The organism is Octadecabacter temperatus (assembly GCF_001187845.1).
Taxonomy (GTDB): Bacteria; Pseudomonadota; Alphaproteobacteria; order Rhodobacterales; family Rhodobacteraceae; genus Octadecabacter; species Octadecabacter temperatus.
In genome coordinates this window covers 2,506,688-2,564,358 of record NZ_CP012160.1, presented here as the reverse complement: position 1 = coordinate 2,564,358, position 57,671 = coordinate 2,506,688, and the positions used below count along the sequence as shown (strand labels likewise).

52 protein-coding genes and 1 tRNA gene (2 of these 53 running past the window's edge) are annotated in these 57,671 nt (G+C 54.6%); 24 read left to right on the top strand and 29 right to left on the bottom strand.

Annotated features, from left to right (window positions below; translation table 11 throughout):
• Nucleotides 1-580 carry the 5' portion of an amino acid ABC transporter ATP-binding protein gene (locus OSB_RS12845; protein WP_049836165.1) on the bottom strand. The gene continues 161 nt to the left of window position 1, outside the view, so 580 of the gene's 741 nt are visible here — the first part of the coding sequence; the start codon lies at nt 578-580; its stop codon lies beyond the left edge, outside the window.
• Nucleotides 581-722: 142 nt separating this feature from the next.
• Here OSB_RS12845 and OSB_RS12840 point away from each other — a divergent pair, with 142 nt between their 5' ends.
• The 4 genes from OSB_RS12840 (at nt 723) to OSB_RS12830 (ending at nt 6,844) form a co-directional block, all read left to right on the top strand.
• Complete coding sequence (locus tag OSB_RS12840; protein WP_049835368.1) at nt 723-1,502, top strand: transporter substrate-binding domain-containing protein; 780 nt, start codon at nt 723-725, stop codon at nt 1,500-1,502.
• A 73-nt stretch (nt 1,503-1,575) separates the two neighbouring features.
• Entirely contained in the window at nt 1,576-1,842 is a 267-nt protein-coding gene (locus OSB_RS16885; protein WP_234967427.1) for a glutathione S-transferase family protein, read from the top strand.
• 18 nt (nt 1,843-1,860) lie between these two features.
• On the top strand, nt 1,861-2,229 hold the full coding sequence (locus OSB_RS16880; RefSeq protein ID WP_234967428.1) for a hypothetical protein: 369 nt from the start codon (nt 1,861-1,863) through the stop codon (nt 2,227-2,229).
• 1,429 nt (nt 2,230-3,658) lie between these two features.
• The gene (locus OSB_RS12830; RefSeq protein ID WP_049835367.1) at nt 3,659-6,844 is read left to right on the top strand and encodes a calcium-binding protein; all 3,186 of its coding nucleotides are present in this window, start codon (nt 3,659-3,661) and stop codon (nt 6,842-6,844) included.
• Between the two features lie 106 nt (nt 6,845-6,950).
• Here OSB_RS12830 and OSB_RS12825 read toward each other — a convergent pair.
• The 5 genes from OSB_RS12825 to OSB_RS12805 form a co-directional block, all read right to left on the bottom strand.
• Nucleotides 6,951-7,025, bottom strand: a tRNA-Gln gene (locus OSB_RS12825).
• Between the two features lie 62 nt (nt 7,026-7,087).
• On the bottom strand, nt 7,088-8,413 hold the full coding sequence (locus tag OSB_RS12820) for a mechanosensitive ion channel domain-containing protein (protein WP_049835366.1): 1,326 nt from the start codon (nt 8,411-8,413) through the stop codon (nt 7,088-7,090).
• Between the two features lie 67 nt (nt 8,414-8,480).
• Entirely contained in the window at nt 8,481-9,314 is an 834-nt protein-coding gene (gene kdsA, locus OSB_RS12815; protein WP_049835365.1) for a 3-deoxy-8-phosphooctulonate synthase, read from the bottom strand.
• A gap of 27 nt (nt 9,315-9,341) precedes the next feature.
• Nucleotides 9,342-11,000: a KpsE/RkpR family capsule polysaccharide export protein gene (locus OSB_RS12810; RefSeq protein WP_049835364.1), complete on the bottom strand. Its 1,659-nt coding sequence runs from the start codon at nt 10,998-11,000 to the stop codon at nt 9,342-9,344.
• Entirely contained in the window at nt 10,942-11,637 is a 696-nt protein-coding gene (locus OSB_RS12805) for an ABC transporter ATP-binding protein (protein WP_049835363.1), read from the bottom strand. The genes OSB_RS12810 and OSB_RS12805 overlap by 59 nt, the downstream gene beginning before the upstream one ends.
• A 214-nt stretch (nt 11,638-11,851) precedes the next feature.
• Between OSB_RS12805 and OSB_RS12800 the strand changes: the two genes are divergently transcribed.
• On the top strand, nt 11,852-12,436 hold the full coding sequence (locus OSB_RS12800; RefSeq protein WP_049835362.1) for a uracil-DNA glycosylase family protein: 585 nt from the start codon (nt 11,852-11,854) through the stop codon (nt 12,434-12,436).
• Complete coding sequence (locus OSB_RS12795; protein ID WP_049835361.1) at nt 12,429-13,220, top strand: SseB family protein; 792 nt, start codon at nt 12,429-12,431, stop codon at nt 13,218-13,220. Before OSB_RS12800 ends, OSB_RS12795 begins: the two co-directional genes overlap by 8 nt.
• Before the next feature lie 46 nt (nt 13,221-13,266).
• Here OSB_RS12795 and OSB_RS12790 read toward each other — a convergent pair whose 3' ends face one another.
• The 8 genes from OSB_RS12790 to OSB_RS12755 form a co-directional block, all read right to left on the bottom strand.
• A complete protein-coding gene (locus OSB_RS12790) occupies nt 13,267-14,193 on the bottom strand; it encodes a 2-hydroxyacid dehydrogenase (RefSeq protein ID WP_049835360.1) in 927 nt (308 codons plus the stop codon).
• 11 nt (nt 14,194-14,204) lie between these two features.
• On the bottom strand, nt 14,205-15,344 hold the full coding sequence (gene rodA / locus OSB_RS12785) for a rod shape-determining protein RodA (protein WP_049835359.1): 1,140 nt from the start codon (nt 15,342-15,344) through the stop codon (nt 14,205-14,207).
• Nucleotides 15,344-17,308: a penicillin-binding protein 2 gene (gene mrdA, locus OSB_RS12780; RefSeq protein WP_049835358.1), complete on the bottom strand. Its 1,965-nt coding sequence runs from the start codon at nt 17,306-17,308 to the stop codon at nt 15,344-15,346. Before mrdA ends, rodA begins: the two co-directional genes overlap by 1 nt.
• Nucleotides 17,309-17,318: 10 nt before the next feature.
• On the bottom strand, nt 17,319-17,951 hold the full coding sequence (locus OSB_RS12775; RefSeq protein ID WP_049835357.1) for a hypothetical protein: 633 nt from the start codon (nt 17,949-17,951) through the stop codon (nt 17,319-17,321).
• Nucleotides 17,944-18,861, bottom strand: a complete 918-nt coding sequence (gene mreC, locus OSB_RS12770) for a rod shape-determining protein MreC (protein WP_049835356.1) — start codon at nt 18,859-18,861, stop codon at nt 17,944-17,946. Before mreC ends, OSB_RS12775 begins: the two co-directional genes overlap by 8 nt.
• Nucleotides 18,862-18,875: 14 nt before the next feature.
• A complete protein-coding gene (locus OSB_RS12765; protein ID WP_049835355.1) occupies nt 18,876-19,913 on the bottom strand; it encodes a rod shape-determining protein in 1,038 nt (345 codons plus the stop codon).
• A 136-nt stretch (nt 19,914-20,049) separates the two neighbouring features.
• Nucleotides 20,050-20,826: a hypothetical protein gene (locus OSB_RS12760; RefSeq protein ID WP_049835354.1), complete on the bottom strand. Its 777-nt coding sequence runs from the start codon at nt 20,824-20,826 to the stop codon at nt 20,050-20,052.
• Complete coding sequence (locus OSB_RS12755) at nt 20,819-22,378, bottom strand: 2-isopropylmalate synthase (RefSeq protein WP_049835353.1); 1,560 nt, start codon at nt 22,376-22,378, stop codon at nt 20,819-20,821. The genes OSB_RS12760 and OSB_RS12755 overlap by 8 nt, the downstream gene beginning before the upstream one ends.
• 222 nt (nt 22,379-22,600) lie before the next feature.
• Here OSB_RS12755 and OSB_RS12750 point away from each other — a divergent pair, with 222 nt between their 5' ends.
• Both OSB_RS12750 and OSB_RS12745 read left to right on the top strand, forming a co-directional pair.
• Complete coding sequence (locus tag OSB_RS12750) at nt 22,601-23,260, top strand: SDR family NAD(P)-dependent oxidoreductase (protein WP_049835352.1); 660 nt, start codon at nt 22,601-22,603, stop codon at nt 23,258-23,260.
• Entirely contained in the window at nt 23,257-23,724 is a 468-nt protein-coding gene (locus OSB_RS12745; protein WP_234967429.1) for a GNAT family N-acetyltransferase, read from the top strand. Before OSB_RS12750 ends, OSB_RS12745 begins: the two co-directional genes overlap by 4 nt.
• Nucleotides 23,725-23,789: 65 nt before the next feature.
• On the opposite strand, the gene OSB_RS16875 is transcribed toward OSB_RS12745, so the two are convergent.
• Both OSB_RS16875 and OSB_RS12735 read right to left on the bottom strand, forming a co-directional pair.
• Nucleotides 23,790-24,869, bottom strand: coding sequence for a Hint domain-containing protein (locus OSB_RS16875; protein WP_074202300.1), 1,080 nt, complete (start codon nt 24,867-24,869; stop codon nt 23,790-23,792).
• Nucleotides 24,870-25,329: 460 nt separating this feature from the next.
• The gene (locus OSB_RS12735) at nt 25,330-26,769 is read right to left on the bottom strand and encodes an MORN repeat-containing protein (protein ID WP_049835351.1); all 1,440 of its coding nucleotides are present in this window, start codon (nt 26,767-26,769) and stop codon (nt 25,330-25,332) included.
• Between the two features lie 138 nt (nt 26,770-26,907).
• On the opposite strand from OSB_RS12735, the gene OSB_RS12730 reads away from it, so the two are divergent.
• The 4 genes from OSB_RS12730 to gltX all read left to right on the top strand — a co-directional run bounded on the left by OSB_RS12730 (nt 26,908) and on the right by gltX (nt 31,191).
• Complete coding sequence (locus tag OSB_RS12730) at nt 26,908-28,566, top strand: NAD+ synthase (RefSeq protein ID WP_049835350.1); 1,659 nt, start codon at nt 26,908-26,910, stop codon at nt 28,564-28,566.
• Nucleotides 28,567-28,656: 90 nt separating this feature from the next.
• The gene (locus OSB_RS12725) at nt 28,657-29,313 is read left to right on the top strand and encodes a hypothetical protein (RefSeq protein WP_049835349.1); all 657 of its coding nucleotides are present in this window, start codon (nt 28,657-28,659) and stop codon (nt 29,311-29,313) included.
• Nucleotides 29,314-29,354: 41 nt separating this feature from the next.
• Nucleotides 29,355-29,789, top strand: coding sequence for a DUF1801 domain-containing protein (locus OSB_RS12720; protein ID WP_049835348.1), 435 nt, complete (start codon nt 29,355-29,357; stop codon nt 29,787-29,789).
• Between the two features lie 79 nt (nt 29,790-29,868).
• Nucleotides 29,869-31,191, top strand: a complete 1,323-nt coding sequence (gene gltX, locus OSB_RS12715) for a glutamate--tRNA ligase (RefSeq protein ID WP_049835347.1) — start codon at nt 29,869-29,871, stop codon at nt 31,189-31,191.
• On the opposite strand, the gene OSB_RS12710 is transcribed toward gltX, so the two are convergent.
• From OSB_RS12710 to OSB_RS12700, 3 genes are read right to left on the bottom strand one after another with little or no spacing between them, the layout of a single operon-like run.
• Nucleotides 31,175-31,723 (bottom strand): gamma-glutamylcyclotransferase family protein, encoded by a 549-nt coding sequence (locus OSB_RS12710; RefSeq protein ID WP_049835346.1) that lies wholly within the window; start codon nt 31,721-31,723, stop codon nt 31,175-31,177. The genes gltX and OSB_RS12710 overlap by 17 nt on opposite strands.
• A gap of 3 nt (nt 31,724-31,726) precedes the next feature.
• Nucleotides 31,727-34,258 (bottom strand): ABC transporter permease, encoded by a 2,532-nt coding sequence (locus OSB_RS12705; protein ID WP_082166470.1) that lies wholly within the window; start codon nt 34,256-34,258, stop codon nt 31,727-31,729.
• Complete coding sequence (locus OSB_RS12700; protein ID WP_049835345.1) at nt 34,255-34,941, bottom strand: ABC transporter ATP-binding protein; 687 nt, start codon at nt 34,939-34,941, stop codon at nt 34,255-34,257. The genes OSB_RS12705 and OSB_RS12700 overlap by 4 nt, the downstream gene beginning before the upstream one ends.
• Nucleotides 34,942-35,014: 73 nt before the next feature.
• Between OSB_RS12700 and OSB_RS12695 the strand changes: the two genes are divergently transcribed.
• The 3 genes from OSB_RS12695 (at nt 35,015) to OSB_RS12685 (ending at nt 36,324) form a co-directional block, all read left to right on the top strand.
• Nucleotides 35,015-35,617 carry an arylesterase gene (locus tag OSB_RS12695; RefSeq protein WP_049835344.1) on the top strand — a complete coding sequence of 201 codons (603 nt, stop codon included), beginning with the start codon at nt 35,015-35,017 and terminating at the stop codon, nt 35,615-35,617.
• A gap of 70 nt (nt 35,618-35,687) precedes the next feature.
• Nucleotides 35,688-35,897 carry a dodecin family protein gene (locus OSB_RS12690; protein ID WP_049835343.1) on the top strand — a complete coding sequence of 70 codons (210 nt, stop codon included), beginning with the start codon at nt 35,688-35,690 and terminating at the stop codon, nt 35,895-35,897.
• Nucleotides 35,898-36,045: 148 nt separating this feature from the next.
• The gene (locus tag OSB_RS12685; RefSeq protein WP_049835342.1) at nt 36,046-36,324 is read left to right on the top strand and encodes a hypothetical protein; all 279 of its coding nucleotides are present in this window, start codon (nt 36,046-36,048) and stop codon (nt 36,322-36,324) included.
• Between the two features lie 77 nt (nt 36,325-36,401).
• On the opposite strand, the gene OSB_RS12680 is transcribed toward OSB_RS12685, so the two are convergent.
• Nucleotides 36,402-36,608 carry a cold-shock protein gene (locus OSB_RS12680; RefSeq protein ID WP_015496137.1) on the bottom strand — a complete coding sequence of 69 codons (207 nt, stop codon included), beginning with the start codon at nt 36,606-36,608 and terminating at the stop codon, nt 36,402-36,404.
• Nucleotides 36,609-36,876: 268 nt separating this feature from the next.
• On the opposite strand from OSB_RS12680, the gene OSB_RS12675 reads away from it, so the two are divergent.
• Both OSB_RS12675 and OSB_RS12670 read left to right on the top strand, forming a co-directional pair.
• Nucleotides 36,877-37,401: a PhnA domain-containing protein gene (locus tag OSB_RS12675; RefSeq protein ID WP_049835341.1), complete on the top strand. Its 525-nt coding sequence runs from the start codon at nt 36,877-36,879 to the stop codon at nt 37,399-37,401.
• 13 nt (nt 37,402-37,414) lie between these two features.
• Nucleotides 37,415-38,152 (top strand): hypothetical protein, encoded by a 738-nt coding sequence (locus tag OSB_RS12670; RefSeq protein ID WP_049835340.1) that lies wholly within the window; start codon nt 37,415-37,417, stop codon nt 38,150-38,152.
• A 2-nt stretch (nt 38,153-38,154) separates the two neighbouring features.
• On the opposite strand, the gene OSB_RS12665 is transcribed toward OSB_RS12670, so the two are convergent.
• From OSB_RS12665 to OSB_RS12650, 3 genes are all read right to left on the bottom strand, one after another.
• Nucleotides 38,155-39,486: a glycosyltransferase family 61 protein gene (locus tag OSB_RS12665; RefSeq protein WP_049835339.1), complete on the bottom strand. Its 1,332-nt coding sequence runs from the start codon at nt 39,484-39,486 to the stop codon at nt 38,155-38,157.
• 483 nt (nt 39,487-39,969) lie between these two features.
• A complete protein-coding gene (ettA, locus tag OSB_RS12655) occupies nt 39,970-41,625 on the bottom strand; it encodes an energy-dependent translational throttle protein EttA (RefSeq protein WP_049835337.1) in 1,656 nt (551 codons plus the stop codon).
• A 72-nt stretch (nt 41,626-41,697) separates the two neighbouring features.
• Nucleotides 41,698-43,467, bottom strand: a complete 1,770-nt coding sequence (locus tag OSB_RS12650) for a putative bifunctional diguanylate cyclase/phosphodiesterase (RefSeq protein WP_049835336.1) — start codon at nt 43,465-43,467, stop codon at nt 41,698-41,700.
• Nucleotides 43,468-43,670: 203 nt separating this feature from the next.
• On the opposite strand from OSB_RS12650, the gene OSB_RS12645 reads away from it, so the two are divergent.
• Together OSB_RS12645 and dacB are read left to right on the top strand one after the other, a co-directional pair.
• Nucleotides 43,671-44,306 (top strand): nicotinate-nucleotide adenylyltransferase, encoded by a 636-nt coding sequence (locus OSB_RS12645; RefSeq protein ID WP_082166469.1) that lies wholly within the window; start codon nt 43,671-43,673, stop codon nt 44,304-44,306.
• 9 nt (nt 44,307-44,315) lie between these two features.
• Nucleotides 44,316-45,902, top strand: coding sequence for a D-alanyl-D-alanine carboxypeptidase/D-alanyl-D-alanine endopeptidase (gene dacB / locus OSB_RS12640; protein WP_049835335.1), 1,587 nt, complete (start codon nt 44,316-44,318; stop codon nt 45,900-45,902).
• On the opposite strand, the gene OSB_RS12635 is transcribed toward dacB, so the two are convergent.
• Nucleotides 45,899-46,318 carry a tellurite resistance TerB family protein gene (locus tag OSB_RS12635; protein WP_049835334.1) on the bottom strand — a complete coding sequence of 140 codons (420 nt, stop codon included), beginning with the start codon at nt 46,316-46,318 and terminating at the stop codon, nt 45,899-45,901. The genes dacB and OSB_RS12635 overlap by 4 nt on opposite strands.
• Nucleotides 46,319-46,428: 110 nt before the next feature.
• Here OSB_RS12635 and OSB_RS12630 point away from each other — a divergent pair, with 110 nt between their 5' ends.
• From OSB_RS12630 to OSB_RS12620, 3 genes are all read left to right on the top strand, one after another.
• Nucleotides 46,429-48,069: a lysine--tRNA ligase gene (locus tag OSB_RS12630; RefSeq protein ID WP_049836160.1), complete on the top strand. Its 1,641-nt coding sequence runs from the start codon at nt 46,429-46,431 to the stop codon at nt 48,067-48,069.
• A gap of 66 nt (nt 48,070-48,135) precedes the next feature.
• Entirely contained in the window at nt 48,136-48,531 is a 396-nt protein-coding gene (locus OSB_RS12625) for a DUF4864 domain-containing protein (RefSeq protein ID WP_049835333.1), read from the top strand.
• Between the two features lie 154 nt (nt 48,532-48,685).
• Entirely contained in the window at nt 48,686-50,971 is a 2,286-nt protein-coding gene (locus OSB_RS12620) for a right-handed parallel beta-helix repeat-containing protein (protein WP_049835332.1), read from the top strand.
• 91 nt (nt 50,972-51,062) lie between these two features.
• Here OSB_RS12620 and uvrB read toward each other — a convergent pair whose 3' ends face one another.
• Complete coding sequence (uvrB, locus tag OSB_RS12615) at nt 51,063-53,270, bottom strand: excinuclease ABC subunit UvrB (protein WP_049835331.1); 2,208 nt, start codon at nt 53,268-53,270, stop codon at nt 51,063-51,065.
• A 162-nt stretch (nt 53,271-53,432) separates the two neighbouring features.
• Between uvrB and OSB_RS12610 the strand changes: the two genes are divergently transcribed.
• Both OSB_RS12610 and OSB_RS12605 read left to right on the top strand, forming a co-directional pair.
• Entirely contained in the window at nt 53,433-54,269 is an 837-nt protein-coding gene (locus tag OSB_RS12610; RefSeq protein WP_049835330.1) for a CE1 family esterase, read from the top strand.
• A gap of 76 nt (nt 54,270-54,345) precedes the next feature.
• Entirely contained in the window at nt 54,346-54,657 is a 312-nt protein-coding gene (locus OSB_RS12605; RefSeq protein WP_049835329.1) for an ETC complex I subunit, read from the top strand.
• 60 nt (nt 54,658-54,717) lie between these two features.
• Here OSB_RS12605 and OSB_RS12600 read toward each other — a convergent pair whose 3' ends face one another.
• The 4 genes from OSB_RS12600 to OSB_RS12590 form a co-directional block, all read right to left on the bottom strand.
• Nucleotides 54,718-56,787, bottom strand: coding sequence for a putative bifunctional diguanylate cyclase/phosphodiesterase (locus OSB_RS12600; protein WP_158454122.1), 2,070 nt, complete (start codon nt 56,785-56,787; stop codon nt 54,718-54,720).
• Nucleotides 56,788-57,339: 552 nt separating this feature from the next.
• Nucleotides 57,340-57,561 carry a hypothetical protein gene (locus OSB_RS16750; protein ID WP_049835327.1) on the bottom strand — a complete coding sequence of 74 codons (222 nt, stop codon included), beginning with the start codon at nt 57,559-57,561 and terminating at the stop codon, nt 57,340-57,342.
• Nucleotides 57,495-57,632 carry a hypothetical protein gene (locus OSB_RS16870; RefSeq protein ID WP_234967432.1) on the bottom strand — a complete coding sequence of 46 codons (138 nt, stop codon included), beginning with the start codon at nt 57,630-57,632 and terminating at the stop codon, nt 57,495-57,497. The genes OSB_RS16750 and OSB_RS16870 overlap by 67 nt, the downstream gene beginning before the upstream one ends.
• On the bottom strand, nt 57,569-57,671 hold the end of the coding sequence (locus OSB_RS12590; protein WP_234967433.1) for a TIM-barrel domain-containing protein. The gene runs 332 nt beyond the window's last position; 103 of the gene's 435 nt are visible here — the last part of the coding sequence; the start codon falls outside the window, past its right edge — the gene reads right to left on this strand; the stop codon is at nt 57,569-57,571. Before OSB_RS12590 ends, OSB_RS16870 begins: the two co-directional genes overlap by 64 nt.

Sequence of the window (57,671 nt, the reverse complement as noted above, 5' to 3'; positions counted from 1 at the left end):
TCATTGTCATCCCCGATGAGGCAAGCTCGGTCATAACATCCAAGACTTCTGCGATCATTTCAGGATCCAGGGCCGATGTCGGCTCGTCGAAAAGCAGTATCTTTGAGTCCATGCATAACGCGCGAGCAATCGCGACGCGCTGTTGCTGACCACCCGACAGTTGGCGAGGGTATTTATCGGCTTGGTCAGGAATACGCACCCGTTCTAGATAGGTCATGGCCCGTGCGTTTGCCTCTGCGTCTGAGAGGTTCAGAACACGTCGCGGGCCAAGGGTGAGGTTTTCGAGAACCGTTAGATGCGGGAACAGATTGAACTGCTGGAACACCATCCCGACCGCACCTCGAATCTGGTCGTGGCTTTCTGAATTATCTGTCAACTCGATACCGTTAACGTTAATGTGACCGCTTTCATGCGCCTCAAGTCGGTTAATACAGCGGATCAGGGTCGATTTTCCCGATCCTGATGGGCCGCAAATCACCATGCGTTCCCCCTGCGCGACATCCAAATTGACGGCCTTCAGGGCTTGAAAATCACCATAAAACTTAGAAACATCGCGCATTTTGATCACGGGTTCGACCATAGGCGCGTTATCATTCGTCATGGAATTTCCTTTTTGGGGCGGCGGAAGCCTGAAATAGTGCAATTGGACCGACGTCAATCTTTGCATTGCTTCTAACAAGTGGCAAATTAGATCTCGAATGTTACTCCAAGAGGGAAGACCCATGAAATTTTTCAAAATTGCCGCAACGACCGTTTTGCTGGCGACAAGCGCGGTAGCCGCGTCAGCACAATCCGCACTCAATGAAATCCTAAGCGAAGGCGTGCTAAAGGTCGGCACGACGGGCGATTGGAACCCAATGACAATGCGCGATGTCGCCACAAATTCCTATGTTGGTTATGACATCGACGTAATGACAGAACTTGCCGCCGATCTGGGTGTCGAAGTCGAATTCGTGGCTACGGATTGGAAAACACTGGTCAGTGGCGTTACGGCCGGCCAATACCACATCACAGGATCCGCATCCGTATCACCAGCACGTGCGAAAGCGGCTGGTTACTCTGACAGCTATTTCTCATTGGCGACCGTCCCTTTGACACTGCGCGAGAACGCAGAGCGCTTCACATCTTGGGATGATCTCAACAACCCTGATGTTTCTGTCGCCGCAACACTAGGCACAACCCAAGAGACACAGGTTCGTCAGTACTTTCCTGACGCCGAGCACCGGATCGTCGAAGCCCCAGCCCGTGACTTCCAAGAGGTTCTAGCGGGGCGTGCCGATGCCAACATCACATCGAACGTTGAAGCAAACCAACTGGTTGCCCAATACGAACAGCTGATGATCGTTCCAGTCGCAGAAGCGCGTTCCCCAACGCCGATCGCGATGCTTTTGCCGCAAGATGACCAAGTTTGGATCAACTATGTGAACACATGGATCACGCTTAAGCAGGAACAGGGCTTCTTCGATGAGCTCGGTGTTAAATGGCAACTGCTTGCTGAATAAGTCCTGCGTGTAATTTGAAAACAAAGCCGCCCGCTGTCCTGCGGGCGGCCTGTTTATTATAAAGGACCCTCAGATGCTAACGATCTACGCAGTGCCCGTTTCGGTTTACAACGCTAAGCTACGTATTTTGTTACGGCACAAAGGCGTTCCATTTTCAGAGCAGCCACCACCGGGGGGCTATGGCTCTGCAGAATACAAATCGCTGGTGCCTTCTGGCAATTTGCCCGCCATGGTTCATGGCGATCTGATATTGGCAGATTCCGAAGCAATTGCAGAATACATCGAAGAGGCGTTCCCAGAAACACCGATGCTGCCTGACACTATTTACCTACGCGCCTAAGCCCGTGAAAAAAGCCGCTTGCATGACACGCGTCTGGAACCTGCCGTGCGGGCGATCTACCCAAACGTTGCCTATGATGGCCGTGACGCCGAAGCTATCAAAACAGGCGGCGCCACGATTTCAAAACATCTACAATCGCTCGCACTGTTCCTCGAAACAGATCAACTGCCCTCTGATACGCTCTGGATGTGTGACTGCGGGTTCGCCGTGACCTTTGCATGGATCAGAGCGTTTGAAGAAGCTCTCGAATTGCCGATTGATTGGCCAGATGCCGTTTTGGCCTATGATGCGCGCCTGCGGAACCACCCAGTGGTCGCGCAAGAGCTGTCACAATATCACGCAGCGATGGAGGCTTATCTGTTGAAGGCAAAGCCGCCTTTACCGTAAGCCAAAAGGGTTGGTCGCACGAATTGAAAAAATGGAAATCGACAACAGTTTTCGGGATGCTAGATTATTCTAAATGGTCTGGTACAGCGTCGCTGAGAAACCTAACCAGAGCTTACGCTTGCATTTGAAAGTGGTCGCTTTCAATGTCTCTGTGAATGCTCACTCCGCCCGCATTGTACGAATTCGCCCGTCACAGGGTTTCGTGACTGCAGAGAATGTCTGGTCTGAGCAGACAGCAGTCATCTGGGCTTCCTGAAATGCTGCGGTATCGATCAATGTCCGCTATGCGGGTTGCGAATGCAGCATTGGCATGGCGAGGCGAATGGCAGCAATGGGCCGTTCCTATCAGTCGCAATGTACCTTTCAGGTGCGAATGCTGCGAACGATCTAATGGCGACTATGAGCCCTAAGCCGACATTCGGCCTGGTGTCGCCACGCTGCGGCTGCAGCCCACATAGCTGCCATTCATTGTCAGCGCAGCATTTAGCAAAGCGGGAATGACCGGACCGCGGGACAGGACCGACCTTGGAGACCTTCCACCAAATGACTGCTTTTCCGAGGCTGCAAATACGGAGAAAAACACCTCGGTCAGATAACGGACCTTCGCTGCGGAAGTGCGGTAACTAGGACAGTTTCGTGAAAGCTGCTGTTCACTATGTGGTCGAACCCAAGAATGCCGTGATCGGCCCAATGGCGGGAACTAGCCCAATCTAACCAATTTTCTGAAACGCCGCTATGGTCTGCTTTCGTGGAGTGGGGGCTTATTGATCAATATTCACTGCTTATTCCTGACCTTCAACCAGCTTAGATAAAAAGAAATAAAGACGTGCATGACTAGCTGATGTGGGTGGCAAAGGGTCGGCCGCGCTCCAATTCCAGTGCAACGACTTCCGAAAGAAAAACTTGGGCCTCGGCGCGAGTGATCCTTTTGCCCTTCACGAATAGGATGGAAGTCATGAAAGCAAAATTTATAAGTGCAGAGATTTTTTTTGTGGTGGAACACTCTTTTGTCTGAAGATTAACCTAACAAAATCCCGGTTTTGATTGGTTCAATGTTTTGGTCGCCATCGACGCCAAACATAAACTGCGCCACGGCGATACGTGATTCAGATGCTCCATTGAGCCCGTCCACTTAATTGAAAGGATCTCGAGTATATTTACGCGCATATTCCCGCTTTACGCACCCTCGTGATGCAGAGGGGAAAACCAACGCAGCCCAATGCAGGCAATTTTAATAAATCAGTAACTTAGAAGAAAGCTGGCTGTACCTCAAAAGAGGTTTAGGAAAATTCGGCTAATATGTTCAGCCAACTCAAAGTTGGGTCAGCTATACTGATAGACCGCCCGCCTATACCTTTAGACACCAGCAATAACTTTCCAAAGTGTTTAGCCACAAAAGTTGGGGCTATGTTTGGAAAGGGATGTCGATATGGCACGGAACATTTACGGGACTTCAGAGAGCGATACCATTGAGGGTGGCGCTGGCCCTGACCACATTTATGGCAAATCTGGCGATGATAACGTCGTTTCATCAAGCAGCGCGGACGAGGTATTTGGCCAGTCTGGGGAAGACACAATCGACCTTGGCGGTGGGGCGGATAAGGGCTTTGCAGGCTCAGGTGATGACTTTGTTGATGGGTCAAATGGTTCCGATAGCATCTTCGGAGGCAGCGGCAACGATCTCTTGTTGGGCGGAGATGTGAGCGCAGGCGCTGCATCTGCAGAAGCCTTAGGTGGGGTCGACGACTACATTTGGGGCGGCACTGGTGAAGACGATATATTCGGTCAAAGCGGGAACGATCGGCTTCTTGGCCAAGCGGATGACGACTTGGTGTCCGGTGAAGAAGGCAGCGACTACATGTTCGGAGGCGGCGGCAAAGACGTCCTGTTCGGGGGGACTGGGAACGACGTCGCTTACGGTGGTAGCGGAAATGACAATCTGTCTGGTGAAAACGGCGTCGATTACCTTTTCGGTGGAGCCAACGCTGACGTTCTAAGCGGGGGCACGGGAGGCGACGTCCTAAATGGGGACGGCGGCGATGACCTGTTGCTTGGCGAAGAAGGGAGCGACCTTCTGAACGCCGGCCGTGGGCACGATCAAGCCTTTGGCGGAGCTGCGAATGACACGATCAACCTGTTTGAGGGTAACGACTTTGCTGTTGGGGGTGCCGGTGAAGATCAAATCCGAGGAGGTGTCGGCAATGACATAATTTATGGCGACTATCTTCCCGAAAACCTGCTTTCCGACGACGGCGAAAGTGTGGGGCGGTCTGTTGCGCAATTCGAAGGCACTGATTGGGTTGTTACGAATGATAGCGAAACCGGCCAGACGTCAATGACGCAAACCGTCGATACTGATGCTGATAAGAGCTATGTGATCAGCGTCGATGTAGCCGCGAATTTCGCTGGGGGCTTTGTTTCAGGAGCAATTGAGGTGCTATGGAATGGGGTTGTAATCGATACCGTACAGGTCGATAGCGGTGCGTTCGAGACCCTTACATATGAGGTCTCTGGCGTAGGTGATGGTACCGGAATCTCTATTCGAACAGCAGAGTCTGACGGAACAGCGACGTCAATTTACGACACATCAGGTCCCATCATTACCTACGAGAAAACAGTCGACCTAGGTGATGGGGCGTTCGACGTTGCGGCCTTCGCCCCTGGTCAAGCAAAACTCTTTCAGGTCATCAGTGGGCAGTTGCAAATTTTCGATACAGAAACTCAGACCTATACGAGTGTGGGTAGCGACACAGGCTTCAAGATCAATGCAATCGGGTTTAACGCCGAAGATGATTTGATCTACGGCTACGCGCGGTCCAACGGTGTTGACGCCCTAGGAAACCCGCTTGATGTGAACTCGCTCATTATGATGGATGCCACAGGGCAGGTTTATCGGTTGGGTGACGGATCTCATCCCGATTTTGTCGGTGACTTCGACGCTTTCGGCAATCTTTGGACGTTCCATTCAACATTGGATCGGGCAACTATGGTTGATGTGGATGATCTTGATGAAGATGGTAACCCACGCGTAGAAACCTTCGAGTTTCCCGCTGGCCTGGTGTCGTCCAATATCTACGACATTGCCTACAATCACGAGAACAATTTGTTCTATGGCGTGGTTGCCCCAAATAGCTCCGGCAATGCTGGCAGTATCTTGGTGATCGACATGAATGCAGTTTCAAATGGTGGCGTTCCGGTCGTTTCTGAAATTCCGATCATACAATCCCTAATCGAAGGCGAAACAATCATTGGAATGCCACAAGGGGCCTTTGGTGCCGTGTTTATGGACGGTTTGGGGAACCTGTACGCTGGCTTGAATAGTGGTGATCATGACCTTGATCCGGCGACAGAAAATTCAGGTGGTGTTTACCTGATCAACATCGACGATACTGGGCAGTTCGCAACCGCAGAGCTAATTTCATCAGCGCAATCGACAGGCAACAATGATGGAGCGATGGACCCCCGAGGAAACGATCCGTTCGCCGATATCGATGCAACCGCAGATGTCTTGGTCAATGATATTACTGTTAGTGAGTTGGAAGGCGCTGGCTGGGATGACACGATCTCGGCTGGGGCTGGCGACGATATCGTTCACGGAGGCGGGTTGGACGACTTGATCAACGGCGGAATTGGTAACGACCAGCTGTTTGGAGAGGCCGGCTTCGATACTTTGTACGGGCTTGATGGCGCCGATCAGCTTGATGGTGGTTCTGGGAACGACAAGCTGCATGGGGGCGCGGGCGACGATGTCGTTTTGGGCGGTGCGGGTGGTGATACTCTGTACGGTGAGTCTGGCCTAGATGCGCTTCAAGGCGGATCAGGTAACGATGTCATCTATGGCGGCGCTGGTAATGATGACCTGACCGGGGGTAACGGGAATGATGTGCTCTGGGGCGGTGCTGCTGATGACTCGTTATTCGGTGGTCGCGGCAATGACACTTTGTCAGGCAATTCCGGTGAAGATCACCTCGAAGGTGGCCGTGGGAACGATCACATCTCAGGTAACGCGGGAGCAGACGACCTAAGCGGCGAGAGTGGCAACGACATTCTTTTAGGAGGAAGTGGCGACGATATTTTGTCTGGGAATAACGGGAATGATGAACTTTTCGGAGGTGAGGGGGCTGATGTCCTTTACGGTGGTGCAGGACGCGACGCGATCTCGGGTGGCGCCAACGGCGACCATCTGTTCGGAGGTGGAGGACAAGATCAACTTGATGGCGGTTCCGGCGCCGATGAAATTTATGGGGGCGCTGGTTCTGATACCATTTCTGGTGGTGCGGGCGTTGACGTAATTGAGGCAGGTACCGGCAACAACGAAATACAGGGCGGTGGCGGCGGTGATGCTTTCGTATTCTTGTCGTCAAATGGCACCCACCACGACACTATTTTGGACCACCAGTTTAGGGGCGCGACCCAAGATTTGATTGACCTGTCAGATTTTGGTCTTTTGGATGTGTACGCAAACACAGAAGCATGGGCTGCCGAACACGTTTCGGTTACGAATGACGGCGGATTCTTCGTTCAGTTGGGATATGGTCAGTCGATCACGCTTTATGGGAGCGTTGTCGTTGATCAAGGTGATCTTGATACGTTCTACTCGACCTTAATTCTCTAGCGGTGCCAAAGGGTACATGCGATCATCCTCAGACCTAGGGGCACTTATTGGGGCATTTGGGCCCCTTTAGTGCACCGCTAACACTGAAATTATGGTCGAGAGGAGCTGGCTGGGGTGGTAGGATTCGAACCTACGGTGCACGCTACCAAAAAGCGTTGCCTTACCACTTGGCTACACCCCATCAGCGAGGTGGGTGATACGCAAATCCCGACAGGGGATCAACCCACAAAAACTGCTAATTCTTCATTCCTTTGCGGCGTCATCTCGCAGCAGGTCTTCGCCGTCGGATTCTTCGCGCTCTGCGTCGATCATCCGATCAAGTGCGCCTTCGGCTTCGGCGTTCACAACGGCGACTTCGGCGCTTTCCTGAATTGGCTGTGGCTTAGCCGGGTTCGCGGCTGCAGGGCCGTCCATTGAGGGCGTAGAACCGTCTATTTGCAACGTGTAGGTCGTATTCGGGAGGGCAACGCCAGAAGCCTCAATCGCGCGCTTAACAAGGCGTAACGCCTCTCCGCGGGCTAAGCTCATGGATGTTTCGATTTGGTCGATCCAACCGACCACAACGATTTCAATACCTGCATCAGTGATGTCACCGATCCAAGCATTTGCGGCGGGTTCGTTCAAAACAAAGGGTAAGTTTTGCGTCGTCGTTACCGCGAGCTCACGCGTTGCGCCAAGATCCGCGCTGCTGTCGATGCCGATGGTGAACATGAAACGGCGTTCGCGGTTTTGACTGAAATTGATGATCCGACTTTTGAAAACCGTCGCGTTGGGGATTCGGATGTGGTTGCCATCAAAGCTCAGCAAGATAGTCGCGCGGCTGGTTAGGCGGATGACCTTACCTTGATCACCATTGATCTCGACCACATCGTTTGGGCGGAATGGCTGACGGATGGACAGCATCACAGAGGCGATAAAATTCTCAACTGTGTCGCGCACGGCAAAACCAATCGCCAAACCAATCAGACCAGCAGCACCAAGGATCGTCGACAACAAAGCTGTTGCGTTCATGATGTCTAACGCAATGACGATGCCGGCGATCACGAAAGCAATGCGCACGATTGTCCGGAATAGGTCAGCAATAAAGGCGTTTGGCGCGAGGCGGTTCCACGGGTTCTTCCAGCGGGCGACGGACATGCCGACCCAAATGATGATCAGGAAAACGGTAAGCGCGATAAGGGCGAGGGGGAGCTGAATGAGCAATTGTTCGACCCTGCCCATGAAACGCTCAATTGCGGGATCAAGGCGGCGGACGATGTCTGTGGTTTCAGACACGTCGTTCTTGATGGCGACCACGCCCTCAACCCGCGTTACAAGCGCGTCGAGGTCTTGTGCTTCATTGCGTGAATTGGCGGTGCCGCGCAGGGTAACGACGCCATCAGAGACCGTAACGGTGACATCTTCGTAATTGCCCAGCTCGCCAAGGATTTCACGAATACGAACAGCGATATTCGCGTCCATTTCACCGCTTTGTTCCGTGGTGATCGTGCCGGATGGTGCCTCTTGGGCGGCCATCGGGACGGCAGGTAACAGGAGAGCAAGGAATGTGAAGACGCGAAGGAAATGCATAATGGGTCGCCGTTTTAAAATTGATACGGCGACCTTAAGGGGTTCGAATCTGACTGACCAGAGTGCGTTACAGACGAATTGGGTCGGCCTTCGCGATGCCATCAATCGCCATCAACGTCTTCATGACGCCGTCCATATCGGAAAGCGCGATCATATTCGGGCCATCGGATGGGGCGTTGTCTGGGGCTTCGTGTGTTTCAAGGAAAACCGCACCGATGCCTTGTGCAACTGCTGCGCGTGCCAAAACCGGAGCAAATTCACGCTGACCGCCGCTTGATCCGCCAAGGCCGCCGGGCTGGGCAACGGCGTGGGTTGCGTCCATCACCACCGGATACCCAGTTTTCATCATTTCAGGCAGGGACCGCATGTCGGCCACCAGTGCGTTGTAGCCAAAGGACACGCCACGTTCCGTCAACATGATGCGTTCATTTCCCGTGGATTCGATTTTGCCAACCACGTTGGCCATGTCCCAAGGCGCAAGGAACTGGCCTTTCTTGACGTTCACAACCGCGCCAGTTTCGCCTGCGGCAAGCAGCAGATCCGTCTGGCGGCACAGAAACGCGGGAATTTGTAGGATGTCGACAACCTCAGCGACAGGCGCACATTGCTCAGCGGTGTGGATGTCCGTCAAAACGGGGCAACCGAACTCGGCCTTGATTGCCGCGTGGATCGCGAGACCTTCGTCCAGTCCAAGACCGCGCTTGCCTGAAAGCGATGTGCGGTTGGCCTTGTCGTAGCTGCCTTTAAACACGAACTGCGCGCCGTAAGCATCGCAAACACGGGCCATTTCGGTGGCGATCATACGGGCATGATCAAGGCTTTCGAGTTGGCAGGGGCCTGCGATGACCGTCAATGGGCGGTCGTTGGAGGCCGTAATCGACCCGATCTTTACATCTTTCATCGTGTAGCCATCCGCCTTTGTTTTCCGTTACGCGCTGACCTGTTCACGCAAGATCGAGGCTGTGAGCGAGATCATCAGATAGATGCCTGAGAAAATCAGGAAGGCCAACAGCGTGTTCTCAAACGATCTTGGGTAAGTCGGCTCATCCGGCGCGATTGGGGCAACGGACACAGATAAATAACGTACCTGACGGTTTGCTTCGATTTCAGCAGTCGACAAGGTCGATTGTGCGGTTTGAACGTTTAAAACTTCAAAGGCGTAGTTTTCCTCAGCAACGCGCAAACGCGCATCGTTTGTCGTCAAAGAGCCTTCGCTGGACATTTGACTTCTGAGCAAGGCGATTTGGTTTTCGATCTGCGCAATGCTGTTTTCCGTCGCCCGTACCTGCGCCTCGTTCGGCCGGCGAACACCCGCGAACCCTGCGAGGTTCAATTGCTCCTGATCGAGCTCGACTTGTAGGGTCGTGATACGTTGTTGCAATGCGGCCTGTTCTGCACCGACGGGACCTGTCTCGGTTTCCTGCTGAATGGTGATCAATTCAGTAAGGGCAGTTTGGCGACGTTGCTGCGCCAATTCGAAATTGGCTCGAGCGCCTGACATTTGATCTTCGCGCACGCGCTGGGTCAGCTGGTCAACCTGTTCTTCAGCATACCTGATAAGCGCATCGGAAAAGTCCTGACTCTTGACCGGGTCAGCGGCGATGACTTCCATTTTGAGGATGCCTTCGGCTGGATCGAGACCAATTTTCACAAGATCTTGGAACATTGCGTAAGCCGCTTCACGTGTCGCGTCCTCGTCTAAGCGTTGGATGGCATCAATGTCAGGGTTAGAGAAATGCTCGGTAAATCCGTGTTCTTCGTCTAGTCGCAAAAAGGCCTCACGCGAGGTCATGAACGACTGCACCGTGGTGCTGTCGGTTTGCGTGGCAAGGCCGGTTCCTTGGAACAAGCTGCCCAAACCGCCTCCGCCTTGGCTTTCTGCCTGTTGGATAATGAATTCGGATTTTGTTCCATACATCGGCGTTGCGATTGTAAAAAAGTAAAAGCCAGCAGCGATTGTTGGAAGAAGAACAAACATCGCCAAACGCCCTATCAGGGACGCGATATTGCGGCGGCGGCGTTTTGCGATGTCGCGTTGAATGCGGCCGATTTCACTTGCGCGGCGCTCAGCAGGATTTTCACCTGGTCCGAGTTGCGTTGACGGTAAACTTGTTTTGCGCTGCACGGTTTGGGGAAGTTGCACCCTTGCTTGGTCGGCGGGAACTTTGGCCGTGGCCGCCCGCATCTGGCCGGCTGCGACGTTGGTTTGCCCGTCGTCAGGGGTCACAAGCTCAAGTACATTTGCACGCTGAAACGGGTCAATCCCATGTTGGCGCAACTGGCGAACCGCGTCGAAATCAGATGTCACCGCAAAACCGCTCTTTTGGGCGACGCGGCGGGCCATACGCAATTGGCGTCCGGTCAGCCCTTCTTGGCGGATCGCATCAATGTCTGTTTCGGCGGTAACAGTGTTTGCGCTGTCGACAGTACCTGACATTGCACCGCCCACACCTTGAGAATGGCCCTGCGCCGAAGGCGAAGTCGGGGCGGCTGTGTCGAGTGTAGGATCGGACGATGTCGCTGCGGCGTTAGCCGTGCTGGAACCGCGTCGTATCCGGAATTTCTGTGCCTTGGGCTTCGTAGTCATAGAGCTGTTTCGCTTCTTCCAAGGTGTCAAACATGGTCAACTGACCATCCCGAAGGACGGCAGCAGACCGGGCGAATTTTTCAAGCGTTTCCGCTTGGTGTGATACGATGATGACCGTCGTGGTGGCTAACCGTTCCCTGAGAACTTCACCGGCTTTGCGGTTGAACTCAGCATCGGTGGTTTGGGGCATGCCCTCATCAATCAGGTAAATGTCAAAGTCGAGCGCGAGCATCAACGAAAACGTAAAACGTGCCTTCATTCCGGACGAGTATGTGCCGATGGGCATATCGAAATATTCATCAATTCCGGTCATCCAACGGCAAAATGCTTCGACGTAATCGGGATCAAGGCCATAAAGCCGCGCGATATAGCGGCTGTTTTCCATCGCCGTATGGCGATTCACGACGCCACCCATAAACCCGAGCGGAAATGAAACGCGACAGTTGCGGTTTACTTGTCCTTCGTCAGGCTTTTCCAAGCCCGCCATCATATTGATGATCGTGGTTTTACCCGTGCCGTTTGGCGCTAAGATACCGAGCGAGTTGCCAAGCTCCACGCGAAAACTCGCGCGATCAAGGATTACCTTGCGCTGGGTGCCGGTCCAAAAGGACTTACTGACGTTCACAAACTCAAGCATTGAATGCCTATACTACCTCGGTTCGGGGCGATTGTTGGTCTTTCCGCCTTACGTGACAGATTACCCCTTCATTGTCTCCAATAAGAGAACAATCTGGCTATAATATGTCGGTGTAGACCTAAAATTTTCAACGCTTAAGTCCCGAAATCGTGAAAGACGCGCATAATTGCGTGCATCCGCTGGTGAATAGGCGGGAAACCCGTATTTAGAGTAAATGACCTTGAGCGACGAAATCAACGACTGCCGAATATGCGCCGAGCGGTTTCGCGCAACCAAGACCGCCCATGAACCGCGCCCCGTCGTTTGGTTTTCGTCCTCGGCGCGCATACTGATCGCCGGCCAAGCCCCTGGTATGAAGGTTCACAATAGCGCTCGCCCCTTTACCGACCCATCCGGAGATAGACTGCGGGACTGGCTTGGGCTTGATGATCTTGATTTTTATGACAAATCCCGCGTGGCGATTGTCCCGATGGCGTTTTGTTTCCCCGGATATGACGCCAAAGGATCTGACCTGCCACCGCCACCTATTTGCGGCCAAACTTGGCATGATCGCGTGATGAAAACGCTTTCGCAAGTTCGATTGCGGGTGTTGGTTGGGGCATCGGCGCATCGGTATCATTTGGGGGTGAAGCGAGGTGTCAGTGAAACTGTTGCAGGGTGGCGCGACCATGCGCCTGATACGTTTGTCTTGCCTCATCCGTCTTGGCGCAATACCGGATGGTTAAAGAAGAATCCGTGGTTCGAGGAAGAGGTTTTGCCCGCCCTGCGTGCCCGTGTGAAAGAGGTTTTGAATGACTGACGTAACAGAGATCGACCGCGCCCATGCTGCAATGGTTGCTGATGAAGCCGACGACGTCGCGCGGTTGCGGTTTTATGAGCGCCTCGCCGAGAGCGAGTTGTTCATGTTGCTGGAAGGCGAAGCCGAGGGTGACCAGATTTCACCCGCAATGTTTGAAGCCGAAGGTCAGGAGTTCGTTCTGATTTTTGATCGCGAAGAACGCATGGTTGATTTCTACGGTAAGGCGATTGCGCCCTACGCCGCGCTTTCAGGGCGCGGTATGGCCCAGATGCTGACAGGGCAACGTATCGGCATGGCATTGAATATGGGTGTCGCACCGTCCGCGATGTTGGTGCCGGCCGAAGCTGTTGATTGGCTCGCACAAACGCTTGGGAATGACCCTGAAGAGGTTGACGGCCAAATCACCGAATTGACGGCGCCAAAAGGGTTGCCAGAAGTATTGCTCGAAGCGCTTGATCGCAAGTTAGCGACTGCGGCTGGGCTCGCGGTTGAAGCCTATTTGTGCGGCGTTACCTATGAAGGTGGCGGACGCGGGCATATGCTTGCGTTTGTCGGGACCGTTGAAGGCGCGGAAGGTGCGTTAACGGCGGCGGTCAACGAAGCTTTGGTGTTTTCAGGGATCGATGCGGGCATGTTGGATGTCGCCCATCTTGAAGGCGGTGATCCGGTGTCTGAACGCGTTGCAAAGGTCGGGTTGCGGTTCGATCTGCCAAGCCCGCAGATGCCGAGCCAACCTGGAGCGAACCCGGGGATGGACCCAAATAAACCGCCAAAGTTGCATTAAGTTGTAGCCAATAAAATGAGTATTTAAGAGCCAAAGAAAGCGGGATTTAGTATCCTTTGGTTCGGTCCACGAGGTACAGAAACGGTTCCCCAGCTTCGCCGCGGCGGATGTTTTCTGCAATGCATGTGGCGGCCGTTTTCGCGCGCGTTGTGGATGCGATGTGCGGTGTCACCGTGACCTGTGGGTGTTTCCAGAACGGGTGGTTTTCGGGAAGGGGTTCGGTTCGAAAGACATCCAGTGTGGCGTGCGCGATATTGGCATCAAGTGCGGCGACAAGAGCGTCGTCATCGATAAGTGGTCCGCGGCCCGGGTTGATGATGAAGGCGCCGTCTGCAAGCAACGCAAGGGTCTTTGCGTTTAGTATGTTTGTTGTGGCGTCCGTAAGGGGCAGGAGCAGGACGATGATTTCTGCCCCTGTCAGAGCTTTCTTTAGCCCAGTGTCGCTAGCGAGGCATGTTACACCTTGAATGGTTTTCTGCGAACGGCTCCATCCCGTTACGGGAAATCCGAGCGTGGCTAGCATCTGCGCACAGGCAGCACCGAGTTCGCCAAGGCCGAGGATGGTGACAGGGCGTTCCCGCGACAAAGGTGGGTAATCCGTACGCCACTCACCGTCTTGCCCCAATATATGCGCGTCTATGCCGAGGTGATGGCGCATGACATGGCCAACCACCCATTCCACCATCCCGTCTGTCAAACCAGGGTCAACCATCCGCGCGAGCGGTTGCGTAAGCGTTTCGTTCGAAACGATATCTTCAACGCCCGCCCAAAGGTTCAGGACCGCTTTGCAGAATGTGTAAGGGCTGAAATCTTGTACGGGGCCATTTGGGGCAGCGATGATGTAATCGACCGTTTCTGGGGCGTGGCTGCGCGAGAGGTCAACGATTAGCCCCTCAGTGTTAAAGGCAGGCGGCAGTGCCTCAAGGTATTCAGGCCAAACGTGATCGCCAGCTGAGAACAATGCGCGGATCATGGGAACCTCAGTTAACGTGGCTTATGGACGTGCGCGGATTGAACCAACCCGAAAGCCACCATCAGAACCAGCATCGCAGAACCACCATAGCTGACCAGTGGCAACGGCACACCAACGACGGGGGCGAGGCCCATCACCATCGCCATATTCACCGAAAAGAACAGGAAGAATGTCACGGCGACACCCATCGTTATGAGGGACGCGAAGCGGTCCTTATTCGTCACCGCGGATTGCACACAGAAGATGATGATGAGGGCATAAAGAATAAGAAGGCCGAAAGCGCCGAGGAAGCCGAACTCTTCGGCTAGGGTCGTGAAAATAAAGTCGGTATGTTTTTCCGGCAGGAAGTTCAGCCGGCTTTGGGTGCCTTGCATATATCCACGCCCCGTCCAGCCCCCAGACCCAAGCGCAATTTTGGCTTGCGTGATGTGATAGCCCGCACCAAGCGGGTCTTGGGTGGGATCGATAAACGTATCGATGCGGCGATATTGGTAATCCTTCAACACCTGCCAACCCGTGCCACGAGACTGGAAAACAGCCGTAACCAGCCCGATAACTGCACCGATCACAGTCGCAAAATAGGCCCAGTGAACACCCGCCAAAAACATGATCGCGCCGCCGCCTGACACCAAAAGGATCGTGGTCCCCAAGTCAGGTTGGCTGAGGACGAGGTAAGCCGGTGCGGCGATGAAAAGAAGCGGGACGAGGATCCAAACGGGTTTACTGACTTTGCTCAGCGGCAGCCAATCGTAGTAGGCGGCCAGCAACATGATGAGTGTGATTTTCATCATTTCAGAGGGCTGGAAGTCCATAAAACGCAAGTCGAGCCAACGTTGGGACCCATTGCGCTCGACACCCACGATGTCGACGGCGACGAGCAAAATAAGGGCAACCAAGTAACCTACCACAGCCATATTGCGCCAAAACCAGATGGGGACCATCGCCATGCTGACCATCACAGCCAGACCAAGGCCAAAGCGCTGGACTTGCGGCGTGACCCAAGGGTTCATTGATCCGCCCGCAACCGAGTAGAGCATCAGGAAGCCAAAGCCAGACACTGCGGTGATCAAAAACACGACCGGCCAGTTCAGGAACAAAAGTTTGCGAAACCCGACCGGGACGTCTTTGAATTGATATGCGAGATAGCTCATTAGGCTTCGTCCGTGTCACGGCCGGGCCGGATTTCGCGCAACAGTGGCTCTAAGCGACGCTGTTGCGCCGCGATCGCGCTGCGTGATGCGGATGGATAGGCAGAGAGCGGAGGCGTTCCACCATAAAGCGCTTGGAGCATGACATCGCGTGCAATGGGTGCCGCCGCTGTCGAGCCACCGCCGCCATGTTCAACCACAACGGCAACTGCGTATTTCGGATTGTCAGCTGGGGCGAAAGACACAAACAGCGCGTGGTCACGGCGGTTCCATGGCAGATCAGCGTTGCGCGTTACGCCGGCATCGCGCTCGGCCTGCGTAATTCGGCGTACCTGTGACGTACCGGTTTTACCCGCCATGCGGAATTCTTGCGCGGCGATGCGCGTGCGGTAAGCGGTGCCGCGCGAATGGTTCGAGACATCATACATCGCGCTTCGAATTCGGCGCAGGTTGTTTTCGTTCAGCCCAAGGCTTTCGCCTGCACCTGAAGGTTCTTCGACCCCATCAATTGAGCGAACAAGGCGCGGTGTTACAGAGCGACCCGTCGCAATACGCGCGGTCATCACCGCAAGTTGCAGCGGTGACGTCGAAACATAGCCCTGTCCAATGCTCGCGTTAACGGTGTCACCAATGCGCCAATCTTCACCGCGTGCTTCGCGCTTCCATGCTTTGTCGGGCATAATGCCAGAGCGGATGGCAGACATGGGCAATTCGTGGCGCTCCCCAAGGCCGAGCTTGCGCCCCATTGCTGCGATCTTGTCGATGCCGACGCGCTGGGCGATGTCATAATAGTAAACGTCACAAGACTGTTTCAGGCTTTCATTCAGGTTCATGTTGCCATGACCGGAACGGCGCCAGCAGTGGAAGCGCACGTCAAATACATCGGTATGGCCTACGCAGCGCACGGTTTCGTCGGCGTCGACTTTTCCGTCTTCCAGCGCAGCCAAGGCTGTTACCATCTTGAACGTAGATCCGGGTGGATAGGTCCCCTGAACGGTTTTTGCAGCCAATGGGCGGCGGTGAAGCGGGGCTTCAACTTCTCGTTCGTTGAGTTCGTCCCAAAGCTTCGTTGAGATTCCCGTCACGAAGACATTTGGATCATAGCTCGGTGCCGAACCGATACCAACGACGTCGCCATTTGTGACGTCGATAACAACTGCGGCCGCGGATTCACCGCTAAGCCGCGCTTGGACGTAGTTTTGAAGGCGCGCGTCGACGGTTAGTTGCACATCAGCGCCGGGGATCCCTTCAACACGGTCAAGTTCGCGCATTACGCGGCCAGCGGCGTTAACTTCGACACGCTTGGTGCCAGCAGATCCGCGCAGGTCGCGTTCCATCCGATTTTCGACCATCGTTTTACCGATCTGAAAGCGCGGAATTTGCAGTAAAGGATCTTGGTCGTCGATCTGGCTAAGGTCGTAGTCGGACACAGGACCAACGTATCCAACGACATGGGCCATGTCGGGTCCCTGCGGATAGATCCGGCTACGACCCAATTCGGCGACAACACCGGGCAACGCGGGGGCGTTTACGGTTACGCGGGAAACGTCTTCCCAGCTAATGCGTTCCGCGACAGTCACAGGGACGAAAGGCGAGCGTGCTTTCAACTCACCGCGCGCCTTTTCAAGGCGTTCGGGGTCCAACGCGATGATCCGGTCCAATCGGGCCAGAACTTCATCCACGTCTCCCGCGCCTTCGCGGGTCATTGTGATGGAATAATGCTGTTCATTGTCTGCCAGTACGACACCGTTGATATCATAAACCAAGCCGCGGGCAGGCGGGATCAGGCCGATGTTGATGCGATTTTCCTCGGCCAACATGCGAAACGTGTCCGCTTGATCAACCTGCATAGACGCCATCCGCGCCCCCAAAGTCGCGACAATGGCGGCCTGCGCCGATCCAAGCAACATGGCGCGACGGGACAAGCGGCGGGCGCCTTCCTCGGTCTCCTTTGGACCTTTTTTCATAAGACCAACCTCATATGCGGTGTCCTAATTCGTCTGTTTCGCCTGGCGCTGGGCGGCTTACGCCAAACAACGCATAAGACACGAACACAACAAGCGGATATGCCAGCAATGTAAGGGTTAACTGGATCAATGCCAGCCCCAGCGTCCCCGGTGGAACAAGAACTATCGACAATGTGACCCAGTAGATGACCGAAATCGCCACGATGCCTGCAGCAACGGTCGCCCATTCCAACCAAAACGGTAGGGTCCGCATTGACCGCGATCGTCCGCGCAAGATTTCCGTGAGGATAAGAACCAAAGCCGCCCATAACCCAGGCGGGCGTTGAAACAGGAAGTCAGCAAGCAAGAAGACGACCGCAATGACCCAGACGGGTGCGAACGACGGGCGCCGCGTTACCCAAGTCGCCGCAAGGAGGACCAAGAATTGCGGCGCGATCCATCGAACAGGGTCGAAAAACTGTTCAACCTCGGCCACGCCAGATTGCGCTGCGCTGCGCTGTTCAATCGGAATGAGGGTGCTGCCACCAAAACTTGGGGGGACTATTTCAAGCGGAATGAGGTGCGTAAAAATGATGAAGAGGCAAAGCAAGGCAAATGTGATGCGCCCGATCCATCTACGACGAGAAAGGTCGTTGTCAGCCATCGGAGCCGCCCTCGGCTTCAGGTTCAGGCTCGACCGGAAGCTGCGGCTGGAACGTCGGTGCAAGGAGGGTACCCGCTTCTTCAATACGCGCATTTGGCTGGCTTCGCAGCACGCGTAGGAATTCAAGGCGTTCTAAATCAGCAGACAGGCGCGCGCGTTGGCGACCGTCCGTACCGCGCGCAAGTTGGCCCACCAATAGGTCAGCTGGAAACACGCCTCCGTCGCCTGAAGTTACGATACGGTCCCCCGGTTTCACAAGGTCAGGGTCTTCGATGAATTGCAGCAACGGGTTGATCGTATTGTCACCCGACAAAATAGCACGCTGGCCGGATGGCTGGATCGTAACTGGGATCTGGCTAGAAGTGTCTGTCACGAGGATCACACGCGATGTTTCTTCGCCAACACCGGAGATACGCCCGACAAGACCAATGCCATCCATTGCGGGCCATCCGTCAAGAATACCATCACGCGCGCCTACATTAAGTAGAACAGATTGACGAAACGGAGAGCCCGAGTCAGCCATGACTACACCCGTGATCCGCGTCAGTTGTGGGTCGAGTTGGACGTTGATCAGGTCGCGCAATCGGGCGTTTTCTTGGTCGAGTTGAATAGCCGCCTCACGCCAGCTTTTCATGTCCTGCAATTCACGTCGTAGGTCCGAGTTTTGCTGGGCAAGGCGTTGATAGGATTGAAAATCAGACAATAGGTTCGCAACACCCGTCACTGGTGCCATTGCCCAGTCAAAATTCGGCACAACGGCATCAATCACCATCATGCGAAAGCGCTCAACGCGGGGGTTATCGATGCGCCAGATTAGGAAAGTTGCGAGCATGAACAGCACCAGCATGCCGACCAACAAACGCCGGACGGGGCTTACAAAATCCTCAGATTGCTGTCTATCCCGGGCCAAGATCTGCCCCTAACTTAGCTGTCGTAGTCAATAACGTGACGCAATTGCGTCTCGTATTCCAGTGCCTTACCGGTGCCGAGTGCCACACAGTTCAGGCTTTCATCAGCAACCGATATCGCGAGGCCCGTTTGTTCGCGCAGCGCAAGATCAAGTTCGCCGAGCAATGCACCACCGCCTGTGAGCATAACACCGCGATCAACGATGTCTGCCGCGAGGTCGGGTGGTGTTGCTTCAAGGGCTGTCATAACCGCTTCACAGATCTGCTGAACAGGTTCTGCAAGGGCTTCGGCGACTTGCGCCTGTGAAATTTCGGTTTCCTTTGGCACACCGTTCAGCAAATCACGACCACGGATCATCATGGACTGGCCACGGCCATCATCAGGCATACGTGCGGTGCCGATGGATGTTTTGATACGCTCAGCGGTGGATTCACCGATCAACAGGTTATGCTGACGGCGCAGGTAAGAAATGATCGCTTCATCCATGCGGTCACCACCAACGCGCACAGAACGCGCGTAAACGATGTCACCAAGGGACAGAACCGCAACTTCGGTCGTACCACCACCGATGTCGACAACCATGTTGCCTGTGGGATCAGTGATCGGCATGCCCGCACCAATGGCGGCAGCGATGGGTTCTGCGATCAGACCGGCGCGGCGCGCACCAGCTGAGAGAACAGATTGACGAATAGCGCGTTTTTCAACGGGAGTAGCGCCATGAGGTACACAAACGATGATCTTCGGCTTGGAAAACGTGGACCGTTTATGCACCTTGCGGATGAAGTGTTTGATCATCTCTTCGGCGGTGTCAAAGTCGGCAATCACGCCTTCACGCATTGGACGGATCGCGCTGATGGACCCTGGCGTACGACCCAGCATCAGTTTCGCGTCTTCGCCCACGGCCAGCACTTTACGAACGCCGTCTTTCATATGGTAGGCAACAACGGACGGTTCTGACAGAACGATCCCCTTGCCTTTGACATAGACCAGCGTGTTCGCTGTTCCGAGGTCGATTGCCATATCGGACGAGAAGAGATTGCCTAAGCCAAACATTATAGTGCCGTTCCCACAGAAAGATCGCCCGCGACTCCCCTTTGGATACGGACCTGCGCGCTTATAGGGCGCGGGGGCTTTGGGGGGAAGGGGGGATGGTGCCGCGATGGGCGTGATATCGCTGTTTAGGGACAGGTTATTTGACTGGTTTTAGGCTGTCAGGGTGGAACGACAGAGCTTTGCAAACGTCATCGGATATCAAGTGCGGCGCATTGGCATTCGGTATCCAAAGGGTAACGGTCCAAAAACCGACCCATGAAACCCGTACAAATGTATTCTCCCTCTCGAAAAACATTGTGTTTTCAAGATCGAGGGGTGTTCCCAAAATTTGGGTAAACGTTTCACGTATAGGCTCAATGGATGGTGGAGAATCCATGATTATAACGCTTTGGCCTCCGTCAAACTCAGCAAGAACTTGGTACAAGAACGCGCGAAGCAGCGGGCGGCCGGTGGATTGTGCTTGGACAAGTTCAACCTGTTTACGTCGCATTCGGCGTTCGAGCACTTGAACTGTGCAGATGTCCTTCGCGATATCGGCGGACTGCAAGGCAAACCAAGGGTTTCCCTTTCTAAAGCGAACAAACCCAACGCTGGGGCACGTCACGTCAATTCGAGAAAGGTCCTCAACAATCAATGAATAGGGCTGTACTCGACCTGTTATTGTTCCGCGCCCGAACCATAAACGGCCCAACTCACCGTTTGATTTGAGGTCGGCCAAAAGCGTGAGCGCGAGCCTTGCCTCTAAGCCGATTGGTTCATCGGTTATTGTCGCGACTTGCGCGATAAGGGCGTCTGCTGCTTCTGGGGCACTTTCGATTTTGGCACCGCAAACGTCCGAAAGAAGGCGGCGAAAACCGTCGTAAAACCCCGCGACGTCATCCGGCGCGAGGTTTGTTAGGTAGCGGTTACTCACCCGCATCCGTGTATTTGATACCTGCAGTATCAGACCCCGGCGCAGTTTTTTCACGCTTTACAATCAATCGGTTAAGCGCGTTGATGTACGCCTTTGCAGAGGCAACCACCGTGTCTGTATCTGCTGACTGGCCTGTTGCGATGCGCCCGTCTTCTTCCATGCGAACCGATACAGTCGCCTGCGCGTCGGTGCCCTCAGTGACTGCATGCACTTGGTACAGCTGCAAGCGTGCGTTGTGGTCAAACAGGGCCTTAACAGCGTTGAAGGTCGCATCAACTGGGCCATCGCCTGTGGCTTGGGTCGTGTGGTCGGTCCCATCGACTTCCAGAACCATCGTCGCCTTTTGCGGGCCATTCATACCGCAGATGACGGTCAGGTCTTTCAGCTTCAGACGATCATCTTCAGTATCGTTTTGGCGGATCAGCGCGATCAGGTCGTCGTCAAAGACTTCCTTCTTGCGGTCAGCCAAGTCTTTGAAGCGTACGAACACGTCTTTCAGTTCGTTGTCGCCCATCTCGAAGCCCAGCTCAGTCAGCTTTGCGCGCAGCGCGGCACGGCCGGAGTGTTTGCCCAACGGCAGGGACGTTCCGGACAGACCAACATCCTCAGGGCGCATGACCTCGAACGTTTCGCGGTTTTTCAGCATGCCGTCTTGGTGGATGCCGGATTCATGGGCGAATGCGTTCTTGCCGACGATGGCTTTGTTGAACTGCACGTTAAAGCCGGAAACCGTCGCAACGCGGCGCGAGATGTTCATGATTTTAGTGGTATCAATGCCAGTACGATACGGCATCACGTCCTTGCGAACCTTCATTGCCATAACGACTTCTTCCAGCGCAGTATTCCCTGCGCGTTCGCCTAGGCCATTGATTGTACACTCAATTTGTCGCGCGCCGCCCTGAACAGCCGCCAATGAGTTCGCTGTCGCCATCCCCAGATCGTTGTGACAATGGGTTGAGAAAATAACCGTATCGGCACGATCAACTTCTTCAATCAAACGCTTGATCAGATCGGCGGATTCCACGGGTTCGGTATAGCCCACGGTGTCTGGAATATTGATCGTGGTCGCGCCTGCTTTGATGGCAATATCAACGGTGCGCTTTAGGAAATCCCATTCGGTGCGGGTCGCGTCCATGCTGGACCACTGCACGTTGTCGCACAGATTGCGGGCGTGGGTGACGCAGTCGTGGATGCGTTCCGCCATTTGATCCATGTCGAGATTCGGGATCGCGCGGTGCAGCGGTGAGGTGCCAATGAACGTGTGGATACGCGGCTTGGATGCGTGTTTCACGGCTTCCCAGCAGCGGTCGATGTCTTTGAAGTTGGCGCGCGATAACCCGCAAATTTGGGCGTTCTTGGACAGCTTTGCGATTTCACTTACCGCGTTGAAGTCACCCTCTGAGGCGATGGGAAAACCGGCTTCGATGATATCGACGCCCATTTCATCCAGCATCTCTGCGATTTCCAGTTTTTCGTCATGAGACATTGTTGCGCCGGGGGATTGCTCGCCGTCGCGCAGAGTCGTGTCAAAGATCAGAACTTGATCGGTCATTTTGGTATTTCCTTGATTTCCTTAGTATTTCTTGGCGCGTCTCACCCTCTGAGCGGTCGCGCCGAAAGGCACGCTCAGAGGCGACTAAGGAGGAGGCCGAGGAGGGCCTGGATATGTGCGTTTTGCATCATGGGGCTGACTATACTCCAGTGTTCGCGATTGAAAAGGGGGGTGCTGTCAATTTCTGTGGACCTAATGGCGCAACGGCTTAGATTGGAGTGTATGAAAAGAGCATTGGTTATAGGTGTGTCGGGCGGCATAGGTGACGCTATGGCGTTGGAATTGGCCTGTCGGGATTTTGAAGTTACTGGCTTGTCGCGCTCGGGTGACGGGCTGGATGTTACTGATACCGCGGCGATTGAGCGGAGTGTGGCCATGCTTGAGGGCACGTTTGACCTTGTATTTGTGGCGATTGGAACTTTGGCGGCGGGTGGAGAACCTGAAAAGTCGTTGGCGGCCATAGACAGCGATCAGATGGCGCGGGTTATGGCCGTGAACGCCATCGGACCTGCGCTCATCTTGGCACATATCCAAAAATTGCTACCACAGGACCGCCGCAGTGTGGTTGGTGTTTTGTCAGCGCGAGTTGGGTCTATTGGCGACAATAAAATCGGTGGTTGGCATTCTTATCGCGCCTCCAAAGCAGCGTTGAATCAAATTGTGCGAGGGGCAGCGATTGAGATTGGGCGAAAGCGTCCCAACACGGTCATTGTGGCTTTGCATCCCGGGACCGTGGATACAGAATTCACGCAAAACTACCCTACCCACAGAAAGGTAACTCCTAAAGAAGCCGCGTCGAATTTGTGCAATGTATTGGACGGATTGGGTGCCAAGCAAACGGGTGGTTTTTTTGATTACACGGGCGCGGAGGTCGTGTGGTGAACAGGGTCAAGTTCCGCCAATTGCAGCCGAATGATCCTGCGCTCGCGCAAGCATTCGATGTTATGCGTGCCGCATTTGCAGGGATGGAAGGGCGGATTGACCCGCCATCATCGCTTGAATCGATGACGTTAGAGAGCCTGCAACGGACCGCGGATGATGCAGAATTCTGGGTGGCCGGAGACCCTGTGGTTGGCACAGTGACCCTGACGCCGAAGGAGAAGGTTCTGTATGTCGGGAAGTTGGCGGTGACGGACCCGCGCCAAGGGTTAGGCCGTGCGTTGATGGAACTGGCCGAGGAACGCGCGGTGGTGCTTGGGTATGATTGGTTAGAGCTGCAAAGCCGCGTGGAACTGGTCGAGGTTCATGCTGTCTTCAAGGCGTTAGGTTACCGTGAAATTGCGCGAACGACACATGATGGGTTTAAACGACCGACGGCAATTTTGTTCAGGAAGAAGATTAGCTGAGCATTTGATCGAGCCTAAGACGGTTCAAAACCTACGACGCACTTTCGCATTTAGGGATGCAGCGATTATTGGATCGGTTGTTCCAACACAGGCTTGCTGTTCTTCTTGATACGGCCCGCAAGCGAGAGCATCGCATGCCCCTTTTCAGGAATGAAACGCGCTGGGCTTGGGCTGAAATCAGCAGAAACGATTTCCGGAAACAAGGCCGTAATTTCACGGCGCGCAGCGGGACCAACCGCTTTAAGAGCTTCCTGTCCGGTAAACAGACTTTCGGTTGGCGCGCCGTTCGCAAATACGATTTCGTGCTTGGCGAACAAGAAGTGGGTATAGGTCACCGATGTCGTGTCCTGATCGACGCTAATCCCTTCAAGCCCCAAGAGTTTCTTGGCAGGGATCAAAACTTCAGATTCGCCAAACATACGTTGCGCCACAATCGAGCGGACAAAAATTCGGTGTTGCGGGGAGACAAGCAGGTCTTGCTCTGGGACGCCGTCACCGAGGGCGCCTGCTTCAATTCTAATCGGTCTCAAGTTCGGGTTAACTGCAAGATCAATGGAATCCAATGTGCGCGACCCGATCCAGCGGATCGGTTGATAGCCGTTGTCCATTGTCATGACTTCGTCGTTGATTTCTAGATCTTCGACGCAGATACGACCGTTACGTGTCAAAATTTGCGTGCCACCAGCGAAACAGACAATGAAATCGGTGTAAAACTGATCTTCCGCAGACGGTGTGAAGTCTGGATTCGCGTTTGATTCCTCAGTGAAGTCATAGCTTTGATTTGGCAAAAGTGGCTCTGTTGAGACGAGCCCTTGGCTTATGTCTGTACCTGAATTGCCCCCACCAACGGAAACAGAAGCGACGACTTCACCGTCCGCTGCTGTCAGGTAATAATCGATGCGAATTTGCGTTCCCGCGGGATAGCTTACGCCATTGATTGTTGTCGCATTGGTGAGAACTTGGTTATTGCCACCGTTCTCACTGATGATGTTGTCGTTATCGGTTACATCGATCTCGATAACGCTAAGCGTCGCGCCAGTAGTAATCGTGTGATCTGGTGTGCCAATCGCGCCGCCGCCGCCGCCGCCCTCATTAGGGGGACCGACAGAAAAGCTTGATAGTTCGTATAAGTATAATACTGGCACTTGCTTCCCTTCACATTAATTAACCTCGAATTCCTCAAGGCTTTCAGACGAGCGAACTTGGTTGTTTATCGGTGTGGCGCATCAATTTGAAAGCGGGCGCCACCATGAGATTCACAATCAATTAATGTAGATGTAGGTGTGAAAATCCTGTCGTTTAGGGGAAAAGCCGCTCTCACAACGCAGAATCGCGCTGCTCAGCCGAGTGGGGCGCTCAATTCAGCCGAATGATTTGAATTGTTGAGAATTTGGAAACAATGCGATTGCACGTCATGGGTTGTGTATTATTCGCGTGCGAAACGACGGATCATCGGTTGTTGAAAAAATTGGCCGCAAAAACCACAACGATCTGCCTTTTTTTGAACCAGACCAAGCCCATTCTGGACTAGCCTACACTAAGTGATCGGGTAGCCGAACGTTTGGAGCTAGGGGCATGCGTGGTCTTAAGCACGCAAGCCGAACATCACTCGGTCGCGGGTTCCTCAACCACAACACCTTCAGTTGCGGGGCTGCTTGCGCCTTGTGTGACCAGTGCGCCGTCTTGCCATTCGCCGTCCGCATCTTGGCCAGAGGCGGCGTAAGTCATGGTGCCGGTCCCTTGGCGGCGGCCTGAACGGAATTCACCAGTATAGATGTCGCCATTGGTGTAGGTTGCGACGCCAAGGCCAGAGATTTCGCCGGTGTCCCACTGGCCCTCATAGGTGAAGCCATCTGCCATGGTGATTTTGCCGGAGCCATTGCGTTGGCCACCTGTAAATTCGCCTTCATAGATTGTGCCGTCGGCGTAGGTGGCGGTGCCAAAGCCGCTGCGCTGGCCGTCTGCCCAAGCGCCGACATAGGTATAACCGTCAGCGTATGTCATGGTGCCTTGGCCGTGGTTTTTGGCGTTCAGGAATTCGCCCTGGTAGACCAGCCCATTGGCGTAGGTCGCGATGCCCGTGCCGTTTATCACGCCGCCGTCCCAGCCGCCTTCATAAGTGGAACCATCGGGATAAGTGATTTTGCCTGTGCCGTGGGCGAGGTCGTCCATGAATGTGCCCGCGTAGGTCGAGCCGTCGGGGTATGTAACGCTGCCAGTACCTTCAATCTGGCCTTCGGACCATTCGCCTGCATAGCGGTAGCCATCAGCGCCCGTGAACGTGCCGTCCCCGTCGCGCAGATCATTGGCGAAGCCGCCAGCGTAGACGTCACCATTGGCGTAGGTGACAGTGCCGGTGCCATTGCGTTTGCCAGCCACGAGGTCGCCTTCATAGATATCGCCATTGGGTTGGGTCAGGCGGCCTGTGCCTTCGATCTGGCCGTTGGCCCATGTGCCTTCATAAATAAGGCCGTCAGGCATTGTCAGTTTGCCGACGCCTTGGCGTTCGCCATCCGCGAGGGAGCCAACATAGACCGCGCCATCAGGATAGGTGATAGATCCCTCGCCTTCTTTAACGCCATTCACCCACGGGCCTGCATAGATATACCCGCCCGGAGAGGTCATGGTGCCTTGGCCGTGATGCATGGCATTTCGAAAGTCGCCTTCATAGACGACGTCATTGGCGTAACGCGCAATGCCACGGCCTGTGATTTTTCCGTCTAGCCAGTCGCCTTCATAGGTGCCGCCGTCGGCAAAGTTGATCACGCCGAAGCCTTCGGGTTTGCCGGCTGCAAACTGGCCTTCGTAGATCGATCCGTTGGGGAATTGCGCAGTACCATCACCGCGAATTTCGCCTTCAAACCATTCGCCTTCATAGCGATAACCGTTGGGGAGGGTGTAAGCGCCTTGGCCGTGTTGCAGCCCGTTGAGGAACTGACCTTCGTAGATGCCACCATCGTCGTATTGTTTGGTTTGCACAGACTGCGCTGCGGCGGGTGTTGCCAGCATAAGCGCGGCGAGCAGGTGGGGCGTGAAGCGCATCATGGTGGGTCGGTCTTTCGCTGAAATATTTGCGCTACGTTAAGCGTAGGAGCAGACCAATTCAACGGGGTTCTGCGGCTTCGGCTTTCCCTTGCCGCTCTGTCGGATTAGATGGGGGTAAGACCGATGAAAGGCCACACAATGACTGACCGTTTTCGCGTAACACTGGCGCAATTGAACCCTTCTGTTGGGGATATTGCGGGCAATGCAGCCAAAGCACGTGATGCTTGGGCGAAGGGGCGTGATGCGGGGGCTGATTTGGTGATGCTGCCAGAGATGTTTCTTGTAGGCTATCAGACGCAGGATTTGATCCTAAAGGCCGCGTTCGAGCGGGACGCTATGGCGGCGCTTGATCAGTTGATGGCGGATTGCGCGGATGGGCCGATGCTAGGGATTGGTGGGCCAATGCGCGAGGGTGACAAGCTGCGCAATGCGTATTTCATCCTGAAGGGCGGCAAAGTGGTATCTACTACGCGCAAGTATTTCCTGCCTAATTTCAATGTCTTCGATGAAGTTCGCCTGTTTAGCCGCGCCGACATGCAAGGCCCATGGGATGCGGGACCGTTGCGGGTTGGCACGCCAATCTGTGAGGATTCTTGGTATCCTGACGTGTGTGAAGCCATGGTTGAAAGCGGTGCTGAAGTGTTGATGGTGCCCAATGGCAGCCCGTACTTTCGCAACAAACATGACGTGCGCATGAACCAGATGGTTGCGCGGGTCACGGAATGTGATGTGCCGCTTGTGTATTTGAATATGGTTGGTGGGCAGGATGATCAGGTGTTTGACGGCGGCTCGTTCGTGTTGAACCGACATGGGGCCTTGGCCGTTCAATTGCCGTGGTTCGATGAAGCCATTGCGCATGTAGATTTCGTTCGGACGAACGAAGGTTGGGTCGCTGAAGACGGCGATAAGGCGCTTGAGCCTGACAGCATGGAGACCGATTACGCCGCAATGGTTGCGGGTTTGCGCGACTACATGGCGAAGACTGGGTTCAAGAAAGTTCTGCTTGGCCTGTCTGGTGGCGTGGATTCGGCTATTGTTGCAGCGATTGCTGCGGATGCGCTGGGGCCGGAAAATGTGCGCTGCGTGATGCTGCCGTCTGAATACACATCAGAAGGGTCTTTGACGGATGCCAAGGCGGCGGCAGCGGCGCTGGGCGTTAAATATGACATCGTGCCGATTGGCGCGACCCGCACGGCTGTGACGGAAACGCTGGCCCCACTGTTTGAAGGTCTTGACGAGGGGCTGACGGAAGAAAACATCCAGAGCCGGATCAGAGGCTTGTTGTTGATGGCGCAATCCAACAAGTTTGGTGAAATGCTTCTGACAACAGGCAACAAATCCGAGGTCGCCGTGGGCTATGCGACGATCTATGGTGATATGTCTGGTGGATATAACCCCATCAAAGACCTCTATAAAACGCGGGTATTTGATATTTGCCGCTGGCGTAATGCGAACCACCGCCCTTGGATGAAAGCGCCGGCTGGAGAAATGATCCCTGTGGCGATCATCGACAAGCCTCCAAGTGCTGAATTGCGGGACGATCAGAAAGACAGCGACAGCTTGCCGGAATATGATGTGCTTGATGGCATCCTGACGATGCTGGTGGATGATGAGGCCAGTGTCGCGGACTGTGTTGCCGCAGGATATGACCGCGATGTCGTCAAAAAGATCGAACACCTGCTTTATATCAGTGAATACAAACGCTTTCAGTCTGCACCGGGGCCGCGCCTTTCGATGAAAGCTTTCTGGCTGGATCGGCGCTATCCGATTGTGAACCGCTGGCGCGATAACGGCTGAATTAATACTTTGAACGAGCTTTTCCACAATTTGGATAAAGTTTGGTCATAAGCTGCAGGTACGGTTTTTGGGTAACCAAAAGGCGGAACCATGACACCAATTGCACTTTACCCCAGTGATCGCTCCCTTAAGAAATCTGCCGGAATTGGTGGGTTTGCACTGTTTATAGCGCTTCAGTTTAAAACCTGGTCGTCGGACGGTTCGATTGCTGTGCCTTTGATGTTCGCGGTCTTCGGGTTGGCGATGGTCTACCCGCTTGTCAAAAATCACCTTAACCCAGCGCCGAGTTTTGAAGCAGACGCAGACGGGTTCTCGGTGATGGGCAAACCAAAGCGCAGCTGGGATGAGTATCGCGGAGCAAAAGTTCACACGACTTATATGTGGTTCATCCCGATCTCACGGTCTTTGATCATCAAGACCGGAAAGAACATCCTTGGAGGTCGCGTACAGATAAATCCCGCGTACATGAGTGGGCCAGTCAAAGACATGGCGAGCGACATTGAAACCTATGCCCGCCACGCGCAGCGGAAGGAAGACCTGAACGAAGCAATGTTAACTAGTCCGGCTTCACGACTTGTCAGACCAGTTGCACCGCCTGCTGATCGCCGCCACGCTAACCCTATGCCGACGGCGACTGCCGTTGGGCATTCGTTCGCGAGCCCCCAATCGCAGGCCGCCTCTGGAAGCCCTGTGCAGTCGGTGCCGAAGTTATCGGACCGACTTTTTAAGGGCCGCAAGGTGATTTGACGGATTTGCTGTGCTAAGCTCACCTTAACGAAGGGCGATGCATGGCGGACGCGAAGAACAAAACCCAAGAGACAGACGCGGATGTTCGCGCGTTTCTTGAGGCGGTTGAACATCCGGTGCGCCGCGCTGATGCGTTGGTTTTGGATGCACTGTTTCGCAAGATTACGGGATGGCAGCCGAAGATGTGGGGGGCAACGATTGTTGGGTATGGCTCGTATCATTACAAATACGACTCTGGGCGCGAAGGCGATTGCAACGCCAGCGGGTTTAGCCCGCGCAAGGCAGCGCAGAGCATTTACATCATGCCGGGGTATCAGGACTACGATGAGATTTTGTCACGTTTGGGGAAGTACAAGGTCGGTAAGGCGTGCCTGTATGTCACCAAGCTAGCCGATATCGATATGGCTGTTTTGGAAGAACTGATCCGTGCAGGTTTAAGGGATTTGGGAAAGATTTATCCGGTTAGCCCGTCCTAGGCTGCGTTGGGCTAAATGTGGACATTGGTGCGTGGCTATGAAAGAGGCTTTGTAACTCTTTCAGACGGAATTAGATCCCATGACAACGACCCGTTTCGCACCTTCCCCAACAGGCTATATTCACATTGGTAACCTGCGCGCTGCGCTGTTTAACTACGCAATCGCGCGTCAGGCGGGTGGCGAGTTCATCTTGCGGATTGATGACACGGACCCAGAACGTTCCAAGCAGGAATATATTGATGGGATCATGGAAGACCTGACGTGGCTCGGGATTTCTTGGGACCGGATCGAATACCAATCCAAGCGGTTGGAGCGTTACGACGCGGCCAAGCAGCGTTTGATTGAGATGGGCCGCTTGTATGAATGTTTCGAGACGCCGGTTGAATTGGACCTAAAGCGTAAGAAGCAGCTGAATATGGGTAAACCGCCTGTGTACGACCGTGCGGCGTTGGCCTTGTCCGAGGACGAGAAGGATGCGTTGCGGGCTGAACGCGGTGGATCGCATTGGCGGTTCAAGCTGGATCACAAGCGGATCGAGTGGACGGATGGCATTATCGGGGACATCTCCATTGATGCAGCGTCGGTGAGTGACCCTGTGTTGTTCAAGAACGATGGCCAGATTTTGTATACGTTGGCGTCCGTTGTTGATGACACGGAAATGGGCGTGACGAATGTTGTGCGCGGGTCCGACCATGTGACCAATACAGCGACGCAAATCCAGATGATCGAAGCGCTGGGCGGCACTGTTCCGAGCTTTGCGCACCACTCGCTTTTGACGGGTCCGCAGGGCGAAGCATTGTCCAAGCGTCTTGGCACTTTGGCACTGCGCGATTTGCGCAAGAATGGGGTCGCGCCGTTGGCGATCCTGTCTTTGATGGCGCGTCTGGGGTCGTCTGATCCGGTTGAGCTGCGCGAAAGCATCGATGAAGTTGTCTCTGGTTTCGATTTGTCCAAGTTCGGCTCGGCTCCGACGAAGTTTGACGCGGATGACCTTGGCCCGTTGACGGCACGTTGGTTGGCTGCTCGTCCTTACAGTGAAGTAGCAGACGCTGTTACTGCGCTGGGTGTGCCTGCAGATTTGGGCGAGCGGTTCTGGAATGTCGTGCGTGAAAACATCGCGTCATTGGAAGAGATGAATGATTGGTGGGCTGTGTTCCGTGATGGTGCTGACCCGCAGGTTGCCGATGAAGACGCAGAATTTATCCCACAGGCTTTGGCGCTGCTCGGGGAGCCGCCTTACGCCGATGATACCTGGGGCGTTTGGACATCTGCCGTGAAAGAAGCGACTGGCCGCAAGGGTAAGGGGCTGTTTATGCCGCTACGCCATGCGGTGACTGGGCGCACACGCGGGCCTGAAATGGCGGACGTCATGCCGCTCTTGCAGGTTAAACCGAAGGTCTAACCTCAACCGCGAGGGTTGCTAGGGCGTCATCAACGCAAGTGCGGGTTTGCTCCGTTAACGGTTGCGCGCGTGGGTAGCGTGGATTGGCGCGGTCGTCGATGACGGGCACCCAACCTGTTGTCGTTTCAAAGAAATGCGCAGGACCGGCGTCACCCATTAGGGTGGTGTATCCGGCGATGACCACATCAAGATAGCTAAGCAGGATGGGGTGTTTTGTACCCTGCGGTGCTGTGAAGTCGGGGTTTGCTTCATAGACGGTAGTTTGGCTGGTGAACTGATCCGTAACATCGCGGCGATTGTAAACGTTTTCACGTTCGTCCAACGCGGCCCAATCCGCGTTTGGCACTTGGGCCGTGATGCCGTGCAACGTGGTGACAGGGCAGGGTTCGACTGACAGAAACGCGACGGGAAATGCGTTTGAATGACGCCAAACCCGCCGCCAACCGACCAGTTCCGCAGGGGTTGGGTCAGGATAGGTGTGCGTTGCGAGGTTAACGAGGCTGCCGTAGCCAAAGAAGCGGGGGTGGGTCATGGTTTACTCTCTCGCGCGAAGGACTTGGGCAGGTTTTGCGGCCAAAGGTTGCCATGCAAAAGCGAGGCCAGCAAGCAGTGTTGCCCCCATTCCGCCAAGGATAATGATACCCGCTGAGGACCAAATTGGGGTGAAGTCAGTCTCCATGATGAAGGTGCTAACGGCCCAGCCGCCGGCGATACCCGCTGCGAGCGCGACGAGCCCTGCTGCCAACCCAAGGAGGGCGGACCGTAGTGCGAAGCTGAGTAGGATTGTGGAGCGTGAAGCCCCGAGTGTTTTGAGCACCGCCGCCTCATATGTGCGCGCACGAATGCCCGCGGCGGCGGCCCCAATCAGAACAAGGAACCCTGTGAGGAGCGTCGCAAGCGCACCGTAGCGGGTGGCGGCAGATATCCCGCCAAGCAGTTGCACGACTTGATCGATGGCGTCGCGGACGCGGATCGCGGTGATGTTGGGGTAGCTGGTGGCGAGGTCGCGCAGGATCGCGGCTTCGGCGCTTGGGTCTGAATAGACGGTGCTGATCCACGAGTGGGGTGCGCCCTGCAGCGCGGCAGGGTTCATCGACATGATGAAGCCCATGCCCGCGTCCTCGAATGATACCTCCCGGAAGCTGGCGATGGTCGCCTCGATATCGCGCCCGAGGATGTTGGTGGTGATAGTGTCCCCGATGTTGAGGCCCATTTCGAGGCCTTCTTCAGCGGAAAAACTGATGAGGGGCGGGCCTGAATAGTCTTCGGGCCACCATTCGCCTTCGGTTATGATTGTCCCGTCGCCCGGTTGCGCGGAATAGGTAATGCCACGGTCGCCGCGCAGAACCCAGTGGTCGGTGACGTCGCGGGCGGGAATGCCGTTGATCTGGGTGATGATGCCGCGCAGCATTGGGGCAGCTTCGTATTCTGATACCTGCGCGTCGTTGTCGAGGCGGGCGCGAAAGCCGTCGATTTGGTCTGGCTGGATGTCGACGAAAAAGTAGCTTGGGGCGATGTCGGGCAGTTCATTCGCGATGGAACCGCGCAGGTTGCCGTCAATCTGCCCGACGGCCGCAAGGACCGAGAGGCCGAGACCAAGGGAGAGGACCACGGAGGTGGTTTCACCGCCCCGTGCGCCGATTGAGCTGAGGGCCGCGCGAAGGGCGGGGCGGCCACGGCTGAGGCGGCGGAACCGGCTAGCTGTCCAGCGTGCGATGACAGCGGCTGTGACCAACAGGGCGAGCGCGAAAAGGATGCCGCCTGTAGTCCAAAGCGTGAGGAATGCGGTGCCTGTGAACAGGATCGCAGCGCCGATAAGTATGGCGAGCAGGAGCAGTGTCGCGATGAGGTATTTGGGCGCTGGCAGGGTTTTTCCTGCGCCAAATGCGTCGCGGAACAGGGTCGCTGGCTTGATATCCTCGGTGCGGGCGAGGGGCCAAAGCGTGAAGATGAGGGCGGCAAGGGCGCCGTAGATTGCGGCCTCAAACAGGGGGGCGGCGTGTAGGGTGAAGTCGGATGGGATTGGCAGACGGGCCTCAAAAATGGGCGCGAAGGCGAGCGGGATTGCAGCGCCAAGGATGAGGCCAAGGGCGACGCCGACGAGGGTAAGAATGCCGATTTGAAGGAAATACGTCAGAAAGATCGTGCGCCGTGACGCGCCGAGGGTTTTCAGGATCGCGATGACGGGGGCTTTGCCGCTGAGGTAGGAACGCACGGCTGAGGACACACCAACGCCACCGACAGCGAGACCTGACAGCCCGATAAGGATAAGGAACGCACCGATACGATCCACGAAACGCGCAACACCTGGCGCGCCTGCGCGGGCATCGCGCCAACGAAGGCCCGAGTTTTCGAATTTGGTTTCTGCTTCGGTTTCAAGGGCTTCGAGGTCAACGTCGTTGGGTAAATCGAGGCGATAGTTGCTTTCCATCAAGGTGCCCGTCGCCAGAAGGCCGGAGTTTTCGAGGTCTTTGAGCAGAACCAATGTACGCGGGCCTAGGCCAAAGCCGCCGCCTGAATTGTCGGGGTAGGTCACAAGGATTGCCGAAAGGACGAAGGTTTGGTCGCCCAAGTTGAAGGTATCGCCAGCGCTAAGCCCGAGGCGGTCAGCAAGGACGCGCTCAAGAACGCCGCCGGGGAAAGTGTCAGTGCCAGCGAAGGCTTGGGCGAGGGGCATGGGCGGGTCGAGGGTGGTTTCGCCGATAAGTGGGTAGAGGTCATCAACGGCTTGGACTTGGGTGAGGCCGCGTTCGACCTCGGCGCGGTTAACCACGACCATTGAACGGAAATCGGTGGTTTCTGACACTCGGCTGGCGATGGAGGACATCCATGTGCGTTCGTCGTCATTGGCAAAGCGGTAGGTGAAGCGTACGACGGCATCGCCGCCTAGGAGGGCGGCACCTTCGGTTTCAAGGCCCGATTGGATAGAGGCGCGAACGGTTCCGACAGCGGCGATGGCAGCCACGCCAAGCGCGAGACAGGCGAGGAAGATGCGAAAGCCGTGCAAGCCACCGCGTAGTTCGCGTTTTGCGAAGGTCCATGCGAGTTTAAATTGCGCTGACATCATTCAGCTGCGGCCTTTACGGTGTCGATGCGACCATCCCGAAGGCGGATCACGCGATCACAGCGTGCCGCAAGTTCGTTGGAATGGGTCACCATGATCAAGGTTGCGCCGTGTTGTTCGCGCAAGCCAAACAGCATGTCGATGATTGCCGCGCCGTTGGTTTCGTCGAGGTTACCGGTGGGTTCATCCGCCAAAAGCAGCTTGGGGCGGGTTACGGACGCACGGGCGAGGGCGACGCGTTGTTGCTCACCACCTGACATTTGCGCAGGATAGTGATCGGCGCGATTAGCGAGGCCAACGGCATCCAGTTCCGCGGCGGCACGCGCATAAGCATCGCGCACGCCAGCGAGTTCCAGCGGGGTCGCGACGTTTTCAAGGGCGGTCATTGTAGGAATGAGGTGGAAAGACTGGAACACCACCCCCATATTATCCCTACGAAAGCGCGCAAGGTTATCTTCACCTAAAGATGTGATGTCTGTACCGAGCGCAGCAATTGAACCAGACGTAGCGGTTTCCAGCCCGCCCATCAGCATCAGGAGAGACGATTTGCCAGACCCACTTGGCCCGACCAACCCCAGAGTTTCCCCTGTAGCGACTGACAGTGAGATGTCGTGCAAGATGTCGACTGTTCCGGCATTGCCACTGAGCGATAGGGAAACATCGGTGAGAGTAAGGGCATCTGTCATTGGGGCGGCCTTTGGTGAAATCACATCCTTTGGATATGGGGTATTTCGCTGCGTCCGCAACCTTTGTTTGGGGATGATTTTAGCAGTCGGAACCGCACAGGCGGAAACTGTGACGATTGCGGCGTTGGGGGATTCATTGACGCAGGGCTACGGGCTGCCGATTGAAGACGGTTTTGTTCCGCAGCTTGAAGGGTGGTTGCGCGAACAGGGTGCCGATGTAGAGGTGATCAACGCAGGCGTGTCAGGGGATACGACTGCGGGTGGTTTAAGCCGCGTTGCTTGGACGCTGACGCCGGATGTGGATGCGATGATTGTGAACCTTGGTGGCAATGATTTGCTGCGCGGGCTGGACCCGGCACTGAGCCGTGCGAACTTAGATGGCATTCTAAGTGCCGCCGCTGACGCCGGCGTTGAGGTGCTGCTGGTCGGGCTGGATGCACCGTCCAACTATGGTCCTGAATACGAAGCGGCGTTTGAGGGTATCTATCCGGACTTGGCGCAGGAATATGAGGCTGCGTTGTATGAGAACTTCTTTGAACCGTTGAATGCCGGCGCTGATCTAGACGCGGCGCGTGCGCGTTATATGCAAGCGGACGGAATCCATCCGAATGCGGATGGGGTGGATAAAATCGTCGAAGGTATTGGCCCAGCGGTTCTTGAGCTGATTTCAGAGTAACCCAACGAGAGCGTGGACGTCTGCTGAACTGGGCGCTAGCCTGACGGCTTAACCAATAGGGAGAACTGTTATGTCCAATTCAATCGCAAAAGTCACAGAAGTTATCTGTTCCTCGTCCAAGTCATTTGATGACGCTGTCGAGAACGGCATCAAGCGTGCATCTAAGACGCTTAAAGGTATTACTGGTGCATGGGTCGCGGACCAAAAGGTGACAGTCAACGACGGCAAGATCGACGAGTACCGTGTTGTTCTGAAGCTGACTTTCGTTCTGGAAGACTAAAAGCCTGCTGGCTAAAAAATGGGCGCTGCAGGACTGCGGCGCCTATCTTCACGGCGAATTGACACCGTGTGGGAACGATTGCGGGCATTTCCCCTCCCGTGTGAGTTGCGCAAAGCATAAGCTTTTGGTGAAACCATTGGGGATAATCATGTTTAAGTTCTTGCTAGGTAAAGTTGGCGGCAAAGCCAAAATTGAAAAACAGCGCGACACAGTTGCGCGTGCGCTTGAAGAGTTGAACAGCGTTTTGGCTTTGATGGGTGATAAGCCTATCGTCGGCGTTAATTTGAACACTGGACTGATCTCTGTCGAACTGCCTGAACAGATGCCAGACGAAGCACTGGCGCTGCCCGCGCCTGAAGCCGTCGAAGAAACTGTCAAAGACGTAGTAGAAGACGTCGTGGAAGACATCAAAGACGCGGCCGCCTAATTCAATAAATCGAGCAGGCACGAAAAAGGGCGGCACCCGTAGGTACCGCCCTTAACTTTGGCCAAAAGGCCGAAAGCTTATGCGAGTGCGAGGTTAACCGCGGACTCACGACCGTCGCGGCCAGCTTCAACGTCAAAAGTTACCTTTTGATCGTCTGCCAGACCTGTGAGGCCGGAACGCTCAACTGCGGAAATGTGAACGAAAACGTCCTTGCCGCCAGTTTCAGGAGCGATAAAGCCGAAGCCTTTTGTTGTGTTGAACCATTTGACTGTACCGTTGGCCATGTCATGTCTTCCTTTTAAAATGTCGCCCGCGAAGTGCGGCAACCGTGGCGTAGTCAGTGCTAGATCGAAGAACTGTAAGCCTTGATAGGAAGACAGAGGGTCGAGATAGAATAACGTTTGCAAGGCTCATATGGGGCAGGAAAGCCTGTTTGACAAGGGGAAAGGCCGTACTTTCACGCGGTTGGCAATTTCCCGCCAGGGTTGAAGGGGCTTGTGATTTGACAGACTTCGGTGTCTGTGGAGCGGGAAAAAGCTAAGGATTACAAAGATGCGCTGGGATGAACTGATGGATCGCGCGGGCAGCGTTTGCGAGTTTTGTGGCGCGTCTGAGGGGCTGGCGAGTGTTGATGTTCCACCCGAGGATCAGGTGCTGCTTTGCCCGTCTTGTCGCGGTGAGGGCGATGTTCCGGCGGCCCACTGGCGCTGTCTTGAGGGGGCGATGTGGTCTGGTGAGCCGTCCGTGCAGATCGCTGTTTGGCGCAAACTCGGCGAGATTGACGAGATGTGGGCCTCTGATGCACGCGAAAGCATGATGATGGAACCAGAGGTGATGGCACGGGCGCAAAACGTGGCCGTCGAGGTGGAACACTTTGACAGCAACGGCATGCGGCTGGAACATGGCGATACGGTCGTCTTGATCAAAGACTTGCCTGTGAAGGGTGCCGGATTTACCGCCAAACGCGGTACAGCTGTGCGAAATATTTCACTGGTGCCGGAAAACGCGGGTCATATTGAAGGTAAGGTCGAAGGCCAGCGGATCGTGATTTTGACTGAGTTTGTGAAGCGGAAATAGGACGGACATTCAGATGGGCACGCACACGCTAGAGCACGTCAAATTTCACAACCGTCCGATCGACCACTACCAGGTGTTCGGAGAACGCCGCACGGGGACGAACTACGTCGCCAAGCTGATCGCCGACAATTTTCCGCTAACGGAAACAACAAAGTATGGCTGGAAGCACGGGCATCCAACGATGCCCTGTATCGCGCGATCTGCGTTGATTGTTGTGGTTGTCCGCTCGCCCATCACTTGGCTGTCCAGCTTGCACAACCGCCCCTTCGCCATTTCGCACGAAGGTCTACCATTCTCGGAGTTTTTGCGCACGCAGTGGTATGATCAGTACCGCCCCAAGGACTTCGGCCATGCCCGCTGGGGCTATAACGGGATGAACAGGGATCATAAAACTGCCAACCAGATTGATCGCCATCCGATTACGGGTGCGCGTTTTGCTAACCCGTTGGAAATGCGTAAGATTAAGAACCAGAGCTTCCTTGGCCTGTTGAACCGTGAATGTAATTGCGTGGTCGTTGATTATGACGTAGCGCGGCTAGAGCCTGCGGAAATGTTACGTGAGATTGCCGATCTTTTTGGGATCGACGCCAAACCTGACATCGAAGTGACAGGCCATGTTGGGGCCAAAGGTCGCGAGAAAACACGCGTGACGGCGGACGTGATTTCGGACGCGGACATGGCGTTTATTCGGGACAATCTGGACGATGAGCTTGAAGCGCGCCTTGGATATGGCGCTGCGCTAAAGGGCTGACGCTAGAGCGTTTTGACCAACGCGATGAGCCTTTCGACGGCGGCGTCGCTCATCCGGACGGGATATATCCCTGCGCCACGCATCGGGGGGACAACGTCTCCGAATTCATCGGGGAAGTCTGCAACCGCGACGGTGTAATCAGACTGCGATGCATTTGCGAAACCCGTAAAGTCATCCATTCTGAGGCGTGCTGTTTGCAGTGTCCCGAGTTCGATAATGCGGGCCTGCGTACCAGCATAAAGCATGTTGGTGAAGCCAGCCCCGTGATAAGAAATCATTATATCCGCGTCGCGCATGATCCCGACCTGTGTGAGGGGGGCGTAGTCCTCAAAATAGATTTTCTTAAAGCCGTAAGGTTCAAGAAGCGCGATTATCTCGTCTTCGTTTTCGATGGTGCGATCATGGCCAGGGGTAGAGCGGCGGCTAACCCAAAAGCGTTCCGGAAGATGGTCAAACCATTGGTCCTCAATACGTTTATGCGCTGCCTCGCGCAGTTTTCGCAGCGAGCGCGAGTAGCTATTTAGGATGATAAGTTTAACCAGATTTGTACCTACCTCGTCTTTGGCGAGTGGTTGGTTTTCGGGGATCAATCCTTCGATCTTGGCCTCGGGTTGGTAGAAATACGAAGTGTCGCTGTAGTGGGCAATGATCGCGCGTTCAAATGTGGCGGGCGCTTGGCGGATGTCAACTTTGTCGCGGAGTTCGGGGAAAATTGCAGCGATATGAGCCAGAACGAATGCGGGAACGTCGCGATCTTTGGCAACGATGATTATGCGACCTGTGAAACCTTTCAGATCAGCGATGAGGGCGAAGACGGAAAAGGTCTCGCGCACAAAGTGAAAGTAGTTTTTCAGGTTCCTCGCTTCGATGACGAAGTCCAGCCCTGCAATATCGTCCTCCCAAAGAGGAAGTTCAGTGGACTGCTGGCGGGCCTGAGTGAAGAACGCGTTGAGTTCTTTGACTGCCGCAGCTTGACCGCGAGCTTTCTTTGCGGCGCGTCCCGTTGTCCCAAGAAGCCGCGCACCGGATGGACCTGTCACCAACCATTTGCCATTCACCGCAAGATGCGTGTCGGATACCGTAAGGTTTTCAATAACGACAGGCCGTACGTCGGTTTCCACGGCAGAGGTAAACTGTTTGTCGCTTTTAAGGGCTTTCCACTCACGCGACCAAAGCCGATTGATCCGCTGCTTATCGGTTAGGGTTGTGGTTTTGATAGTACCACCGCGCACCTTTTCCCATGGCGCGGGCATCGGGCCGAGCCGATGAATGCCGCCGTCACGGGATGGCATCCAATAAGCATCAAGTGCTGGGGTGTCGTAGGGAAGAACCATATTCAGTCTGACTATCACTTAGTTAGGACGCTTTGAAAGTCGTGGATCGTGATTTTGACGGAATTTGTGAAGCGGAAGTGACCGCCTTACTGGCCAGCGTTCACGGTCATATTGCATCGCGTGACACTGAACCTATCTACGAAGTCCTTGTCATCGTCGTAGCTATTTGTCCCTGCAATGATGACTTCAGATCCACGTGAAAGTGGCGGATCAAAAATTAACCTATAGGTTATTCCGAGATCCTGAATCTCCATTTTGCAAAAATCATCGCAAATGAACACGAATGGTAGGGTGTCCCCATCTTCTAACGTGAATTGTGCGAAAGCCGAATGGACGACCCTGTCAAATTCATAAAGACGAAGTTCAGCGTTCCTTAGTTGTCCTAACGAGGTCAGGGAACAGTTGTAGACCCGTGCATCGGCAAAGGCCAATGACGGGATCAACAAATTCCAAATAACGATCGCGGTGAGCAATCTCATGAGATTAACGCGCGAACTTCTTGTGCTTCATCCGCTTGGGTTCCATCGCATCAGCACCAAGGCGCTTTTTCTTGTCTTCTTCGTAGTCCTCAAAATTACCTTGGAACCATTCGACGTGGGCTTCGCCCTCGAATGCGAGGATGTGTGTGCAGATGCGGTCGAGGAAGAAGCGATCGTGGGAAATCACAACAGCACAGCCTGCGAAGTCGACAAGCGCGTCTTCGAGGGCACGCAGCGTTTCAACGTCCAGATCGTTGGTCGGTTCATCGAGGAGCAGGACGTTTCCGCCTGATTTCAATAGCTTGGCCATGTGGACGCGGTTGCGTTCACCACCCGACAACACGCCGAGTTTCTTCTGCTGATCGCCGCCTTTGAAGTTGAACGCCGAGCAATAGGCGCGGGAGTTCATTTCGGCGTCGCCAAGTTGAATGACTTCTGCGCCACCTGTGATTTCTTCCCAGACGGAGTTTTCCGCATCCAGTGCATCGCGGGATTGGTCAACGTAGGACAGCTGCACCGTGTCGCCGTATGTGACCGTACCGGAGTCGGGTTCAAGTTGGCCGGTGAGCATAGAGAACAGCGTGGATTTACCGGCGCCGTTGGGGCCGATTACGCCGACTATGCCGCCGGGTGGGAGGTCAAAGCTGAGGTTTTCGACGAGAAGTTTGTCGCCCATCGCCTTTGTAAGGCCTTCGACTTCGATGACCTGTGAGCCGAGGCGTTGACCGTTCGGAATGATGATCTGGGCGCGGCCCAGTTTTTCACGCTCGGACTGGTTGGCGAGGTCGTTATAGGCGCTGATACGCGCTTTGGACTTCGCTTGGCGGGCTTTTGCGCCTTGGCGCATCCATTCCAGTTCGCGTTCCAGCGTTTTCTGTTTGGATTTGTCATCCTTGGCTTCGCGTTCCAGACGCTTTGCTTTGGCCTCTAACCAGCTGGAATAGTTACCCTCATGAGGGATGCCTGAACCACGGTCGAGTTCCAAAATCCAACCTGTGATCGCGTCGAGGAAGTAGCGGTCGTGCGTGACGATCAAGATTGTGCCTTTGTAATCAATGAGGTGCTGTTGCAGCCACGCGATTGTTTCGGCGTCGAGGTGGTTGGTCGGTTCATCGAGCAGCAGCATGTCTGGCGCGTCGAGGAGGAGCTGGCACAGGGCCACGCGACGCTTTTCACCACCCGAAAGTGTTGTGACGTCTGCATCATCTGGTGGGCAGCGTAGCGCTTCCATGGAAACGTCGATTTGAGCGTCGAGATCCCAGAGGTTCTGTGCGTCGATTTCGTCCTGAAGCTTGGCCATTTCATCGGCTGTTTCATCCGAGTAATTCATCGCCAGTTCGTTGTAGCGATCAAGAACAGCCTTTTTCGCAGCAACGCCAAGCATGACGTTTTCACGCACGGACAGGTTCGCGTCGAGTTCAGGTTCCTGCGGAAGGTAGCCAACAGTTGCACCCTCAGCGGCCCAAGCTTCGCCTTGGAATTCTTTATCTTGGCCGGCCATGATCCGCATCAGCGTGGATTTACCCGTACCGTTCACACCGACGACGCCGATTTTCACGCCAGGGAGGAAGTTCAAGCGTATGTTTTCAAATACCTTTTTCCCGCCGGGGTAAGTTTTGGACACGCCGTCCATGAAGTAGACATATTGATAGGCCGCCATGTGCGAGGTCCCCCGAGAAAAACTATATTTGTGACGTGAATACGCGGGGGACAGCGGCGGTGCAATGGGGCTTTAAGCGCGCAGCGGGTGAGTGTGACGGTCCTGATTTTCGATCCAACCGATCAGATTTTCAGAAGGCATAGGTTTGGAAAGCCAATAGCCTTGAATTACGCTGCAACCCATCTCTTGAAGGGCTGTCGCAGTCAGGGCGTCTTCGACACCTTCAGCCGTCACGATCAGTCCGAGGTCGTTCGAAAGTTCAATAATTTTGCGAACGATTTTTTGACAGGTCGTGTCATTTAGCAGGTTGCTTACGAGCCCTCGATCGATTTTCACACCACTCACGTCCAGAGCGGCGAGGTGCGACAGGCCCGCAAAACCGATGCCAAAATCGTCTAAGTGAACGCCAAAACCAGCGTGACGCAGGTCGTGAATAATCGCCGCGTGTGACGCCTTGTGAGTGGCGTCTCCGAAGTTTGTGGTTTCGAGGACTTCGATCGTGATCTGACTTCGATCAATCTCGCCAGCTTCGACAGCCCAAACCAAACGATTGATGAAATCAGGATGTGCCAATAGCTCTGGCGAGGCATTAAAGGCGACACCAATGTCATCAAAGCCTGCGAGATTTAGTCGCCTTTTTTCGGCAAGCGCAGCGTCCATCGCCGAAAGGTCCATCACGCCAAGAAGCCCCAAATCGCGTACCAACGTCAGGAAGTCGTTTGGCTCGATCAACCCGTCAGAGGGATGGATCCAGCGCACGAGGGTTTCCATTCCGATGATCTCGCCGGTTCTTAGACACAGCTGTGGTTGGAAAAAGAAATCAAGATTTCCGCCATCAATCGCGTCAGCAAGCTCGCGTTCGCGGCGGGTTTGAAAGGCGTGTTGGTCGCGAAGGGCCGTGTCGTATGTGACAACTTGATAGCGCCCGTTATGCTTTGCCTCATAGAGTGCGAAATCTGATCGAACAAGAAGGTCTTCGGGCGTGTCGTACCTTGATTGAGAGACCGCTGCGCCAATGCTGGCCTCGACTTGGAGCTTGCGGCCGTTCCACTCGAACGGTTCTGCCAAGGTGTTCAGCAGTTGGCTGCTGAACCGTGTCAAAAAATCGGGGTTGTTCACGAGTGGGCAAACAACAACAAATTCATCACCACCAACGCGTGCGACCAAATCACTATCGCGGATAAGCCCTTGGATGATGTTGGCCGTATGCCGCAAGACAGCGTCGCCCCCCGAATGGCCATGCGTGTCGTTAATGGCTTTGGAATTGTCTAGGTCAATATGAAGCAAGCCAACTGCCGCGCGGTCCGGAGCTGCCATTTCCTGACTAATAAAAGCAAGAAATGCAGCACGGTTAGGGATGCCGGTAAGACTGTCATGCGAGGCCTGATGTTCCAGTTCGTAGCCGATTTTACGGAGCTGGTTTTCTTGCGTTACTTGTTCGGTAACATCGCGGCACACAACGATCGCGTTCTCGGCGCCGTCTGAGTTTTTTACGAACGAAATGCTGATCTGGTTCCAAAACTCGGACCCGTCCGGGCGTTGGTTCTTAACCAGTTCGAAACCATTCCATTTTGGATCATCTGGATCATACCTGAAATCCTGTATCTCTTCTTTTGTCGGCGTCTTATCTTTAGGCAAAGCATATTCGAGTGGGCTTCGGCCAATTATGTTATTCAGGTCGAGATTGTGAATGTCTGCATAGGCTTGGTTCGCCCAAAGGGTCTTCGCATTAAGATCTTGAACCAAAATGCCATCAGCTGCGTTCTCGCAAGCGAGGCGAAAGTAATCCGCCTGGGCGGCGCGGGATTTTAGGTATCTATTTTTTTGCGTGCAAGGTTCCATATCAGTGGCGCAACAAAGGCCGCGATTAGTAGTAGGATCAGAACGACCACTAAAGAGTTTGACATGACTTCAACCTATTACTCCCTCGCTTTCTAATCGCTAATTACTATCGGTTCGTTAACCAATCGACGAAAAGCTTAATTTGGAAATTGATGGTCACGCGCGGAATTGCCTTTGGGACACCGGCTGCGTAAGGAAACACAATGCAACGTAATCGGATGCCATATGCGCCCGCCGGACAAGTGGTGGGATTGCTGGGAGGGTCGTTTGACCCGGCCCATGATGGGCATGTGCATATCACCAAAGCAGCGATGGAGCGGTTTGGTCTGGATCGCGTTTGGTGGCTTGTAAGCCCTGCTAATCCGTTGAAAACACGTGGACCGGCGCCGATCGAAGACCGTGTCGCAAGGGCGCAGGACGTCATGCAGCACCCAAGGGTGACGGTGACTGACATCGAGACGCAGTTGGGCACACGCTACACAGCGAAGACGATTGCCGCTTTGCAACGCCTTTATCCTGATGTCCGATTTGTATGGCTGATGGGGGCGGATAACCTGACGCAATTCCATTTGTGGCAGGATTGGCAAGATATAATGGCGCGCGTCCCCGTTGGTGTTTTGGCGCGACCGGGGGATCGGATTTCGGCGCGTCTGTCACGGGCGGCGCGAATTTATCGCGATGAACGGCTAATCGGGCGGGCTGCGCGGCTTTTGGGGCAAACACAGGCGCCAAGTTGGGCCTTTACGAATTTGCCGATGTCGCAATCGTCATCAACCGCGATCCGTGCGACAGGGACTTGGGGCGCAGATGCCGATAAAGATACATCAAAGAGTAAATAAGGTTTCAGGATGTCAGTGAAGTTTTCCCGTCGCGCTGTTTTGGGTGGTTTGTTGTCGACAGCAGCAGGTGCCGCCTTGGCCGAAGCGCCGTTGTCTTCATTGCGCCCGAATGCGCGATCTGGTGTCGCGCCGGTTAGCGAGGTGAATGTTGCGCTTGAGACCAGCCCGATCCCACGTATTGCGCCAAGGATGCGCGCCACGCTTGAGCAGATTGTTGCTTCGGCTGATCTGGATGGCACGGTCGGCGTTGTGCTGACAGATGCGCGCACGGGTGAGGTGATTGAGCAGATTGATGGCGATGTGGCCTTGCCACCGGCCAGCGTTACCAAGGCCGTAACCGCGCTATACGCGCTGGATGCGTTGGGCGGCGCGTTCCGGTTTATCACGCGCCTGTTTGCTACAGGACCCGTTGAAGGTGGGGTTTTACGTGGTGATTTGATTTTGGCAGGTGGCGGCGATCCGACGCTTTCTGCGGATCACCTTGCAGAACTGGCTGAGGCGCTGAAAGCGGCTGGCGTGAACGAAATCACGGGCAAGTTCCTTTGCTGGCGCGGTGCGCTGCCCTACGCCGAAGAGATCGAGCCGAGCCAGCTGGACCATTTGGGATATAACCCTGCCGTCAGCGGGCTGAACCTAAACTTCAATCGCGTGCATTTTGAATGGAAACGGGTGGACGGCAGTTGGCAGACGACGATGGATGCCCGTACAGAAACCCGGGTGCCGCGCGTCTACATGGCTAATGTGCGTATTGTTGATCGCGGTTCGCCTGTGTTTGCAACCGATGGCCCAGATAGTTGGTCCGTTGCGAGATCAGCGCTTGGGAACGGTGGTTCGCGTTGGATGCCTGTGCGCCAGCCTGCGTTATATGCTGGCGATGTATTTCAAACGCTTGCACGTGAGGTTGGGGTGCCTTTGCCTGCGCCAGAAGTGGTCGATGATCTGCCGGAAGGCACTGAAATCGCGCAGCATAGCAGCGCGACTTTGCGGGTGATACTGCAGGAAATGTTGCTTTATTCCACGAATTTGACGGCTGAAATCTGCGGATTGGCTGCGACGCAAGCGCGGTATCGCACGTCTTTGGTAATCGAAAGTTCGGCTGCGCAAATGACACGTTGGTTGGGGGAAACCTACGGCATTGAGGGCCGTTTCGTTGACCATTCTGGGCTAAGTGACGCGAACCGTGTGAGTGCATCCGATATGGTGAAGGTCATGCAGGCCGTTGGGGCAGATGGGCCGCTACGTCCGATTTTGCGGCGCATCCCGATGCGGGATGCTGACAATGACCGGATTGAGAACTTCCCGAACGAAGTGCGTGCAAAGACCGGAACGCTGAATTTTGTAAGCAGTTTGGCGGGCTATGTTGAAACGGCTGATGGGTCCGATGTTACGTTCGCGATTATTGCGGCCAACCTTGAGAGACGCGAACAGGGTAAGGCTGCGGGCGACGAAGTTCCTGCCGGATCAATTGAGTGGAACCGTCGCGCCAAGCGGTTGCAGCAGGTGTTGCTGCAACGTTGGAGCCTGACGTACGACGACGACCGCCCGTATTCACAAGGCGTTGATATTGATGCGCAATTGGAAGTTCCGGCGAATTAGAGCGTCATGTGCCGCGCACGGGCGCCGCGTTCAATCGCTGCGGCGTGCAGACGGTCGATGTTCAGCTCGTACCGCATTTCCTCGAGCATCCGCAGTTCGGATTGCGCGATTTCACCATCAGCGGCCGCCACATCACAGGCCAGCGCATAGGCGGTTTCGTTCAGGCGTTCTGGCAGGGTGTCGCGGATAAGGCCGAACAGTGCGTCCAGACCGTCTTCTTGGTCAAACAGGTCCAATACCGTTTGTGAAACGCGCGGAACATGGTCGGCGTCGTATTCCGCAAACACTGGCAAGTTATTGATAATGTTTGTGATCTTCACCAATTCAGCCGTGCGGATGTTTTCGTCGCTGGCAGAAACCGCGATCATCACGGCGCATAGCGCGTCTTGGGCGGTAAGGGATGGCGTATCGGACATGGATGATGCTCCTGTTGTTGAGTGTACATTTATTGACGCCAACGCTGCGCTGCAATAGGACGCGCGACATGTCGCACCACTCCGGTGCGTCCCAAAATATGAGAGAAACCATGAGCAATTTGCGCGATGCGGGCATGACGTCCAAAGCTTGGCCCTTTGTAGAGGCACGCACGCTGCTCAAACGGATTGAAAAATCCGGCAAGGACCATGTTTTGTTTGAAACGGGTTACGGCCCATCAGGTCTGCCCCATATCGGGACATTCGGTGAGGTGAGCCGCACCACAATGGTGCGCCGTGCGTTTGAAGTGATTTCGGACATTCCGACGCGTCTGGTTTGTTTTTCCGACGATCTGGATGGCATGCGTAAGGTGCCGAGCAACGTGCCAAACCCAGAGCGCCTTGAGCAGTATATGCAGATGCCGCTGACAGCCGTTCCGGATCCGTTTGATAAGTATGAAAGCTTTGGCCACCACAACAACGCGATGTTGCGCCGCTTCCTGGATACGTTCGGGTTTGAGTACGAGTTCATCTCTGGCAAGGAATACTACGAGTCCGGCAAGTTTGACGCCGTGCTGTTGCGTGCGCTTGAACGCTACGATGACGTGATGGCGGTTATGCTGAAATCCCTGCGCGAAGAGCGTCGCGAGACCTATTCGATCTTTTTGCCGATGCACCCTGAGTCTGGCCGCGTAATGTATGTTCCGATGAAATCCGTGGATGCCAAAGCCGGCACCGTGACGTTTGACGACGAAACCGGCAAGGAATTCACGGTTCCTGTGACGGGTGGCAATGTAAAATTGCAGTGGAAACCGGATTTTGGTGCGCGCTGGGCAAGCCTTGACGTGGACTTTGAGATGTATGGCAAGGATCACTCTACCAACACGCCGATCTATGACCGTATCTGCGAGATTTTGGGTGGCAAGAAGCCTGAGCATTTCAGCTATGAGTTGTTCTTGGATGACCAAGGTCACAAGATTTCCAAAACGTCCGGAAACGGGGTCAGCATTGATGAGTGGCTGACCTATGCCAGCACTGAATCCCTGTCGTACTTCATGTACCTGAAGCCGAAGACAGCCAAGCGGATGCACTTCGATGTGATCCCGAAGGCCGTTGACGAGTATCACCAGCAGCTGCGTGCTTATCCAACGCAAGACGATGCGGGTAAGTTGAACAACCCTGTCTTCCACATCCACGGTGAGAACGTTCCGACGTCGACGATGGTAGTGCCGTTTTCCATGTTGCTTAACCTCGCGTCTGTTTCGCAGGCCAGTGACAAGGACAAGCTATGGGCGTTCATCCAGCGTTATGCGCCTGATGCATCCCCTAAGACGAATCCTGATCTGGACGCCGCGGCTGGTTTCGCGGTGCGTTACTACAAAGACTTCGTTGAGCCGGGCAAAGTGTTCCGTCTGCCAGACGATCAGGAACGCGGTGCGCTTGAGGCGTTGGTGACTGCGTTGAAATCCGAAGAGGCGGCGTTGACCGTTATTGCGCAAAAGAACGCGCAAGAGGGTAAGGACACGCCGCTGCCAGAGGTGAACTGGACCAACGACGAGTTCTTGCAGTCGATCGTGTTTGCGGTTGGCAAAGTGCATGGGTTTGACCCGCTGCGCGCTTGGTTCTCTTGCCTGTACGAAGTGCTGCTTGGTGCGAAACAAGGGCCACGTTTTGGCGGGTTCATCGCGCTTTACGGCGTCGAAGAAAGCATTGCGTTGATCGAAAGTGGTTTGGCTGGCGAGTTGGTTTCTTAAGCCAATTTGAAACCGAAATGGGCCTTTGTGCGTATCTGAGGTAGGATACGCACAAGGAGACCCGCCGTGAAACACCTTCTTATTCTAGTTGCATTGTGTTTGCCTGCCCCTTCGCTGGCGCAAGACACCAGCATCGAAGACGTTATCCGCAACCAACTACAATCCTTTAATGATCGGGATATTGCGGGTGCATGGGAACATGCCAGCCCCTTCATCAAGGGCACGTTTGGCACGCCTGAAAACTTCGCCCGAATGGTGGAAAACGGGTATCCGATGGTCTGGGACAACACGGATGTGCGGTTTCTGGATCGCAACGAGCTTGAAAATCTGACCCGTCAGGAAGTCCAAATTCAGGGGCCAGATGGAGTGTTCTATATTCTTGATTATCAGATGATTGAGACACCGGAGGGCTGGCAGATCAACGGCGTGTATGTGATCCCAGCGCCGGAGATCGTTTCCTAAAACCGTTGCGCTATGCGCTGCGTCACCGTCACGGTGCTGTCAGAGGCCGTTTACCCCTTCGCCCTAACTCTATCCCCCGATGACCCGAGCGCATTTTCGCACGGGATCTGGATTTTTACGGGGCAGGGTGGCTGCCCCCATTGAGGGGTTTCATATGAACAAGGTAATTACCGACGGGCTTGTCCTGATGCCGACACCGTTTGCAGATGGTTTGGATGTTTGGTCAAGCGGGGACGGGACCCCAGGATCAGACACCTACGAACAATCAGGGAATGGGGCGTTTGTTCCTGCTGATCAACATTTTGACGGATGCCTTGAATTTATCAAAACCGATAGCGTGGCAAAGCTGCGCTACATGGGCGAGACCAGCGTTCAGCCGGGATGCTATCTGCGTGTAACTGCGCGGGTGAAGTGTGTTTCTGGTGCCTTGCCTGACGTGCGCATCGCGGGTTGGGCGGGACAAGCCGGTGGCAGCCACTTGAGCGGTGTTGTCGAAACGGGATCATCGGTTTCGCTGACGGGTTACGGCGACGTCGTTGAGATTTCAGCGATCATCGGAACTGGCGCGCGAACCGGCGTTGATATGGTCTGGGCAGACGCGGATTACGGACACATCGGGCTGGACTTTACGGGTGCGAACGGCGGCGTTGTGCGTGTCGATGATATTGAAATTGAGGATATCACAGGCGCGTTTTTGCGCGATATGCTTGGGATCGTGGATGTACGTGACTACGGCGCATTGGGCGATGGTGTGACGGACGACTCCGCTGCGTTTGAAGCGGCAGACAATGATGCCGATGGGCGCGAAGTTCTGATCACAGCGGGGACCTATTTTCTAGGAGATTCAGTTACCTTCGTTAATCAGGTGCGTTTTGAAGGCACGGTTACAATGGCCGAAGAGCATCGATTGATTTTCCAGAAGAACTTTGACTACCCCACTTATGTGGACGCTTTTGGCGATGAAGAGTTGGCGTTTAAAAAGGCGTTTCAGGCGCTGTTGAACTTTTCTGATCATGAATCACTGGATTTGGGCGGGCGGCGTATTTCGCTGACCGCGCCGATTGATATGCAGGCGGCAGTCAACAACCGTACGCAATTTGAAACGCGCCGCGTTATCCATAATGGGCAATTTCAGGCGATCGCTGGACCGGCATGGGATGATGACGCCGTTCTTGCGCAGGCGACCTATAACGCGGCAGATCCCAAAGAACTAAGCAATGTTGCCGACATTGGCAGCATTCAAGTTGGGTCATTGGTGACGGGCAACGGTGTGGGCCGTGAGGTTTATGTGCGTGAGGTCGATGTCGCGGCGTCCACGATCACGCTCAGCCAAGAGCTGTTTGACGCAGAAGGCACGCAGGAATTCACCTTCACGCGGTTCAAGTATCTGCTTGATTTCAGCGGATTCACAAAGCACTCCGATTTGATTTTGGACAGGGTTGAGTTGCGTTGTAATGGCGAATGTAGCGCAGTGATGTTGGCACCTTTGGGTGTCTTGTTTCAAATGCATGATTGTCAGTTCATCCGTCCGAAAGACCGCGGAATTACGTCGATTGGTGGGGGCTGTCAGGGCATGATCATTGACCGCTGCAATTTTGAATCCGATGAGTCTCCGACCCCCTCACATCTACGCGTATCGCAATGCTTCAATACCAATGCCAACGACGTAAAAATCCGCAACTGTCGCGCATCGCATTTCCGGCATTTCGGGGTAATTCATGGTGGCCAGGCGATTATTGCCAACAATCACTTTTTCAATGGGGACGAAGAAGCCGACGGCGTACGCGTTGCGGGGCTTGTCCTCACGACGCCAAATTGCGCGTCTACGATTTCCGGAAACTACATTGATAACTGTTTCATCGAGTGGACGAACGAGCATGACGCCGAACCGGATGTGCCGGGCTATTCATTTGGCGCGCTGTCGATTACAGGCAACGTTTTTCTTAGCATTGATGGTCAACCATCGACCCGTTGGATCGTGGTAAAGCCCTATGGAACGGGCATGTTCATTAACGGGCTAAACGTCCAAGGGAATATTTTCCGAACGTACAACGGCAGCATTGAACGGGTCGAAACGGTCGATACCACCTATGCTGGCCTCGATTACTCACGCATGCGCGACATCGTTTTTGAAGGGAACTCGTTTCACGGTGTCGATCAGACGACGCGCAATCCCCACCTTGAGGTGCACACGGAAAGCTCGGTTGATGCGACATGGGTTGTGGACACCGAGAAAAACCTGCCGTTCGGAGGGCCCGCACGCCACATTGACACGCTGGTTCCGATCAATGCGATCAAGAACGGGTCGAATAGTGCCGTGTTCGTCCAGCCCTATGCGGTTCCTGAACAGGGGGCGGATGAGGATGAGTTCCACATCATTTGGCCGGAACCCGTGAAAGGGGAAATCCGCTATTCCGTGCGAATGGATGATCCGTCTTAGAAGGTTTTGGAAGGGGCATCTGTTGAGGGTGCCCCTGTCCTTTACATAACCACCATTGGGCGACGCCTATCGATAGCTATGACTGAACGAACTACCCGCCCCTCTTCTTCCTCGGCTTGATCCCACCGCGTTGGCCGGGTCTGCCGGCCTGTGAGCGACCCGCGCTTTTCTTGCTGTCTGCCACAGCTTTATCCACTTGGTACTGGCGCGCGAGTGGGTCGTCGGAGACGACCAAGTCGACGGTTTCTAATCGTTTCACCTCGTCGCGCAGTCTTGCGGCTTCTTCAAACTCAAGGTTCTCAGCCGCCTTGCGCATATCGGTGCGCAGGCCTTCCAATACGGCTTGCAGGTTCGCGCCTGCTGGGGCGTCGATTGTGGCTGTGACGCGGTTCATGTCGACGTCGCCTTTGTAGAGGCCGGCCAGAATATCCTCGACGTTTTTCTTCACTGTCTGCGGGGTAATGCCATGCTCTTCGTTATAGGCGATCTGTTTGGCACGGCGGCGGTCGGTTTCCCCCATCGCGCGTTCCATGCTGCCGGTGATGCGATCCGCGTACATGATAACGCGGCCTTCGGCGTTGCGCGCGGCGCGGCCGATGGTTTGGATCAGGGAAGTTTCGGACCGCAAGAAGCCTTCTTTGTCGGCATCCAAAATGGCGACCAGCCCACATTCGGGAATGTCCAAACCTTCACGCAACAGGTTGATCCCGATCAGCACATCAAACGCCCCGAGCCGTAGATCGCGCAGGATTTCGATGCGTTCAATCGTGTCGATGTCAGAGTGCATGTAGCGCACTTTGATGCCGTTCTCGTGCAGATATTCGGTCAGATCTTCGGCCATCCGTTTGGTCAATGTGGTGACCAAGGTGCGCATTCCCAAGGCATTTACCTTGCGGATTTCATCCATGACATCATCGACTTGGGTGTCCACGGGGCGGATTTCGATCATGGGGTCGAGGAGGCCAGTTGGTCGGATGATTTGTTCGGTGAACACACCACCCGTCTGCTCCATTTCCCACGATGCTGGAGTCGCAGATACGAACACAGACTGCGGGCGCATGGCGTCCCATTCCTCAAACTTCAGCGGGCGGTTATCCATACAAGACGGCAGGCGAAAACCGTGTTCAGCCAGTGTCATCTTGCGGCGGAAGTCACCCTTATACATGCCGCCGATTTGCGGCACCGAGACGTGGGATTCATCGGCGAATACGATCGCGTTGTCGGGGATGAACTCGAACAGGGTGGGGGGCGGCTCACCGGGGGCGCGGCCCGTCAGGTAGCGGGAATAGTTTTCGATACCGTTGCACACGCCTGTGGCTTCAAGCATCTCAAGGTCGAAATTGCAGCGCTGCTCAAGGCGTTGCGCTTCGAGCAACTTCCCCTCACCAACCAGTTGATCCAACCGCTGGCGCAGTTCTTTTTTGATACCGACGATGGCCTGTTTCATCGTAGGTTTCGGCGTGACGTAGTGGGAATTCGCGTAGATGCGGACCTTTTCGAAGGTGTCGGTTTTTTCACCTGTGAGGGGGTCAAACTCGGTGATGTTCTCAAGCTCTTCGCCAAAGAAGCTGAGTTTCCATGCACGATCATCAAGGTGGGCAGGCCAGACTTCCAGCGTATCGCCACGCACGCGGAACGTGCCGCGTTGGAATGCTTGGTCGTTACGTTTGTAGGCTTGCGCGATCAGGTCCGCCATGATGCCGCGTTGATCGTAGTTTTCGCCAACGTGCAAATCTTGGGTCATCGCACCGTAGGTTTCCACGGATCCGATGCCGTAAATGCACGACACGGACGCCACGATGATCACGTCATCGCGTTCCAACAGCGCACGGGTGGCCGAGTGGCGCATCCGGTCGATCTGTTCGTTGATCTGGGATTCTTTTTCGATGAACGTGTCAGACCGCGCAACGTAGGCTTCGGGTTGGTAGTAATCATAGAACGACACGAAGTATTCGACCGCGGCCTCTGGAAAGAAGCCTTTGAATTCGCCGTAAAGCTGGGCGGCTAGGGTTTTGTTTGGCGCGAGAATAATCGCAGGGCGCTGCGTTTCCTCAATCATTTTGGCCATCGTGAAGGTTTTACCGGTCCCCGTCGCCCCAAGCAAAACTTGGTCGCGCTCGCCCGCGTTGATACCTTCACACAGCTCTTTGATGGCGGTTGGCTGGTCACCGGCAGGATCAAATTCGGTCACCAGCTTAAGCGCGCGCCCACCTTCCAGTTTTTCACGGGTTTTCACGTCCGGCGCTGGGTTGGCGAGGAATTGTTCGGCTTCGGATTTATCGGTCTGGGCGTAAGGCATGGGCGCTCCTGTCCGCTCTAATGTGACATCGATCCGCGCAGCTTCAAGAGGGGATGCTGACAGCAGTATGTCAGCAGGGTGTCGCTGGTTCTGGTTTTCCGTATTTGACTAGAAGTTGGTATCGCGCAAGGCTCGGGGTGAGTAAATTAGAGAGAGCCTGTTATGCGGTTTTTGGTGTTGGCGGTTATAACCTGTTTGTTGGGGACGCAGTTGGCGGCTGAACAACTGTTCGGTCGCGACGTTGTCATCACGGACGCACGGCATGATCGCGGCGCACGGGCGCCTTTGGTTATCGTCATGCACGGATTTCTGGGGACCCCCGAAGAAATCAGGCGCAGCAGCGGGTTTGATCGCGTAGCTCGCGCAAATGGCCTTGTGGTGGTTTACCCAAGCGGTCTTCGTCGACGTTGGAATGATGGTCGGAGCCCGGCCAATGAAACATATGATGTCGGTTTTCTGACACAGCTGGTTTCGTCCTTTGTAAGCGACGGGCGGGCCGATCTTTCGCAAGTCTATGCCGTAGGCCATTCAAATGGCGGCGGAATGGCGATGCGGTTGGCCTGTGATCGCCCAAACCTATTGGCAGGCATTGCTGTGGTCGCGACCAAGGTCCCAAGTGCCTATACTTGCCCGCAAGGCCTGCCAGTCCCTGCGATCTTCATTCATGGGACACTTGATCCAATTGCGCCACATGTGGGCCGCCCAGGTGGTGCACGGCTAGGGGCGACGATGTCCGCAGCCGACGGAATGGCAACGTGGCAACAGCGCAACCGTTGTGGTGCATCGCGTGTGGTGCAAACAATTGATACGCAAAATGATGGGACCGCTGTGCAGGTTATTGACTATGCTGGGTGCACAGCAGCGTTGCGCTACCTATTAATTGAAGGGCACGGCCACGGTTGGCCTCGGCAAAGAGCCCGAGCAACCCGTCTTTTGGGCCCTGCAACCCAAGAGCTAGACGCATCATCGGCGATTTGGCAGTTCTTCGGACAGCTTTAGGCGTATTTGAACGCTCAAAGACTTGCGCGAAGTTGGGGAATCCCCGATATACGGGCCAAGCCAGTAGGAGCCCATCATGCGCGCACGTATTTATCAGCCAGCTCGAACCGCTATGTCGTCAGGCACTGCGAAGACCAAGCATTGGGTTTTGGAATTTGCACAAACGTCTGCACGCGATGTTGATCCGTTGATGGGTTGGACATCGTCATCTGACACGCAGACACAAGTTAAGATGTCGTTCGATACCAAAGAGGCCGCAGTTGAATATGCTGCAGCCAATGGAATTGACGCATCCTTGCAAGAACCGAAGAAACGTCGCGCAAACATTCGCGCCAATGGCTATGCGGAAAACTTCGCAACGAACCGTCGCGGTGCATGGACGCACTAAGTACTGCGGGCGTTTCCAAACTGGTTTTACGTCAAAACAGTTTAGTTTGAATTGCGCCACCTATCGCTTCATTAGTTTATACTTTTGCTCAATTATTCCTGCATGTGATGTGGGTTTTGCGAGGTGAAAACCCTGAAGGATGTCGCATCCGAGTGCTGCGAGCGTTTCTGCCTGCTCCTGATTTTCAACACCCTCGGCGACAACCTCGATTTTTAGGGCGCGTGCAATGTCCACAATCGACTTCACGAGACTAATCATCGCGGGGTCTTCATGCACATTAAGCGTCAAGGAACGGTCAATCTTCAGCCTTTTGGGACGGACATTTACCAGACCCAGAATTGATGCGTAGCCGCTGCCGAAATCGTCTATTTCGAACTCCACTCCAAGTTGCTTAAGCCGATATAGCGATTGTGAAACTTGATCATTTGTGACGTCTAAAAACACAGTTTCGAGAAGCTCGAACGACAAGTATTTTGCATCATCACCTAATGCTTCAACACATTCTATGATTTGCGGATCGACCAATCGTTGGCCGGAAATATTCACTGACAATCGTGGCGCAACAAACCCGTCGCGGCGCCAGTTTTGAAGGCACCTGATCGCCTCGTTCAGAATTTGTCGGTCGAGTTCGGCGACACAGTTCATTTCCTCCGCAAACTTGAGGAAGTCGGCAGGTAAGAGGAGGCCGTGTTCAGGGTGTTTCCAACGTGCGAGCACCTCCAACCCAACGAGTTCCGAGGTCTTCGCGTCAAATTGGGCTTGGAAGTATGGAACGATCTGCCCACTCTCGGACAACGCCTGACTTAGCTGCTCTTTCATGTCGCGATTATGTTTAGCCTTTTGGCGCAGCTTGGGGTCAAACATACAGCTGGTTTGTCGTCCCGAACGTTTCGCTTCATAGAGCGCAAGGTCGGCGTCGCCTAACCCGCCCCAAATATCGGCCAGCTTGCTTAAACAACCAGCGATGCCGACGCTGGCAGAGATTGAGATTCCGTGTCCATCGATCTCCATTGGAGTCGCAAGCCGTTTGTTTAGCTCTATGCAGAATGCGTGGGCGCGGGTTCCCTCTTGTCCATCATCCAGTATTGCCACGAATTCATCACCGCCCAAACGGGCTACAAATTCGTCTCGGTGCTTAAGTGCGTTCAAGTGTCTGGCAACGCTGATAAGGGCTGCGTCGCCAATCGCGTGGCCAAACTTGTCGTTTACGTCTTTAAAGTAATCCAGATCGATATGTAGAATCGACACATAACGTTCATCTTCAAATTCATTTGTGTGAAATTCTTTGCATACCCGCTCAAAGTGCCTTCGGTTTGGCAGGCCGGTCAGGGCATCCCGTAGAGCGCTATCCTCAACCTTACGATTTGCTAAAACCAGCTGCTGATTTCGCTGCTCCAGCTCGGTCTGCATGTTGATGAAGTCTGTGACGTCTGAACTTGTACCAACGACGCGAACAGCTTTTCCGGACGCCGAACGCATTACCTGTCCTCGTGATCGCCACCACCGCCACGAACCATCGCTATGTTTCATGCGATAGGTTTCGTTAAACGGCAAACTGAGTCGGATGTGCTCATCGAACGCGTCACGAGTTTTCTTAACGTCGTCTGGATGAACCCTTTCTTCCCACCAAGAGAACTGATCTGGCGCAACGTCGTAACTTTCCCCCAAGAGCTTGAAATTCTGCGTCGAGAAAAACACCAAACCGTTAACCAAGTCGAAATCCCAAATCCCATCAACTGCCGCATCCATCGCAAGGTCATACCGTTCGTTGACTTCCTCAAGTTGGGTATGAATTTGTAGACGCTCCTCACGGTCCATGAAAAAGCCGATCAGTTCAGCGACTGATGCGGCATAGGCGACTTCGTCCGGGGACCACTCACGGAATATGTCGACGGTCTCGATGCAAACGACCCCTTTGGGGCCTGCAGCAGACCTGATCTGAGCGTCTAGCATGGAAATGATGCGATTTGGTTTAAGGTAAACATCCGCGAACTCAGACGTACGCAGGTCTACGCGCGCATCGTCCGCTGCAATGACCCTTTCCTTAAGAAAAGCGTCGAAATATCGCGGGAAGTCCTTTTCTTTCAGTATCGTACCGGATTGATGTTTCTGATCCTCAGCAAGATACAAATCCACACATTCGATTTCGTCGTGGTTATCGGACAGCGACCAAGCGCTAACGCGCGCGACCCCCAGTTGGTCACCGGCTTCTTCAGTGACGATCGCCGAAAAATCCGCATAACTAACGGAATTCCCTGTATAAAGTCTCATAAGACGGTCCAACGACGCATTAAAACCGCGAATGCGTTCAAGGATATGTTCTTCGTCTGGAGCGACGTCTTTAACCTCAGCCAGTTTTGGTTTCATGGGGTTAACAATCCATTTTGCACAACGAGACAGTTTCTTTCTTTACTCGATTTGGCCTCTCAATAGGTTAACGATTGCGATTTTCTTGCGTGTTTCCCGTTTGCTCATGAGCCCACGGATCATCGTGCAATTCCGTCATCTGAAGTATATGGAATGAACGGCAGAACGTGCGCCGCGTTTAACGTGTTTTTCATGCGGGGGGCCAAGACGTCGGGTGGTTATTGCAACATTTTTGGCAGGATTGACCGAAAAATCATGCCAGTCAAAGCCTGCCCGCCAAAGGGCGACATTCCGCGTGTGCGATTGTCACAGGGATTAGAACGAAATCAGGGACCCATTTGACGCCTGCGTGTTGCGCACCGTCAAGGGGCGGTTTTCGCCGTCCGGCAAGATTACGGCCGCACTATTTTGAACGCTGAGCGGGCTTGCGAGTTGCTGCCAGTCAAGTTGAAGATCGTCGTCGCCGCTGGTCAACGCGAATTGCAAAAGCGAAAATGGTGCATCAACACTTTCCCCGTCATCTGCGGGTACATCCATGTATTGTTCACGGTCGCGTCATCGTTCCGTGAATGGATGGTGAACCCCGGATGGAAAATCCCGTTTTGCACCCAACGCACGAAGAGCTCGGGATCGGGGCTTGGGCCAGA

Coding starts and splice junctions, on each gene's coding strand:
- OSB_RS12840 (WP_049835368.1), top strand. CDS start 723: ATGAAATTTTTCAAAATTGCCGCAACGACCGTTTTGCTGGCGACAAGC.
- OSB_RS16885 (WP_234967427.1), top strand. CDS start 1,576: ATGCTAACGATCTACGCAGTGCCCGTTTCGGTTTACAACGCTAAGCTA.
- OSB_RS12830 (WP_049835367.1), top strand. CDS start 3,659: ATGGCACGGAACATTTACGGGACTTCAGAGAGCGATACCATTGAGGGT.
- OSB_RS12820 (WP_049835366.1), bottom strand. CDS start 8,413: ATGCATTTCCTTCGCGTCTTCACATTCCTTGCTCTCCTGTTACCTGCC.
- kdsA (WP_049835365.1), bottom strand. CDS start 9,314: ATGAAAGATGTAAAGATCGGGTCGATTACGGCCTCCAACGACCGCCCA.
- OSB_RS12810 (WP_049835364.1), bottom strand. CDS start 11,000: ATGACTACGAAGCCCAAGGCACAGAAATTCCGGATACGACGCGGTTCC.
- OSB_RS12805 (WP_049835363.1), bottom strand. CDS start 11,637: ATGCTTGAGTTTGTGAACGTCAGTAAGTCCTTTTGGACCGGCACCCAG.
- OSB_RS12800 (WP_049835362.1), top strand. CDS start 11,852: ATGACCTTGAGCGACGAAATCAACGACTGCCGAATATGCGCCGAGCGG.
- OSB_RS12795 (WP_049835361.1), top strand. CDS start 12,429: ATGACTGACGTAACAGAGATCGACCGCGCCCATGCTGCAATGGTTGCT.
- OSB_RS12790 (WP_049835360.1), bottom strand. CDS start 14,193: ATGATCCGCGCATTGTTCTCAGCTGGCGATCACGTTTGGCCTGAATAC.
- rodA (WP_049835359.1), bottom strand. CDS start 15,344: ATGAGCTATCTCGCATATCAATTCAAAGACGTCCCGGTCGGGTTTCGC.
- mrdA (WP_049835358.1), bottom strand. CDS start 17,308: ATGAAAAAAGGTCCAAAGGAGACCGAGGAAGGCGCCCGCCGCTTGTCC.
- OSB_RS12775 (WP_049835357.1), bottom strand. CDS start 17,951: ATGGCTGACAACGACCTTTCTCGTCGTAGATGGATCGGGCGCATCACA.
- OSB_RS12765 (WP_049835355.1), bottom strand. CDS start 19,913: ATGTTTGGCTTAGGCAATCTCTTCTCGTCCGATATGGCAATCGACCTC.
- OSB_RS12755 (WP_049835353.1), bottom strand. CDS start 22,378: ATGACCGATCAAGTTCTGATCTTTGACACGACTCTGCGCGACGGCGAG.
- OSB_RS12750 (WP_049835352.1), top strand. CDS start 22,601: ATGAAAAGAGCATTGGTTATAGGTGTGTCGGGCGGCATAGGTGACGCT.
- OSB_RS12735 (WP_049835351.1), bottom strand. CDS start 26,769: ATGATGCGCTTCACGCCCCACCTGCTCGCCGCGCTTATGCTGGCAACA.
- OSB_RS12730 (WP_049835350.1), top strand. CDS start 26,908: ATGACTGACCGTTTTCGCGTAACACTGGCGCAATTGAACCCTTCTGTT.
- OSB_RS12725 (WP_049835349.1), top strand. CDS start 28,657: ATGACACCAATTGCACTTTACCCCAGTGATCGCTCCCTTAAGAAATCT.
- OSB_RS12720 (WP_049835348.1), top strand. CDS start 29,355: ATGGCGGACGCGAAGAACAAAACCCAAGAGACAGACGCGGATGTTCGC.
- gltX (WP_049835347.1), top strand. CDS start 29,869: ATGACAACGACCCGTTTCGCACCTTCCCCAACAGGCTATATTCACATT.
- OSB_RS12710 (WP_049835346.1), bottom strand. CDS start 31,723: ATGACCCACCCCCGCTTCTTTGGCTACGGCAGCCTCGTTAACCTCGCA.
- OSB_RS12705 (WP_082166470.1), bottom strand. CDS start 34,258: ATGATGTCAGCGCAATTTAAACTCGCATGGACCTTCGCAAAACGCGAA.
- OSB_RS12700 (WP_049835345.1), bottom strand. CDS start 34,941: ATGACAGATGCCCTTACTCTCACCGATGTTTCCCTATCGCTCAGTGGC.
- OSB_RS12695 (WP_049835344.1), top strand. CDS start 35,015: ATGATTTTAGCAGTCGGAACCGCACAGGCGGAAACTGTGACGATTGCG.
- OSB_RS12690 (WP_049835343.1), top strand. CDS start 35,688: ATGTCCAATTCAATCGCAAAAGTCACAGAAGTTATCTGTTCCTCGTCC.
- OSB_RS12685 (WP_049835342.1), top strand. CDS start 36,046: ATGTTTAAGTTCTTGCTAGGTAAAGTTGGCGGCAAAGCCAAAATTGAA.
- OSB_RS12680 (WP_015496137.1), bottom strand. CDS start 36,608: ATGGCCAACGGTACAGTCAAATGGTTCAACACAACAAAAGGCTTCGGC.
- OSB_RS12675 (WP_049835341.1), top strand. CDS start 36,877: ATGCGCTGGGATGAACTGATGGATCGCGCGGGCAGCGTTTGCGAGTTT.
- OSB_RS12670 (WP_049835340.1), top strand. CDS start 37,415: ATGGGCACGCACACGCTAGAGCACGTCAAATTTCACAACCGTCCGATC.
- OSB_RS12665 (WP_049835339.1), bottom strand. CDS start 39,486: ATGGTTCTTCCCTACGACACCCCAGCACTTGATGCTTATTGGATGCCA.
- ettA (WP_049835337.1), bottom strand. CDS start 41,625: ATGGCGGCCTATCAATATGTCTACTTCATGGACGGCGTGTCCAAAACT.
- OSB_RS12650 (WP_049835336.1), bottom strand. CDS start 43,467: ATGGAACCTTGCACGCAAAAAAATAGATACCTAAAATCCCGCGCCGCC.
- OSB_RS12645 (WP_082166469.1), top strand. CDS start 43,671: ATGCAACGTAATCGGATGCCATATGCGCCCGCCGGACAAGTGGTGGGA.
- dacB (WP_049835335.1), top strand. CDS start 44,316: ATGTCAGTGAAGTTTTCCCGTCGCGCTGTTTTGGGTGGTTTGTTGTCG.
- OSB_RS12635 (WP_049835334.1), bottom strand. CDS start 46,318: ATGTCCGATACGCCATCCCTTACCGCCCAAGACGCGCTATGCGCCGTG.
- OSB_RS12630 (WP_049836160.1), top strand. CDS start 46,429: ATGAGCAATTTGCGCGATGCGGGCATGACGTCCAAAGCTTGGCCCTTT.
- OSB_RS12620 (WP_049835332.1), top strand. CDS start 48,686: ATGAACAAGGTAATTACCGACGGGCTTGTCCTGATGCCGACACCGTTT.
- uvrB (WP_049835331.1), bottom strand. CDS start 53,270: ATGCCTTACGCCCAGACCGATAAATCCGAAGCCGAACAATTCCTCGCC.
- OSB_RS12610 (WP_049835330.1), top strand. CDS start 53,433: ATGCGGTTTTTGGTGTTGGCGGTTATAACCTGTTTGTTGGGGACGCAG.
- OSB_RS12605 (WP_049835329.1), top strand. CDS start 54,346: ATGCGCGCACGTATTTATCAGCCAGCTCGAACCGCTATGTCGTCAGGC.
- OSB_RS16750 (WP_049835327.1), bottom strand. CDS start 57,561: ATGGATGTACCCGCAGATGACGGGGAAAGTGTTGATGCACCATTTTCG.